The following is a 55,267-nucleotide window of genomic DNA, read 5'->3' on the forward strand; positions in this document are numbered from 1 at the left end:
ACCAAAATTACCGCATAAATACAACACTCTAACGCCCCAAAGGGGCGCTTCTTACGTTTTGCCACCACTACTGGAAGCACTGTGGAAGCAAACGGAGCGGAAACACCCTGTGGTGGATGCGCAACAGCTCCACTCTTAACATGGAAGAGCCAAATGCGGGTTTGATGGCTTGAACTGCACCGGGTTTGCCGGAGGCTCCAACTCATGAATTGGATGGAGCATCACGACAAAGACAACGAACAAGTATTCACCGGAAGTACGCGAGCGTGCTGTGCGGATGGTGTTGGATGGCGGGAGATGCAGTAAAAGTTGACCTCAAGTCAGGAAAATTGTTACTTGCGCGGAAAGGTGGTTATGGTGGCATAAATTGCAACTTAAAGAAGTTTTCGATAACGATAAAAAAATGTACAATAGTAATCTCTTTGCGCGCATCCAAGTGTTAGCAGTCGTTGCCCTGCTGAGCATGCCGTCTGCAGCGATTTCAGTAACACCCGAGCTGGAAGCGCGTGGAAAACAGCTTCCTCAGGTAACCGGAACTGTAGTTGGAGTCCGATCTGACGGTACCATGCTGTTGCACCCGATTGGCGAAGACAATCAAAAGATCATTGCGGTTCGTCAATGGGGGTACGAAGTAGATCCCAAGCTACTTAGCTTCTCTGTTCTTGGCCGAAAGGTGGGTTGTGCAGTTTTGTACGATGGCCATGGTATTCTGGGTGGAAACTGTTCGCTTCGGTTTTTTTCCGATTCCGAAACCAGCAGGAAATGGCGTGGTGACGACAGCTTGGATAGCATTTCACAATATCATGGGGTTCCACTTGATCACTACCTGAGGACCTTAGGAATAGGGCGATACATGTGCAGCGATCAGGACTGGCGCTTTTTGTCAGAGCTGCCACAAGAGCCACCCTTTCGGCGCGACCATTTTTTAGAGCGCTGCGACTACTTTAACCAAAACAAAACTGAAGAAGATAGTAGATGAGCATAACAGATATGATCGACAGTGGCGCAATTTGGACGTGTCGCGGTTTGATGCCGCTCCTTTGATAGCATTTATTGCAACAAAGGAGACTGACTATGGGACTGAAACGGACGGACGAATTCCGCGCTGATGCGGTGCGGATCGCGCTGACGAGCGGGCTGACGCGCAGGCAGGTTGCTTCAGATTTGGGTGTTGGCCTGCCCGGCAGTCGCCGCTTGCGGCGATGAGAGGGGGGCGATCCGAGCGTTGAAGATGGCTGTGGCGCTGCGTCAGCCACCAACAGGTTGCATTCACCACACCGACCGTGGCAGCCAATACTGTTCGCACGACTATCAGAAACTCCTGCGCCAGCACGGATTCCAGGTGTCGATGAGCGGCAAGGGCAACTGCTATGACAACTCCGCCGTTGAAGCGTTCTGCAAGACGATCAAGGCGGAGCTGATCTGGCGCAGGTCGTGGCAGACGCGCAGAGATGCGGAACTGGCCATCTTCCAATACATCAACGGTTTCTACAATCCGCGAAGGCGGCACTCAGCCCTCGGCTGGAAAAGCCCGGTCGCTTTCGAACGGAAAGTGGCCTAAACGAGCACCTGGGGCGGCACAAAAACGGGACAGGTCCACGACCCCAAGTCATCATCACAGCAGTCGCTAGAAAGCTCGTTACAATCGCGAACGCACTCCTAAAATCTCGGCAAAACTGGTCGGCTCAGACCGCCTGAGAAATACAGTTGCTAGGTCGGGTTCATCGGACGCTTACGGGAAAGGCGTTGCAATCGCCTTTCCAGCGCCAGTTGAAAGCGGGTCACGATAAGAACGGCTTTGCCTTCATGGTATCGGCAATGGGCGCCCCCAGCCGGTCCAGAACAGTCGGTGCCAGTTGCAACTGGTCGATCACCGCAACCGGTTCCGGCCCGTCGGCATCCCCGAAGTAATAGAGCGCCGTTTCCTGTTGCAACTCGCTGCGCCCGCCATGATGGCCACGCTCGTCCTGGCCGTGATCTGCGGTGACGATCACGTCATACCCCAACTGGCGCCACCGCGGGATGAACGGGGCCAGCATCTCGTCCATGACAAAACAGGCATGATCCATTTCCTCGCATTCGTGGAAAAAGCGGTGCCCCATACTGTCGAGCGTGCAGGTGTGCAAAATACCGTAATCCAGACCGAAGCGCAGACACAGATTGGTCAGTGTCGCGAACAGGTCGACATCCGACGGCGTCATCTGGTTGGCATGGCCATACCCGGTCATCGAATGGAACCGGCCATGATTGATGGTCGTGCTCTCGGGTTCGTCATATTCGATGTCGCGGACATAATCGAACGGATGACGGTTGAAGAATTGCGACCAAAAGCTGTGCGTGACCGCGCCGGTGACACCGCCTGCCTGGCGCACCTGGCTAAAGATGTCCTTGTGGTTCAGACGAAACACGTTGCCGTTGCCGGTACAGCCGTGTTCCTGCGGGGTGACGCCGGTATGGATCGAGGCATAGCAGCTTGCCGAAGTCGAGGGCAGCACCGCGCGCAGCTTCCACACCCGCGCCTCGCCGCTGTCCACCCAGCCTTCGAGATTGCCGAACAGACGGCGGAAATTCCGGTACGGTACGCCGTCCAGAATGATCAACAGCAATTTGCGGTCCATCGCGTGCTCCGTTGCGAGGGTCAGTTTTGGCCGAGACTAGCGAAGAGCGGCGCACAGGCCTGCCAGTTCACGCCCCGAATGGTAAAATCCCGACCTCTGCCGTCAGGCAAAAGCCGGGATTAACGTTTTTCGAAACGGGATCAGTTCCCCGCGCTCTCCATCTTGCGATGCGCAACCACTTCTTCCAACCAGCCCAGATGCATCTCGGGCACCGAGCTGAGCAGCAGATCGGTATAGTCGTCAAAGGGCGGGTTCAGCACCTGCGATTTCGAGCCATAGCGGACAACGCGCCCCTGATACATCACCGCGATACTGTCACTGATGGCGCGCACCGTCGCCAGATCGTGGGTGATGAACAGATAGGCCACATCCTCGATCTTCTGCAGATCCAGCAGCAGTTTCAGAATGCCGTCCGCCACCAGCGGATCAAGCGCCGAGGTGACCTCGTCACAGATGATCATCTTGGGCTTGGCCGCCAGCGAGCGGGCGATGCAGACCCGCTGTTTCTGGCCGCCCGACAGCTCCGCCGGATAGCGGTCGATGAATTTTTCGCCCAGTTCGATCTCGTCCAGCAATTCGATGACCCGCTTGCGCTTTTCCGATCCGCGCATACCGAAATAGAACTCCAGCGGTCGTCCGATGATCGTACCCACAGTCTGGCGGGGGTTCATCGCGACATCGGCCATCTGATAGATCATCTGCAACTCACGCAGATCCTCGCGGGATCGCCCGGCCAGATCACGCGACAGCTTGCGTCCGGCAAAAGTGATCGAGCCATCGCGCGGCGGCAACAGCCCGGTGATCACCCGCGCCAGCGTGGATTTGCCCGAGCCGGATTCGCCCACGATCGCCAGCGTCTGCCCGGGATGAAGCTCGACATTGACGTTGTGCAGCACGTCGAAATTCAGCCCCTTGTACCGCGCGGTGATCCCGTCGACGGTCAGCACCGCTTCGGGCGTGGGCTGTTTTTCCTCGTGCTCGATGGAGCGGACCGAGACCAGCGCCTGGGTATACTCCTCCTGCGGGTTGTTGATGATCTGGTCGGTCGAGCCATATTCGACCGTATTGCCCATCCTCAGCACCATGATCTCGTCGCTCACCTGCGCCACGACGGCAAGGTCGTGGGTGATGTAAAGCGCCGCCACGCCGGTATCTGCGATGGCTTCCTTGATCGCCATCAGAACGTCGATCTGGGTGGTCACATCCAGCGCCGTGGTGGGTTCGTCGAAGACCACCAGATCGGGTTCCGGACACAGCGCCAGCGCGGTCATGCAGCGCTGCAGCTGGCCGCCCGAGACCTGGTGCGGGTAACGATCACCGATATTGTCGGGATCGGGCAGGCCCAGCTTGGCAAACAGTTCCCGCGCGCGTGCTTCAGCCTGCTTGCGCGAGAATTTCTTGTGCTCGACCGCCGCTTCGACAACCTGATCCATGATCTTCTTGGCCGGGTTGAACGATGCCGCCGCGGATTGCGAGACATAGGTCACCTCGCCGCCGCGCAGGTTGCGGATGTCACCCAGGGACGACTTCATGATATCGCGCCCGTTCACCCAGACTTCGCCGCCGGTGATTTTGACCCCGCCCCGGCCATAGGCCATCGAGGCAAGGCCGATGGTGGACTTGCCGGCCCCGGATTCCCCGATCAGCCCCAGCACCTTGCCGCGTTCCAGGTCGAAATCGACCCCGTGCACGATTTCGATGTCATGGGGCTTTTCGCCCGGCGGATAGACAGTCGCGCCGATTTTTAGGCCACGGACCTTGAGAAGTGGTTCGCTCATCCCCGGCCTCCTTTCAGCGATGTGGTGCGGTTCAGCACCCAGTCGGCCACAAGGTTGACCGAAATGGCCAGCGTCGCGATGGCGACTGCGGGCCACAGGGCCGCTCCGATGCCATAGACGATGCCGTCCTTGTTTTCCTTCACGATGCCGCCCCAGTCGGCCAGCGGCGGCTGCACGCCCAGTCCCAGGAAGGACAGGGTCGAAATGAACAGCACCATGAAGATGAACCGCAGGCCGAATTCAGCCACCAGCGGCGACAGGGCATTCGGCAGGATTTCCCGGAAGATGATCCAGACCCGGCCCTCACCACGCAGCTTTGCGGCTTCGACATAGTCCATCACGTTGATGTCCACGGCAACGGATCGCGACAGGCGATAGGGGCGCGTCGCATCCAGAAGGCCCATTACCAAAATCAGGATCGGGACGGTCACGGGTACGATTGCCAGCACCACCAGCGCCAGAATCAGTGTCGGGATCGACATCACCAGATCGACTGCCCGGCTGAGAACCTGATCGGCCCATCCCCCCAGAACCGCTGCCAGCAACCCCAGAGAGGTTCCGGTCGCGAAACTCAGGATCGTCGCCGCCGCGGCGATGAAAATCGTCGTGCGCCCACCATAGATCATGCGGGTCAGCAGGTCGCGGCCGATATTGTCGGTGCCCAGCAGGTGCTCGGCGCTGGCGGGTTCCCACACGTCGCCCACAACCTCGGCCATTCCATAAGGGGCGATCAGCGGCGCCGTGAACGCCACAAAGAAATAGAGGCCGGTGAAGAACAGGCCGATCAGCGCCGAAAGAGGAATATTCTTGATCATTTCGGGTGCCTCAATCTTGGGTTGGCAAGGATCGACACGATGTCTGCCACCATGTTCAGGCCGATATAGACGGCAGCGAACACCACGCCGCAGGCCAGAACAACCGGCACGTCGCGCTTGGTCACCGCATCCACAAGGTATTGCCCCATGCCGGGATAGACGAACACCACCTCGACGACGACAACACCGACCACCAGATAGGCCAGGTTCAGCATGACGACGTTCACGATGGGCGAAATGGCGTTCGGAAACGCATGCCTTGCGATGACCTGAAAAGTGGACAACCCTTTCAGCTCGGCCGTTTCGATATAGGCCGACTGCATCAGGTTCAGGATCGCCGCCCGCGTCATCCGCATCATCTGCGCCAATACCACCAGCGTCAGAACCAAGGCGGGCAGCGCAATGGCGTAAAGCCTTTCACCGAAAGACATGGAGTCGTTGACCATCGCCAGCGACGAGAACCATCCCAGTTTCACCGAGATGAAATAGACCAGCACATAGCCGATGAGGAATTCGGGGATCGAAACCGTCGTCAGGGTGACGGCAGAAATCAGTTTGTCAGGCCAGCGGTTGCGATACCGGACGGCCAGCAGGCCCAGAAAGATCGCCAGCGGAACCGATACGATCGCCGCTACGCAGGCCAGAAACAGTGTATTCCCAAGCCGCTTGCCGATGCTTTCGGCGATGTCCAGCTTGTTGGTCAGCGACTGGCCAAGGTCGCCTTGCACGATGCCGCCCAACCAATCGAAGTACCGGGTCAGGGCAGGACGGTCGAGGCCCATTTCCTCGCGCAGGTTGGCGAGGGATTCCGGGGTTGCGGACTGGCCCAGGACGGCTTGCGCGGCGTCTCCGGGCAGGGCTTCGGTCAGGCCAAAGATCAGGGCCGAAGCGCCAATGAGCAAAAGGAGTCCCAGCGCAAGGCGCTGGGAAACCAGTTTGATGATCGGGTGCATTCTGAGGAACCCGAGTCAGGCGAACCACATCTTGCGAGTCGCCTGACCGCCCATCAGTTCATCATATGGGTCAGCTTCCCAACCGGCCAGCTTGTCGCTGACACCGTCAATGAACTGGTTGAACATCGGACAGATCAGGCCACCCTCTTCGTTCAACAGACGACCCATTTGGGAATAGAGCTCCTTGCGTTTGGCGGTGTCGAGCTCGCCCTTCGCCTGGTTCAGCATGTCGTCGAATTCCGGCCGCTTCCAGCGCGTGTCGTTCCAATCGGCTGTCGAAAGGTACGCGGTGGAATACATCTGGTCCTGTACCGGGCGCCCGGTCCAGTAAGAAGCGCAGAAGGGCTGCACGTTCCAGACCTCGGACCAGTAGCCATCGCCCGGTTCGCGCTTAATTTCCAGTGGGATACCGGCCTGCGCAGCGGATTGCTGGAACAGTGCTGCGGCATCCACTGCGCCCGGGAAGGCGACTTCGGAGGTGCGCAGAATGATCGGTGATCCATCATGGCCGGATGCCTTGTAGTGTTCGGCTGCCTTGTCGAGGTCGAACGCACGCTGCGGGATCGTATCGTCAAATAGCGGATAAGCCGCGTTGATCGGGATATCATTGCCGACGCTGCCATAGCCCTGAAGGATCTTCTCGACCAGCTCTTCGCGGTTGATGGCGTATTTCAGAGCCAAACGAAGTTCGTTGTTGTCGAATGGTGCCGTGTCACCGTGCATGATAAAGACATAGTGCCCGCGCCCTGTCGTAGGTTGCACCGTCAGGCCCGGTGCGCGGCTCAGAAGTCCTGCAACCTTGGGTTCAACCCGGTTGATCAGGTGGACCTGTCCGGATTGCAGCGCTGCCGTGCGTGCGGTGGAGTCATTGATGGCGATAATCTCGACGCTGTCAAAATGGCCGTTATCAGCCCAGTAGTTCTCGAACTTTGTGAAGGCGTGACGCACACCCGGCTCGTCTACTTCAAGCTTGTACGGGCCGGTTCCGATGCCTGCGCCCGGGTTGTCCATGCCGCCATCCGGCTGAATGATCAGGTGATAGTCGGCCATGAGATACGGCAAGTCGGCGTTCGGGTTGTTCAGGGTGACAGAGAACGTGTCTCCATCGGCCTTCATCGACTCGATTTCCTTCATGATGCCCAAGGCGCCCGACTTCGAATTTTCGTCCGAATGGCGCTGCATGGTCTTCAGCACGTCTTCGCTGGTCAGGGTCTTGCCGTTGTGAAATTCGACTCCCTGACGGATCTTGAAATTCCAGACCTTGGCATCTGCGCTGGCCTCAACACTTTCGGCCAGACGCGATTCAATCGAACCGTCCGGTGAAACCACCACAAGGGTGTCGCCGAACTGGCGGCCGTTAAGAGCGGGCACCTGGCTCGCATAGGATGCAGGGTCGAGGGAGTTCGTCGATTCGCCACCAATGGAGCCGATTTTCAGATCGCCGCCCTTGTTCGGTCCCGCTGCCTTGGCCGCATTCGCAAACATTGTGCTGGCCATGGCCGCCGAGACGCCAAGCGCCGCCGCTTTCCCCATGAATTCGCGGCGGGTCAGCTTGCCCGCGGTCACCTGACCGGTCATGTGAGTGAGTTGTTCGTTCATAAGTATCTCCCAATTGAGCATTCTGTGCCATTCGCTGGCGTTTTTTATTGACGGACGAGTCAATGTAGGCGGAATATCGATCCTCCGGCAAGCACTAATCTTTCGTCCTGCCTGCTGTTAGATGTCATTTATTGTGGCGTTATCTCCGTGTTGTCTTCCTCTTTCATGGAACCTCTGTGCGGCTTCATAGGCTTTCTTCGTGATGCCAAGATGAAAACTGCCTGAATTCCAGCGTTTTTTCCTTGGTCCGGCATAGAAGGGGTGAATGCGCAATCCCACGTTTCGGAAAATGTGCCATCAATTTCCGGTGAGGCGAAACAGGGAAGGGATGATTTGCCCGTAGGTTCCTCGTGATGCCGCTGACGCAGCCACTATATTCATGAATGCAGTTCCCGGCCAGTTCGGAGTGTCCATGATTCACCTGTCGGAATCGTCTTGCAGACAGCCGTCGCCACTCAGGTCGCGCGATGCCCGATGCAGGAGTTTTCTCGATTTCACGCTGAAACGCGTTGCCGGTGGTCATCCCCGAACTCTGAGAGGCACGTCGCCGGCCTGAAAGGGGATTCGCGCCAATCTATGCCCTGATTGCGACCAGCAGGTCCATGACGTTGGTGCCGGTCGGCCCGGTCTTCAGCAGCGCCCCGCATTGTTCCAGATAGGTTCCGCTGTCGGCCCGCTCCAATGCCTCTGCCGCGCCATCACCCCAGATGTTGCCGTCGACGATGGCTCCGGCGGCGTCGGTCGGGCCGTCCGTGCCGTCCGTGCCGCCAACAACCACGGTGATCCCGACACACCCCGCGATCTCGCGGGCCAGCGCCAGGGCCAGCGCCTGATTCCGCCCGCCACGCCCCGGCTGCTCGGGCAGCATCACTGTCGGTTCGCCGCCAAAAATCATCACGCCACGGGCCATGTCTCGGATGCGCGGACCAAGGCTGGATGCCAGACGCCCAAGTTCATCATGCAGGGCCTCTTCATTCGCCGCCACCGCAAGGCCCAACCTTTCGGCGGCTTGCGCAGCCGCCTGCCGCGCATGCGCGTTCGATGCGATGACGCGGGTGCTGGCCTCGTATCCGCAGGATTCGGGCAGGGCGCCGATGCCCGAACCGATCACCATCAGATCATCCCCCGGAACATCCGAAATCGCCAGAACGTCGACCCGCGCGCCCTTGAACCCAGACAAAAGCCCGCCGCCCTTGACGCGGGACATCGTGCGGCGCTCGGCATTCATCGCCCCGATATCCAACCCGGTCGCCAGCAGACGCCTGTTCAATGCCGAGAGGTCATCCAGCGTCTTCCCGGGCACCAGATCCTCGGCCAGGGACGAGGCGCCGCCCGAGACCAGCAGCAGCAGCCGCTCTGTCGGCGCCATCTGCTCCGCCGCCTCGCGCAATGCCCGGCCACCTGTCAGGCTGCGGACATCGGGCACCGGATGCGAGGCCTCGATCAGGTGCACATGCCTTGGCAACCCGTCGCCATGGCCATCCTTGGTAACGACCAGACAGGGCAGGTCTCCGAACCGGTCCAAAGCGGCCCGCGCCATCGCGCCCGCCGCCTTGCCGACCGCCAGAATCCGGTCGGGCCGTGCCTTGTCCGCAAGGGCGGTTTCGGTCGCCTTGTAGCCTCCGACCGCATCCACACCGGCCTGCCAGATCGATCGCGCCGTTTCCCGTGCCTTGTTCATATGTCCATCCAGATCGTCACCGGGCCGTCATTGACCAGTTCCACCGCCATATCCGCCCCAAACTGCCCGGTCTCGACAGGAACGCCGTGCGAGGCGAGTTTTGCGGCAAAATACTCATACAACCGCTCTCCCTCGTCGGGCGCGGCCGCCGCAGAGAATCCGGGCCGGTTCCCGCGCGATGTATCGGCCGCCAGCGTGAACTGGCTGACCACAAGGGCCGAGCCGCCGATATCCAGAACCGAGCGGTTCATCTTGCCCGCCTCGTCCTTGAACACGCGCAGCTTGGAAATCTTCGCCGCCAGCTGGTCCGCCTGCGCCTCGCCGTCGCCCTGCATGGCGCAAACCAGTATCATCAGGCCCGGTCCGGTCTTGCCGATCACCGCGCCATCGACCGACACCGCCGCCCGCGTCACACGTTGGATCAAAGCACGCATTCCATCTCCTCCAATTCGGGTGCCTCCGCGCCCGGACGCGCGACGCTCAGGCTGGCGGCCCGGATACCGGCGCGCAGCGCCCCGCGCAACGCGTCACCGCTCAGACCGAGCGGCGTGCGCAATTGCCGCCGCCGGTACACATACGCCAGAAACCCCGCCGTGAATATGTCGCCGGCACCCACCGTGTCGCTCACCTTGACCTCGGGCGCGGCCTCGCTGAGCTCGTGCGGACCCAGCCGCACGGTCGCCCCCCGCGCGCCACGGGTCCGTATCATCAGTTGATCCGCGCGCAGCGGGGGCAGGGGGCCGAACCAGTCCAGATCCTCGTCCGACACCTTGACCACATGCGCGGCCCCGATCAGCCGCGCCAACCGCGCGCGATAGGCCTTGTCGTCGGTCACAAGGCCGGGCCGGATATTCAGGTCCAGCCAGATCAGCGGCCCCCGGGCCGTCTGCGCCAGCCCGGCGAAAACCTCGGCAGACGGCGCGTGGATCAGGCTCACGCCCCCAAAGACCATGGCCCCGACATCATCGGGCAGATCGGGCACCTGCCTCAGCCCGCGCCCGGCGCTGCCGTCATCGAACAGATCGAACCGCGTTCCATCCGGCAAAGGGTGCGCCAAGGCAACGGTGGATGGCGCATCAAGCCTGACCGCAAACCCTGCATCGACCCCCTCGCGCCGCAGATGCGCCCCAAGCCGCTCGCCCATCGGGTCGGTCGAAAGTGCTCCGAAAAACCCGGATGAAACCCCAAGTCGCGCCAGTGCCACCGCCGTATTGACCGCCGCCCCGCCGGGAACCGGGCGAAACCCGTCGTCCCCGCCTTCAAGCCGCGCCGGAACAAGGTCCAGCACCGCCTCGCCGCAGCACAGGATCAAGGGGCCGCTCATCCGCGCCAATCGACAAAGTCCTCCACCCCCGCACGAGGCGTTCTGAACGCGTTGGCGGGGTGATCGGGGTCCGGATAGCCAAAGGAAATCGCGCACAGAACCAGCCGGTCGTCGCCGATGCCGAAATACCGGTGCAGGAACGGCCCGTACGAGGCGACCGCCGCCTGCGGAATGGTCGCAACCCCCAGGGCCCGGGCGGCCAGGGCAAAGGCCGTCACGAACCCGCCGCAATCCATCGCGCCATAGCCCCCAAGCTCCGCCGGGCTGGACACGATCGCACAATGCGGCGCCCCGAACAGGGCGAAATTCTCCATCATCTGCCGGGCTGATCCCGCGCGGTCGCCCTTTTCCACCCCGACCGCTTCATACAACGCCCAGCCGCAGGCGCGGCGACGGTCCAGATAGACACCGGAATAAGAACTGGGAAACGGCAGGTCAGGGGTGACGGGCGCGGTTTGCGCCTCCTGTTGCAGGGCGGTGCGAAAGGCTTCGGTCTCGTCGCCCGAGGTTATGATGACCTGCCAGGGCTGTGCATTGCACCAGCTGGGAACCTTGCGCGCACTGTTCAGTATCTGCTCGATATCCGTTCGCGGCACCGGGTCCGGGCGAAAGGCGCGGCAGGAATGCCGCTGGGCCAACAACTCATCCAGAACCGCCAATGTCATGCGCCGCACCCCCTTCATGTCGCGGCGCAGAATGGCCGCAGATTCGCTTCGGCGCAAGCGGACAGTCCTGCCGGATCTTGAGGCGCATCAAGGCGCAACCCGGCGCTTTGTGCGATAATCCGATAAACGCAAAATGGAGGACTGAACATGGTTGAAAAATCCGATCACGCGGGCCTCTGGCCCTCGCTTTATGACCCGTTCCGGCACTTCGGTGCAAAACTGGCCGACTGGCTCAGCCCGGCGACCGAGGCATCGGGCAACGACAATGCCTATGACATATCGATGGAGCTTCCGGGCGTGTCGGACGAGGATATCGAACTGACCGTCGAAGAAGGCGTCGTCACCGTCCGGGGCGAGAAAAAAACCCACGAGGAGAAAAAGGGTGACACCTGGTACTTCTCGGAACGTCAATACGGCGCTTTCCGCCGGTCCTTCCGGCTGCCTGATGACGCCGACGCCGCCAAGGCAAGCGCCAGGATGAAAGACGGCGTGCTGCATGTGACAGTGCCGAAAAAGCCCGCTGAAAAAGCCGAAACGGCGAAAAAGATCGAGATTTCGCGCAACTGACGGCTGGCGGCAAGGCCAAAGGTGAAACCCGGGCATTGGCGGTATTCCCTGCCAATGCCCTTTACATGGGAACACGCCGTTTCACTGTTGGCCGGTTGCCGTCAGATAGCCGATCCCGGCGGCGACAAGCAGGCCCAGAAGAACCGCGATGGTGATCTTGATCGCCGACCAGGGGCGTTCTCCCTGAACCTGCCCTGTTCTGCCGTTGATGACAAAGCGATAGGTCTGGCCGCGATATTTATAGGCCGCCATCCACACCGGCAGCAGAATATGTTTGAAGGTGACGTCGCGCACATCGGTTTCGATGCCGTGGATCCGCTGTCGGTCGCCGCCTATGTCGAATCTGACGTCGCGTTCGATCACGCGCGCCATATGGGCCCGCGCCTCGGCGTACCCGTCGGCCAGCCCGACGGTATAGGCTTCGGCCCGATAACCGGCCAGGTATTCGGGCTGATAGGGTTCCAGCGCAGGCAGGTCCCACGGCTGCAGCGCGTCGGTATAGCTTTTGGGCAGGGAAGTGGACGCCAGCACCAGCACGTCGTCAAAGAACCGCGCAACGCGCCCGGATCTGGATGACCAGCGTACTTTCTGAACCTGCTGCTGCACCCGCTTTCCATCCCTCATGACGGTACGGGTTTCGTAATAGACGTCTCCGCGTTCACCCCGATAGGCCGATTTCGTGTCGGCATCGAACGTCCAGTAGGGAACGTATATCCCCTCCATCCGGCGGCCTTTTCGCGCGTATTCCTTCAGGCCGCTGGGGGCGAACCACAACCGGCCCAGCCAATCCGACATGGCCTTGTGCGCCGTGCGCTCATCCAACGCAAACGGCAGCACACCGCGCGGCTTGATATGCCGGTGAATACCGGTTCCCGTCACGACCGGCGTCGCGCAGAACGGGCATTCGGCGGCGTGGGTATCCGGATCGAACTCGACCTGGGCGGCACAGTTGGGACAGGCCAGCACCCGCGTCTCTTCCATCTCTGCATCGGGCAGGCGTTCGGCCAGGGCCGCATCGAAATCCAGTTCGCGCAGGCTGGCCCCGCCCCAGGGACCGGCGCCGATGGCTTCGGAATGGCCGCAGTGGTCGCACACCAACGCCCCTTGTTTCGGATTGAACCGATAATCCGCCCCGCATTGCGCGCAGGGAAAGCGATGCTCCTGCACGGCAGGACCAGAGGTGTCGGTTGGCGGGGGCGGTGGAGCAGCGGTCATGGGTCAGGCCTTTGCCTTTGTCATCCGGGTCATGGTGCCATCCTTTCTGACGGCCTGGTGCCAGATGGCGACAACGGCGTGAAGCAGCGCCACCAACATCACGGAAATGCGGGCCACCTCAAGCGAACTGCCTGCCAAGGGTCCCGATATGCGTTGTACAATTCGCACAACTACCCCCTCAAAATCAGTACAAAATGAACACTTCGCAGCTACGCATCTGGATGTTGCTTCCGTCACGCACCCGGCGGCGGGGGTGGCAGGACGGTGAAAAGCTGTGCCAGTTCCTGCACATCTTCCGCCCGTTTCCAGCCGTCCTGACCTGCAGTCCAGACATAAGTGTCGCGCGTGATCTCTCCATTCGCCGCCATCCGTCCCAGCCTGGCCTTCGAGAACGGCCCAGAGGTCTCTCCATTCACCGCGACATGCCAGACATGTTCGACCGGAGGTGGCGGCGGCGGAGCCGCTTGCGCAGCTGCGGCAGGCGCTCCCCATGGGCCGCGCGGCTGGCTGGTCGCCATCTGCTGCGCCATCGCCATACCCATTCCCATGCCAAGACCGGCGCCCATGCCGCCGCCCTGACCGGGATTGCTGGCCGCTGCGGTCATCGCTTCGGCTGCCGAATACTGGGTGAACTTGCCCAGATCACCCGCCAACCCCATCGACGTGCGCTTGTCCAAAGCGGCCTCGACAGCAGGTGGCAGCGAGATGTTTTCGATATAGAATTCAGGCATTTCCAGGCCATAGGCATCCAGAACCGGCGACACTTCGGCAGCGATCAGCTTGCCCAGATCGGCGGTGTTGGCCGCCATGTCCAGAACCGGAATTCCCGAGCCTGCGATCACTCGGGAAAATTCCTGAACGATGATGTTGCGGATCTGAAAACTGATCTCGTCCATGGTGAATTCGCCATCGGTACCGACAATTTCCACCAGGAACCGCGCCGGGTCCTTGACCCGAATTGTATAGGTGCCAAAGGCGCGAATGCGGGTGGGACCAAACTCCGGATCACGCAGCATGATCGGGTTCTTGGTGCCCCATTTCAGATCATTGAAACGCGTCGTGTTGACGAAATAGATCTCGGATTTGAAAGGGCTTTTGAAGCCGTGATCCCAGTGCTGCAAGGTGGTCAGGATCGGCATGTTGTTGGTTTCCAACATGTACAGGCCGGGCGTGAACACATCCGCCAGTTGCCCTTCATGTACAAACACCGCCGATTGCCCCTCGCGCACGGTCAACTTGGCACCGTACTTGATCTCATGCCCCTCACGCTCGAACCGCCAGACCATTGTGTCGCGAGTGTCGTCCACCCAATGAATGACATCGATGAACTCACCGGTCAGAAAATCGAAAATTCCCATGGGTTTTCTCCTGTCAAAGCTGTCAGAGCGGCTGCCCCATCAATTCTCTTGCAATATCCTCGGTCACTGGGCGTGCCTCAGCGGCGGTCATGCCCGGCTTCAGCCGAGGATCGTAAAGCATCATCAGTAACTTTTCGTCGTGACTGGTCAGCAGGGCGAACTCGTCATCATCATTGAAAATTGAGGGCCGCGCGGCAGGGCTGTCATTGGGCAGTCCGAGGCCCTGCGCAATCTCTTCGTGAATACAACTGAGCCGCACGAGGTCGGGATGCTCCGCCCTTATCAAAGCGACGGCACGCGTGTAGGTGTGGCTTGACCCGCCGCCGGCGGACGCGAAGACAAAGCAATAGAACGCGCGGGGCAGATCGTTGAACAAATCAAGCTGGGCCTGTCCGATATTCGGGATCAGTTGCCGCAGCCGGTCTTGAACATAGGCCGTGTCATCGTCACCTGCGATGAAGACATGGAAATTGGAGTTCTGGTCAGTGGTGGAGATCGGATGACCCGTGACGCGTGAAAGCCGCGCAGCATAGGATTTCACCCGCGCACTGTCCTTCTGTCTGCGCTCGGGCGGAACGCTTGGGCCATAGTCGACACTGATCCGGACCGAATCGACCCATCGGCTGAGACGCCCGCTGGTGCGGCGAGGAGTGCTCGAGACGCTCTGACCGGAATACTCGCTGTAGAACGCAATGGTTTCGAAATTCCGGACAAGATCTTGCGCATCATAAGGCGTATCCGGGCCGCCGCCATCCGTGCGCAGCAACCCCCGCGTCAGCAGATCGCCTTGCACCTTTTCATAGTACCGGGCCAGGTCCTGGCTTTGTGCCGAGGGTGGGACATAGGCGTTGGCAGGAGGGGCCGACGTCGCCGGGCGTTCCTGCGGTACTGGTAAAGGCGGCCCATCGACATCGCAGCCAACCAATGCCAACAGGGCGCAGATTGCTGCGCTCGAATTGCCAAATCTGAGCCTTTGCGCAATCAAGTGGTTCAGCCCGGAACTGCGGTTCCGGCGGCGTCACCCATGCCGTCCTGCCGGGCCTTGGCGGCGGCCAGTGTATCTCGCAACTCCGCCTCCATCTTTTTCAGTTCTTCCTCGGCTGCGGCGCGCTTTGCCTTGCCTTCATCGGCAATCTGCAGGCTTTCCTGAATCGTGCCGACCAGATCGGCGTTGGCCTGTTTGACTGCCTCGATATCAAAAACACCGCGTTCCATTTCCTGCCGGATCATCTTGTTGCTTTCGCGCAGGTTGGCGGCGTTGGCAGTCAAAAGTTCGTTGGTCAGATCATTGGCCTCGCTCACTGCCGCCGCCGCCTCGGCGCTTCGCTGTATGGTGACGGCTTGCGCCAGTTGCGTTTCCCAAAGCGGGACAGTGTTGACCAGCGTCGAGTTGATCTTGGTCACCAGCGACTTGTCGTTTTCCTGGACCAGCCTGATCGAGGGAAGCGACTGCATCGTCACCTGCCGCGTCAGCTTGAGGTCGTGCACACGGCGTTCAAGATCGTCACGTGCGGCTCGCAGGTCGCGCAATTCCTGCGCCTTCATCACCTGTTCACTTTCGGCTGCGGTCTCGACCCCGGCTGCAGTTGCGGGAATGTCTTGGCTGTCAAGTTCGGTCAGCTTTTCTTCGCCTGCTGCAATATAGAGCGCCAACTCGTCATAGAACCCAAGCGTCTTTTCATAGAGCAGGTCCAACGATTTAATGTCCTTGAGCAATGTATGTTCGTGTCCAAGAAGATCGTCGGTTATTCGGTCGATCTGGCTCTGGACCTCTTCGTACCGGGCGGTGAACCTGGCGAGAGGCGCGGCGCGGCCCAAAAGCTTTTCCCACCATGACCGTTCGCGACGCACGTCCAGTTCGCTAACCGAAAAGCCGCGAATTGTGGTCACGATATCACGCAGGCTGTCGCCTGCCGGACCTACGTCCTTGTTGCGGACATCTGCCAGCATCGATTGGCTGATTTCCTGCAACTCTGCCTGGGCGCGCGATCCGAACGAGACGATCGAATTGGTATCAGCCATGTCGATTTCGCCCATCCGCTTGCGAATCTCGGCACCAACCGGCGCGTCGGCAGTTTCCAGTGAAACGGCTTCGGTCTGGGGTTCAGGTAGGGCGACAGCCGTGACTTCCTGCACCAGTGCTTCGGCTTCTACAGCTTTGTTTCTTGTGGCATCGGACATGAATCGCCTCCTCAATCAATCAAACCGGTCACTCCGGCCGGACACCTTCGCGCTTCAAACGGTCGCGCAGAACTTCAATTTCGACTGTCAAATCGCTGTGGTCATCCAGCAGCATCTTGCGGGTGCGCGCGGCAAAATTCTGTTCCAGATCGTCCAGCAACGCCGCAAAATCGGCCAGGGCGCTGGCGTCCCGTGTTCTCGCGTAGACATCAGCAAACTTGGCGGTCGCATCGCGCGCGCCGCGCAAATAGACAGTCAGGTACTTGCGTGCGCCCGTGAGGTCGCGGGGGTCATCCTCGACCGTCCGGAACAATTCTCGAGCGGTGTCCTGAAAACGTTCGACACGCGCTTCGATCTTTCGGTCGCCTGCGCGTTTGATGGCGTCGGACATATCCTGCAGCAGTTTTTCCGCATCGCCAACAACTCGCGCAACCCGGTCCTGTTGAAAGGTATCGACGCCCTCCATGCCCTTGTCCGTCAAGGGATCGACGCCGAAGGACACAGAATGAAGCACTGTTCCGACAAGCCCGTAGAGCAACGGGGCCAGCACGCTGATTTGAGAGGCAGTACCGACATCAAGATAATCGTTGCGAAAAGCGGCGAGACCCACGCCAAGCCCGGTCAGAACACTGGCAAATATTTTTCGTGGAATGGCCGGGCGGCGGGCTGCACGGCGGTCGTGATACGCGGCTTCGGCCCGCAACCCTTCGCGCAAAAGGTACGCGGCAGCCGTCAGAATTCCAGCCGCAATTAGACCCATGGTCAGCCCGATTGCCCCGTCGTTCAGCGACAGAAAAACCAGTGGGATAGCCGGAACGAACATCACATTGGCCCGCGCCCCGGCAGGATCCACACGCGCGCCGTCGAACTGTCCGCGTTGCGGGGGATCGTCGCTGCCAGATGCATCCGGGCTGTATTTTCCGCCAAAGCGCTGGGCCATCGCCTTACAGCCCTCCAAGCCAGCCGGTGCACACGCCAAACAACAGCACAATCAGCGCTGCATAGGCTATTTTCTGCAATCCGGTCTGAGACATGGCGTTCCCCAAATTACCGCCGACAAATGGGAATCTAGTGGATGCTCAGCCGGGACGCTAGGGGGAAGGTTGCGTCAGTCAACTCACCGGCGGGGTTTGCCGCCGGGGGCAGACCGATTTCTTTGAGGGCGAGCGGGCCGTTGCACCGGGTCGGCGGTCTTGTCGGTTTGATCTAGCCCCAACTGATCGCGCATGACCCTGCGTCGAACCTCCTCCACCTCGCCGGGCTTGAGGCTTCCGAGTTGAAATGGCCCGTAGGACACGCGGATCAGCCGGTTCACGGAAAGCCCGATATCCTCCATTGCGCGGCGGATTTCGCGGTTCTTGCCTTCGCGCAAACCAACCGTCAGCCAGGCATTTGCGCCCTGCTGGCGATCCAGTGTGACCGTCATGGGTTGGAATCTTTCGCCTTCGATCACAAGCCCTTGGCGCAGCGGTGCGAAATCTTCATCCTTCGGGCGTCCGTTGATCCGCACCCGGTACTTGCGCAACCAGCCGGTGGAGGGCAATTCCAGCTTGCGCTTGATGCCGCCATCGTTGGTCAACAGTAACAACCCTTCAGAGTTCAGGTCGAGCCGCCCCACGCTCATGACACGTGGCATGTTTTCGGGCAGTTTGTCGAAAATAGTCGCACGCCCCTTTTCGTCGCGGGTCGTGGTCACCAGTCCGGTGGGCTTGTGATATAGCCACAGACGCGCCGGTTCAGCCTCGGCGACAGGATTACCGTCAACCGTGATCCTGTCCTTGCCGGACACGTTCAGTGCTGGACTGTCGATGGTCTTGCCATTGACCGTCACGCGGCCTGCTTCGATCATGCGTTCGGCCTCGCGGCGCGAGGCAACACCGGCGCGGGCAAGGACTTTGGCGATCCGGTCGCCGGGAGGAGGGGTTTTGCTCATGCCACCGGCCATAGCGCATCCCGACGACTTGCGAAAGCCGGGTTTGTGAGGCAGTCAGAGGCATGGAATTCAGATCGTATATGAGTCAGGCACTTTCGGAAGCGCGCGCCGCTGCCGAGCGCGGCGAAGTGCCTGTGGGCGCAGTGATCGTATCGCCTGAAGGCCGGGTTGTCGCCAAGTCCGGTAACCGGACGCGGGAGTTGAGCGATCCAACGGCACATGCGGAGATTCTTGCCTTGCGGGCGGCCTGTGTAGACGCGGGCTCTGAACGGCTGCCCGGTCACGATCTGTATGTGACACTGGAACCCTGTGCAATGTGCGCGGCGGCATTGTCGGCAACGCGGATCAGGCGCGTCTACTATGGCGCTGCAGATCCCAAATCGGGAGGCGTGGCACACGGCGCAAGGGTGTTCTCTCATCCGCAGGCGCATCATAAGCCCGAAGTTTATGACGGAATATCCGCGGCAGAATGCGAAGCTTTGCTGAAATCATTTTTCGAGCAGCGAAGGGTGGATTGACGCGCGCATCTTCGCGCCATTTGAGCCGTGCATTCGTTTTTCTTCATCTCCAATTCAGGCGATAAACCGTCTGCTGTCCTCCGAACCCTTTGAGATGCACCGATTTTGGAACACCAAATTGCAATTCCGCGTCAGTCCCCGCCAGCAGGCGCGTCACATCTGAGACATAAATTTCATTCGGGCCGCTCAAGTCGGTCACGCGTGCGGCCTTGTTCACAACCGTCCCGAAAAAATCCTCGTCTCTTTGTATGACGTCTCCTGAATGGATGCCGACCCGCAGGCCAAGCGCTGTGTCTGACGGAAAAGCCGTGTTTTGCCTTTGCAAGGCCACCGCCGCCCGCGCAGCATCGTGAACGGATCGAAAGATCGACATCGTTCCGTCGCCCAGGGATTTCACCAGCCGCCCGTCGTGCTTATCGATCACGTCCCGGGCCAACTGCAAATGGCGATGGATCATGTCTGCCCAGTTGTCATCTCCTATCTGCTGCGCGATCCGGGACGAGTCGGCAATGTCGGTAAACATCACCGACGCCGCGCCTTCGCTTTGATCCAACGTGAAGCCTTTCCTCGCCGCCGCAACGAGTGCGTTGAGCGCCTCATGTTCGATGCCGATCTTTTCCAGATTGGATTTCGAGTTCGACACATGAAGCTGGATCATCTTCCAAACGCCATTCTCGAGGTGCAGCACGAAAGTAAAACGGTGCAGAGATGAATTGCCGTTACTGGCGAATGTCAACGTGGCATGGCAATGGGCCCAGCCGATATTCCCGCACTCGAAGGCTTCAAGGCTGTGTTCCTCCCAGTCATAGCGCGGAATCTCGTCGACATGTTCGGCGAATCCTTTGCGGAATAGTTGCCCCGACCAGGCTTCGTCGTCTGCCGTTCCCTGGTACCTCAAATGCTCCGAAGCAGACAGCATGTTCGCCAGCGTGGCGCCGTCACGGTTCTGAACGGCCTGGTGCCAGCGGCGCACTACCGCCATCAGTTCCGGAGAAGGGGAGAGCGCGCCAGACATGTCGTGACGGTGTCAGGTTTCTATCGCCCGCATGACCTCGGGTTCGATCACGGTCACACCGGGCAATCCGTCAACCAAATCCTGCGCGGATTGCTCGAGGATCGGGAATGTTTTGTAGTGGCACGGAATCACGGTCTTGAAGCTGAAATACCGTTTGGCCGCATAGGCGGCCTGTTTCATGTCCATGGTGAAATGCCCGCCAGCGGACAAGATGCCGATATCGGGTTTGTAGTAGTCGCCCATCCATTCCATATCCGCCATGAGCGCCGTATCGCCTGAATGATACAGCGTCTGACCTTCGGCCATGATCATGAAACCCACCTCGCTGCCGCCGGTGCGCAGGCCCTCGGGAGTAGAAAATGTCGATGAATGAGAGGCGGGCACCATCGCCACTTTGACCGAGCCAAGCTGCACGGTCCCTCCCTTGTTGAAACCGATGGTATCGATGCCTTCGGTCTCGCCCCAGAATCCCATTAGATCGTATTGCCCGACAACAGGTATGCCCAGCTTCCTTGCCAGAGGCAGGACATCCACGACGTGATCGAAATGCGCATGAGTCAGCAGGATATGCGTGGCCCCGGCGACGGCTGCGTCGTGATGTTCTTCGGGGAGCGAGGGGTTTCCGGTCAGCCACGGATCGATCAGAAGAATCTGCTCTCCCGTTTCGATGCGGAAACTGCCGTGGCCCAGCCAAATGATGTTCATGAAATCCTCCCTCGTTGAACTTGGCTCAAGCCTAGCATCGGAAATGCAAAAATCCATGGACTGGATGCGCGAATTTGGAGCCATTTTTAAAAGCGTTTGTGATCGCTTCGAGCCTTCCGATTGCATCAATCATATTGCGAGGCTAGGCGTACCGTCTGTAAAAGTCGATCCTTGGCTACCCACATCTGTCGACTGTCGTGAATGCGAAAGTGGTAGGCTGGAAGAACGTGGTTACCAGATCAATCGGGACGAGGGGCAGAGGATTCCGGTTTCGATTCGAGGCGCTTCTCGCCGATAACCCCCGGCACGGGATACCGCACCGTACATGAAACGCAAAGTGTGCGGGCAACCCGTGTTATACTTCGGACGAAGAGGAGGAGGGGAAGCACATGCCAATCTTCTCGGATCGTCACGACATGGTCGAAGAAACAGCGGAGGGGGTGGCGATGCACCACCTTCGGGATTTGAAGATACAGGACCAATACGGTGTCAAGTTTCTCACCTATTGGTTCGATGCCGAACGGCGCACGACTTTCTGCCTGGTGGATGCGCCGGACAAGGCAACCGCCGACCGGGTGCACGCCGAGGCACACGGGCACGTAGCCAATGAAATGATCGAGGTCGACCTGTCTGCCGTTGAAGCGTTTCTGGGCCGCATTCAGGATCCGCCTACCGCGCAGACGAAGGCCATTGATGACTCGGCGTTTCGCGCGATCATGTTCACCGACATGATTGGTTCCACTGAAATGACCCACAAGCTCGGTGACGACATGGCTGTGGAATTGTTGCGGGCTCATGACGCGATCATCCGCCGGTCGCTGGAGCGCTATGAAGGGCGAGAGATCAAACACCTTGGCGACGGAATCATGGCATCGTTCCATGATGTGCCGAATTCCGTGAACTGCGCCTTGTCCATTCATAGGGAGTTCACTTCCTACAACAAAAAGAACGAGATACCAATTCAGGTTCGGATTGGTGTCCATGCCGGTGAGCCCGTGGAGGACAGCAACGACTTATTCGGTTCAGCCGTGCAGATGGCGGCGCGAATTTGCCAGGTAGCTCAGGCGAGCCGGCCCCTTGTTTCGTTACAAGCAAAAAACGCATGCGTGGATGCAGGTCTGGAATTCCAGCCAGTGGGCGCAAAACAGTTGAAGGGTATTTCCGCGCCGGTCTCGCTTTTTGCGCCTGTCTGAAATGATCGTTTTGAGGAAATGGCGCCAGTTGAGCGCGCGCATCGTCGGAAAACGGCTTTCTCGGGGTTGCGGCTTGGAAGCCAACAAGACTCTTGCGCACTTGCGACCCGCCCGTCTGAGGGGTAAATGCCCCCTGACGCATATGAGGGTTAGCCATGTCGATTGACCAAAGCACCGCCGCCAAGGTGGCCAAACTGGCCCGGATCAAGGTCGAGGATGACGCGCTGCCGGCGCTGGCCTCGGAGTTCAATACGATCCTTGGGTTCATCGAGCAACTGAACGAGGTGGATGTCGAGGGTGTCGAGCCGATGGTCTCGGTCGAGCCAATGCGCCTGAAGCGTCGCCAGGATGTGGTCACCGATGGCAACCAGCAGGACAGGGTTCTGTCCAACGCCCCCGATGCGCGCGAGGGCTTTTTTGCGGTCCCGAAGGTGGTGGAGTAAGACATGAGCGATCTCAACAAACTGGGCTTGGCAGAGGCCCGCGACGCGCTTCGCAAGGGCGAAACCACTTCCGTCGAGCTGACCCAGGCCTGTCTGGCCGCCATTGACGCGGCGGACGCGCTGAACGCATTTGTCCACAAGACGCCTGAAATCGCCATGGACCGTGCAAAGGCTGCGGACGCACGGATCAAAGCTGGTAACGCGCCGTCGATGTGCGGCCTTCCCATTGGCATCAAGGACTTGTTCTGCACCAAGGGCGTGCCGTCGCAGGCGGCCAGCCGCATTCTCGAAGGGTTCAAGCCCGAGTACGAATCGACTGTGTCGCAGCAACTTGCCGATGCGGGCGCGGTGATGCTGGGCAAGCTGAACATGGACGAGTTCGCGATGGGATCGTCGAACGAAACTTCGGTCTATGGCAATGCCGTCAGCCCGTGGAGACGCGGGAATGATGATGCACAGCTGACCCCCGGTGGGTCGTCTGGCGGCTCGGCTGCTGCCGTGTCAGCTGACCTGTGTTTGGCTGCAACCGGCACCGATACCGGCGGTTCGATCCGACAGCCTGCGGCATTCACCGGGATCACCGGTATCAAACCCACCTATGGCCGTTGCTCGCGCTGGGGTATCGTCGCGTTTGCCTCTTCGCTGGATCAGGCCGGTCCGATGACCAAGAATGTGCGTGACGCAGCGATCATGCTGGAAACAATGTGCGGCCACGACCCCAAGGATTCCACCAGCGCCGAACTGGCCGTCCCGAATTTCGAGGCCATGTTGACCGGCGACATCAAGGGCAAAAAGATCGGTATTCCGAAAGAATACCGCATGGACGGAATGCCGGCCGAAATCGAAAAACTCTGGGCCGATGGCGCCGCTATGTTGAAAGATGCAGGCGCTGAGATTGTCGATATCTCGCTGCCGCACACCAAATACGCACTGCCCGCCTATTATGTGATTGCTCCGGCCGAGGCATCCTCGAACCTCGCCCGCTATGACGGTGTTCGCTATGGCCGCCGCGCCCGGTTGGCGCAGGGCGATGGCATCACCGAGATGTACGAAAAAACCCGCGCCGAAGGCTTTGGCCATGAGGTTCAGCGCCGCGTGATGGTCGGAACATATGTTTTGTCAGCGGGCTTCTATGACGCTTACTACAATCGTGCGCGCCGTGTCCGTACCCTGATCAAGAAGGATTTCGAAGATGTGTTCGCCGCAGGCGTGGACGCGATTCTGACCCCAGCCACCCCATCTGCCGCCTTCGGGCTGGGCGAGATGACCGAGACCGATCCGGTACAGATGTACCTCAACGATGTGTTCACCGTGACCGTGAACCTCGCGGGGCTTCCTGGTATTTCTGTCCCAGCGGGACTGGACAAGCAGGGTTTGCCGCTGGGTCTGCAGCTGATCGGACGCCCGTGGGAAGAGGGCGATCTGCTCAATACTGCCTATGCGCTCGAAAATGCGGCCGGTTTTGTGGCCAAACCGGGCAAATGGTGGTAACTCTAAAGTAGAGCAGGAAAGAGCAACAAAAGGCAGCTTGAAATGCGTGCAGTTCTTCTGATCCCGGCGATCGGCCTTTTGGCCGCATGTGACACCACCAGCACGGTTCCCGGAACCGAATTCAACACACCTTCGTATCAGGCGCAACGCGAGGCGGTTCTGAGCGGGCAAACCGTAAACGGGGACCCTTTGATCCCGCCTTCGGTTATCTCGTCTGAGGCGCTGTCGCCATCATCTGTCGAGGCGTCTGCACTGGTGGCCCAAGGCGATCCGTTGACAGCTGTGCAAACAGGCGGGGATTCGGCCGAAGATATCGCCAATCAGACCGCGGCGGCACTGGCGGGTACGTCACCGTCTGCCACTGCTCAGCCCGATGTACCGGTTGCGGCGGTCGCAGCTCCATTGACAGCTACAGCTCCATTGAGCGCTACTGCGCCGGTGGTCGCCAATAACGTCAGCATTTCCGACGAGCAGAGTTTTGACGCGGTGTCCAACCGACGCTCGATTGAAAGTGACGCGGCGCGGATCGAAAAGAACAAGGCGACTTACGAAGTGGTCACGCCAACTACGCTGCCGCAACGCAGCAGCGATGGTCAGCCCAATATCGTGCAATACGCGCTTTCCTCTTCGAACCCGGTTGGGGCACAAGTCTACAGCCGGGCGGGGTTCAACTTGCAGGCCAAGGCTCAGCGAAACTGCGCCAAATTCCCCTCGCCGGATCAGGCCCAGATCGAGTTTCTGGCCAGTGGCGGACCGCAAAGGGATCGCAAGGGTCTGGACCCCGATGGTGATGGCTATGCCTGTGGCTGGGACCCGAGCCCGTTCCGACGGGCGATCAATAACTGACACCTGTGGAGCCGATCTGGCAACCATCACCGAATTTCGGCCCGCGCCGCGATGGGCTGACGCCGTCGCTGATCGTTCTTCACTACACCGCGATGGAGGGCGCCGGGGCGGCGCTTGAACGGTTATGTGATTCTGATGCCGAAGTATCAGCGCATTACCTGATCGGACGTGATGGCATGCTTTGGCAGATGGTAAACGAAGAGGACCGGGCCTGGCATGCCGGCGCCGGAAGTTGGTGCGGGCACACCGATATCAACTCGCGGTCTATCGGGATCGAGTTGGATAACGGCGGGGATCATCCTTATTCGGAGCCGCAGATGGCGGCATTGGAGCGACTGCTGACGAGGATCATGGCGCGCTGGAGCATTCCTCCCAAAGGCGTCATCGGTCATTCAGATATGGCTCCGGGTCGAAAGTTCGATCCCGGATCCCGCTTTGACTGGCCGCGGCTTGAGCATCAGGGATTAGCGGGAAAACGCGGATTCTGCGAAGGTCCAAAAGACGCTCCGGCGACATTGTTCCGGGCGTTGGCGCGGGACAAGGGCTATACGGCCGATGTGGATGACGAGACGCTGCTTGCCGCAGTTCGTCTGCGTTATCGCCCGCGGGCCTGCGGCGCGTTGGAGCCTGCGGATTTCACACCGCTTGGCCATACTGCGCTCTGGACCTGAGGGAACAAAACTCCTATGTCCCCAACTGCGCGGAGGGCCGGATGGCCGCTGGGGCAGACGCCCGAGAGGAAAGTCCGGACTCCACAAGGCAACGGTGCCGGGTAACGCCCGGGCGGGGAAACCCGACGGAAAGCGCCACAGAAAACAGACCGCCGCGCATGCGCGGTAAGGGTGAAACGGTGGGGTAAGAGCCCACCGCGCCGCTGGCAACAGGGGCGGCACGGCAAGCCCCACCGGGAGCAATGCCGAATAGGGTCCCCGCGCGGGCCGGTCGGCGTCAGCCGATACCGCCGCTAGGCTCGCCTTGGCCGAGAGGGACCGGGTTGGCAGCTTGAGCCGCGCAGCAATGCGCGGCCTAGAGGAATGGTCATCGAAGGGGGCAACCCCGGAACAGGATCCGGCTTACAGGCCCCCCGCGCGTTTTTCTTTACGAGCCCGGCGCTTTGTATGCGCCGGTCAACCCGGCCGCTTTTTCGGCAATCGCCGCAAATTCGGCACCGGTCCATGCCCTGACGGTTTCAATGCTGGACGTAACACCGGAAGCGCCCACCGCCATTCCGACCGAGACGGCATCCGCGCCATCCGGTGCTTCGCTGACAAGCACGATGTCGTTGGTTCCGGTGGTCATGTATAGCGCGACGATCTTGCCGCCGACCTTGTCCAAAAGCGCCTGAATGGCAGCGGTCCTGTCCTCCGGTTTTTTCATCAGTCCCTGAATCCCGGATTGTGAATAAGATGCGTAGGTAATGAATAGGGGCATGTTGCCCTCCATGATTGAGGTGTGCGGGACGAACAAATTGGCCAGTCCCCAGGCCTGGTACTCCAAAGTCAGACCAACGCGGAGAACGCCGGATAGACCAGATAAATGCCGAAAAGGCACAGTGCGGCGCCTGTCACAGCGACTAGCCATCTGGAGTGAGGCAGCAGTTTTTCTGCCGCCACATACAGGGCGATACCTGCAATCCAATACAGGTTCATGATGCCACCCACGAACAAAAGCGCCATCAGAACCCAGCAGCATCCCAGGCAATAGAGTCCGTGATCCATACCAGTCAGAAGTGCCCCCACCCGGCCAGGTCGATTGTGCGTGGCCAGGAAATGGGCAGGCAATCTGCAGTGACGCAGGCAGGCCGATTTCAGTGGGGAGAACTGATAAAGGCCTGCTGCGATCATCACAAAACCGGCAAAGGTCTTGGAGCGGATGGTCATCATGGGACCGTCTGAAAGCCCCCAGGCTTCCAGAGCATATTGCAGCACTGTGGCCAAAAGGCTGAACCCCGCCCAAGCAATCAGATAGCCTGCCAGAAACAGGGTGCCGAGGAGGGTTACTGAGGCTTTGTCGGCCCCATGTCTTTTTAGGGCGGTATATAGCAAGAGCATGGGAGCTGCGCTGGGTGTCATCATGGCGATCATCATGATCCACCACATCAGAAAGATCAGAACGGCGTATTGCAACGTCCATTGAACGGCCATGCCCATCATCATGGGTTCCCCGATAGGGCGGGCCATTCGAGTCATCTCCAAGGCCGACATGTTCATGCCAACACCGGCAATCGTATACCAGACCGCGCCCATCACAACCAATGACACGCTGGCCAGGACGATCCGAGTGTCGTGACGGGCCAGCTTTTCCGCCGGCCCATACGCGTTTAGATCAGTTTTGCCGCTCATGAGGCATACCCTGTTCAGGCCCCGACGACGCCGTGTCCGGAAATGTTCAGATGAGCCAGATGAGCATGCGTGGCATCAAATGTCAGGCTGATGGCGCCGCCGGTTGTCGTTGCGGTGCCGGAGGCAGCTTCGGCATGGCGATATTCAAATCCGTTAGGTAAATTGATTCCGGCGCGGTGCGGGAGGCCGGATACGATATGGGGAATCGGCCCTACCTCGACGTTGAAAATCCCCTTGACCTCGGCCTTGCCGGTGCGTTCCTCGCGGCTCCAGTCAAGTTCGACAGGAAGATAAAGCGTTTCGTGTTTCGTTGGACTCATTGCTGCATAAACGTACCACATCGTAGCCATTTCATCGGTATCTTCGCCCAACATGATCGACTCCAACGCCTTGCGCTGATCGGCGTCCGCGCGCTCATCCACGATCAATTGCATCTGGCCATTGCCTTCGTGAATTGGACCAGGCCAGTAGTAGACGCCTGCTGCCCTAAGGCCACCCAGCTTGGTGTCGCCGTAGTGCCCTGACTTGATGTCATAAACGACGATAGCCTCGCAGTTCCCATGTGTCGGCAGAACGCTAAATTGGCAGGGACAGCCGAAGTTGCAATTGCAATTGGCAAGCTCTTCCGCATCAATGTGCCACTCTGTCATGGTTTACCCCCTCGGTAGACTTGTTTGAACCAGCATGCTCGAACGTGGGTCTTGCCGTGGAAGGCCTCGTAATGCGATTTCCGGTTATTGTTCCCCGGACTTACATTATCCGACGACATTATCACGGAACCGTGATGTATTCAAAATTTTGCCAAACGGATGAATCTTTCCCGTGTCTGCAACTTGAGAGAGCGTTTGAAAAACCTGCCGTTCTGCATCGAATCCGGTTGACTTGGCCGTAAAGCAGGGTAAAAGCGCACGCTCATAGGAATTCAACCGAAAGGCTCCTGCCTTTTCGGACGCAGGAGATAACCATGGCGAAGCCGACGACCATCAAGATCCGTCTGAACTCGACCGCGGGCACGGGCCACTTCTATGTGACCAAGAAAAACGCTCGCACCATGACCGAGAAAATGACCGTTCGTAAATACGATCCGGTCGCTCGCAAACATGTCGAGTACAAAGAAGGCAAGATCAAGTAAGCCTTCTTATACAGGATGTTCGAGGAAGGGCCGCATCAGTATGCGGCTCTTTTTTTTGATTTTGTGGCGTTCGACACACTGGGTGCGATGCGTGGGCCGTTGCAGACGAGCATCAGGCTTACAGACAATCGAAAGTCACCCTGCTTGATATGAAGCCCTTACTGCCTTTACGGTTTCAGCAACCCGTCACAAATCTCTGAGCAGCCATGAAAAAAATCTTGTTTCCCGCATTCGCCTGTCTCTCGCTTGCAGCTTGCGACGATTTCTGGAACCGTGAAGGGGTTGGATTTACCGGCCTTGATGGTGAGCCAAAAACCTTTTCGGAAGAAAAAGGGGTTGTGGACTATATCACGCGCCGTGAAAGTGTTCCGGCGGAACTGGCGCGTCTGGCACCGGTCAAGGTGACGACGGATGAGACTGATATGAACAAAATTGCCGGTGTCGCTATTGACCACGGTGGACGAACCCCCGCGAATGCAGTCGAAGTCGGCGGGCAGGACAAAACGCTGATGCTGAGCAATGTCGAAGTTAACGGTATCCTGTTTGCCGTTCTGCGTACGCAGGAAGGAACAACAGCGAAGATGGATGCCTCAGCCGGGAGCGCGTTCTCCAGCGCCATACCCCGCCTGACCGGGTGCCTTGCAAGCGGAAGTGCCTATCAGAAAGGTTCAGCTGGCAAGCGGACCACTGGTTTCGCCGTGCCGCTGGATTGCAGCTGATCTGACGTCGATCTTCTTTTTAGGAAATGGCCGCCGTACGGTGGCCGTTTTTTTGTCTATGAGAAGCCGTTCAGAAAAAAAGGGCGGGTTCCAAAGAACCCACCCCATCTTGTTTGATTTGGTTTACCCGCGGTTTATTCGCGGCTTCCAAACAACTGCAGCAGGAACATGAACATATTGATGAAGTCCAGATACAGGCTCAGAGCGCCCATAATCGCTGCTTTGCCCAGCCATTCCTGATCGCCGGAGTGGGCCATCTGAATATACGTGGTCTTGATCTTCTGTGTGTCATAGGCGGTGAGGCCTGCGAAAATCAGCACGCCGATCACCGAAATTGCGAACGCCATCGCCGAAGAGGCAATAAAGATGTTGACGATAGAAGCCACGATCAGGCCAATCAGGCCCATGATCAGGAACGTTCCCATCCCCGACAGGTCTTTCTTGGTGGCGTAACCATAAAGCGACAGGCCGGCAAAGGCGATCGCGGTGATCAGAAACACCTGAATGATGGACTGGCCGGTGAAGACCAGAAAGATCGAGCTGATGGAAAGACCCATCACGGCGGCAAAGGCATAGAACACAAGCTGTGCACCAGCCGCGCTCAATCTGTTAATGGCTGCGCCAAAGCCAAAGACAAAGGCCAGAGGCGCGAACATGACCACCCACTTCAGAGGCGATGCATAGATCGAATAGCCGAATTGGGTCAGGTACTTGTCTGCGCTTAGTTGTGCCGCGGCGGCCGACGGATCGGTGGTCACCGCCAGCCCGGAAATCGCCCATGCAGCCAGGAATGTGATCAGCATGCCTACGGACATCGTGCCGTAGACCTTGTTCATATGGGCGCGCAGGCCCTCGTCAATCTGGGCAACGCGCGCGCCAGCCGCCGTCCGGATTGTGTCGAATTCAGCCATTGAGGTCTCCCTAAAGTTGTCCGTTTGTGTGCAGGTGCAAACCTGCGGTACTCGGAGCAAATATCGGAAAGGAAGCCTCGCAATTCAAGCCTTTTCATGACAAATTCTTGAGCTTGCGCAGATGGTAGTCATCCGGAGTTAACTGCGTTTGGCGCCGCGATCAGCAGCGCCAGTTGTCCGGAGCGTCCCAGATCGGTTTGGAGGCCTCCTCGCGGGCTTCAGTTTTGGTCAACCCGACATCTTCAAGGGCACGACTGTCCAGACGTTCCAGAGCGCGACGTTGACGCCAGACAGAAAGCGAGGTCCGGATGCGGTATGTGCGCGATGTGCGGGCGGTGCGGCAAGTAGTGGATGCAGAGGTAAGTGTCATATCGGAACCTTTCTTGATTGCTGATGTGTTTTCTTTCTTTCATCAATTTTCTTGAATTATATGGTGCAGTATGATTGATTTTGAAAACGAATGTTTTTGATCTTTCACATCAAGGATTGTGATAATGAGAAACTTGGACATCACCACATTGCGTTCCTTTGTGGCGGTTGCGGATCATGGCGGTGTGTCTCGCGCAGCGGGATTCCTGCATCTCACGCAATCTGCTGTCTCCATGCAGTTGAAACGACTGGAAGAGCTATTGGGTCAGGAATTGCTCGACCGCAGCGGACGCACCATCGCGTTGACGGCATCCGGTGAACAGCTGCTGGCCTATGCCCGCCGGATGGTGGCGCTCAATGACGAATTGATTGGGAAACTGACCGATCAGGCATTTGAGGGCGAAGTGGTTCTGGGGGTTCCGCATGACATAGTTTACCCGGCGATCCCAAGGGTATTGCAGCGGTTCAATGCCGATTTTCCGCGTGTGAAGGTGCAACTGGTGTCGTCTTATTCGCTGCAACTCAAGGACATGTTCGGCAAGGGCGAATGCGATTTGATCCTGACCACCGAAGCATCGAATGGGGAAGGGGCCGAGACGGTCGCTGAACTGCCGCTTCGCTGGATCGGCGCGCCTGGAGGATCCGCATGGCGCAAGCGGCCGCTTAGGTTGGCATTGGGGCGGCGGTGCATGTTCCGCCCGCAGGTAATCTCTGCCTTGGATGAGGCCGGGATTCCGTGGGAACTTGCTGTCGAAACTGAAAACGACCGCACAATTGAAGCAACCGTAAGCGCGGATCTCGCAGTGCATGCGATGCTGGATGGAACCGAAGCCGCGCATCTGGAGCAGATCGACTCGGGGAGGGCTTTGCCCGAACTGCCAGCCCACCGGATAAATCTCTACGGTGGCGAAAGTGGTCGGGGTGCGATTGTCGAAGCGCTGGCGGAGTTGGTGCGCCAGAATTTCCGGATGATCGGTGGGCCACAACTCAAGGCCGTCGCCGGTTGATTATGGCGTAATCACCACCTTGCCGGTCGATTTGCGTTCTTTCAATAGCGTCATACCCTCGGCAACCCGTTCCAGCGGCAGTACGTGACTGATATGTGGTTTGATTTTTTCTTCGCCATGCCACCGGAACAGGGTTTCAAAGCTGTTTCGTACAACTTCGGGGCGGAATTTCAGATACCCGCCAATGTAAACGCCGATGACCGTAAGGTTTTTGACCAGCAAGTGATTGGCTGAAATCTGTGGCACGTTGCCACCGGCAAAACCGATGGGCAGCAAGCGCCCTTCGGGATTTGTGGCCCTGAAGGCGGCTTTAAATACATCTCCGCCGATGGCGTCATAAACGACATCGGCCCCACCCAGAGTCTTGACCCGCTCTCGCAGGTCTTCTGACGCGTCGATCAGGTGGTCCGCACCGGCGGCTTGGGCAACTGCCAGCTTGTCTGGACCTCGCGCCTGAGCGATTACCCTGGCCCCCATCAACTTGCCGATTTCGACCGCTGTTAGCCCTACGCCTCCGGCGGCACCGGTAACCAGCAAAGTTTCGCCGGGTTGCAACATGGCACGATGACTTAGCGCAATGTGGCTGGTGCCATACGCAATTTGTATTGCAGCAGCGTCCTCAAAGCTCATCGAGTCCGGGAGCCTAATCGCCCGTTCAGCATCGAAAGTTCCAAACTCTGCTAATCCCCCTTGACCCGAGTAGACAGCGATTCGGTCTCCTGGCTTCAAGTCGGTCACATTTGTTCCGACTTTGTCGACAATCCCGGATATTTCCATTCCGAGTGTAAAAGGCACGGCAGGCGTATCTTGATAGCTTCCCTGCTGCATCAGTAGGTCTGCAAAGTTTAGACCGCAGGCTCGAATGGCGACTCTGACCTGACCCTGCTCCGGCTCTGGCTTTGGGGTGTTCACAAGCTCGGCAGAGGCTCCCATAGTGGTCACGTTGTATGCGAGCATCAAGATGTGTCCTTTCTCGGAGCCTGTGGCAATGGCTCGGTTTTCGGTTCTTGAACGCATAGCGAAACGTGGAATGGGCAACAACTCCCCGGTGTTTTCTTTAGGGTAATCTCTACTCAGAAGTTGACATTTGTTTGCATCATACTCACAACCACAAACCTGTGTTGCGGGGTCTTGATTCAACCTTCTTGAAATGAGGCGCGAAATTCGCGATATATAGTGATAGTGCAGTTCGGGGTGCATATTCGGAATTAGGGAGTTCTTAAAAGGCCACCCGCTAGTTTGGGGGTCAAGGCCTAAGGCGCGAGTACCCGGACAGTTGTCAGTGTAACAGAGGAGAGAACCCATGACCCATCCCGTCGATGTCCATGTCGGCAAGCGTGTGCGGCACCGCCGTTGGCTGATCGGAATGACACAGCAGCAGTTGGCGGAGCAGGTTGGAATCAAGTTTCAACAAATCCAGAAATACGAGACCGGCGCAAACCGGATCAGTGCGTCACGCCTTTGGGACATCGCGGAGGCGCTGGATGTGCCTGTGAGTTTCTTCTTCGAAGGCCTTGACGAGTCGCACAAGGACACGCCGCAAAAGCAAAAGGTTCCTGCGGACCTTATGGGTGACAAAGAAGCATTGGATCTGGTCCGCTCATATTACGCAATTCCAGAAAACCAGCGTCGCCGCTTGTTTGAACTGGCGCGTGTGCTAAGCGACGTAGCGTAATCCAAAGGTCTTGACTCTCCTGATCGCTGGCCGCACGGGTGTGTTATGGAACATACCCAGTTCAGCGATCTAGAAGTTGCCGAAATGCTGGCGGATGCTGCCCGGGCGGCCATTCTGCCATATTTCCGGCAGCCTATATTGGAAACTCAAAACAAGCTGCATGCCGGTTACGATCCGGTTACCGTTGCGGATCATGCTGCGGAACAAGCCATGCGCGATGTGTTGGCCAGGCACCGTCCTGAAGATGGGGTTTGGGGGGAGGAATTCGGCAAGACGGCAAGTGCCAATGGTCGGATGTGGGTATTGGACCCGATAGACGGAACTCGGGGGTTTATCAGCGGAACACCAACCTGGGGCGTGCTGATTGCCCTGTCCAACAACGATGGCCCTTTTCTTGGCGTCATTGACCAGCCCTATATCGGCGAGCGATTCGTCGGAACGCATGATGCGGCGTATGTTCGTGGTCCGCACGGCGAAACCCGGCTGCAAACACGAACACCCGTCGCATTGAAGGATGCGGTGTTGTTCACCACGTTTCCAGAAGTTGGGACACCGGAAGAGGGTGCTGCATTTCGGGCCGTTGCCGAGCAGGTAAAACTGACGCGGTTCGGAATGGATTGTTATGCCTATGCGCTACTCGCTGCAGGTCAGGTGGATTTGGTGATCGAGGCTGGTCTGAATGCTTACGACATCCAGGCCCCCATTGCCGTTATCCGATCGGCTGGTGGTGTAGTGACTGATTGGCAGGGCGGCCCGGCTCATCAGGGTGGACGAGCCTTGGCGGCGGCAAATCCTGAGATTCATGCGGAAGCGCTGGATATCCTTCGCCGGTTCTGAACAAACTTGAAAAGCGGCGGTTGACAGTATAGTCAGACGCTGACCGGTTCTTGAGTCCGTTTTCCGCCGGTCCCAACACTCCTTGCACGAAACGGGCGGTTGCAGGAGTGTGAAACATGAACGAAATCCTGTTGAAGAATGCCGACACCATCCTGACAATGGATGACGAACGGCGCGAATTATCAAATTCCGACGTCATAATTCGGGACGGCCAGATCGCTGAAATTGGGCATGATCTGAAGTCTGATGGCGAAATTCACGATCTGGCAGGTTGTGTGGTGACGCCGGGACTAGTGAATACGCATCACCATCTTTATCAAACATTGACCCGCGCCGTGCCAAAAGGGCAGGATGCGCTGCTGTTTGGCTGGCTACAGACGCTCTATCCAATCTGGTCCCGGTTCGGCCCGGACGAGATGTTCGTGTCGGCTCAGATTGGTCTCGCTGAATTGGCGTTGTCGGGTTGTACACTCAGTTCCGACCACCTCTATCTCTACCCCAATGGCGCGCGCTTGGATGACACGATCGCGGCTGCGGCTGAAATCGGACTACGGTTTCACCCGACACGTGGAGCGATGAGCATTGGTGAAAGCGATGGCGGATTACCGCCGGATCAGTTGGTGGAAAACGAAGCAGACATTCTTGACGACATGATACGTGTGGTCGATGCATTTCACGATCCCTCCGAGGGTTCCATGTGTCATGTCGGGCTGGCCCCGTGTTCTCCGTTTTCGGTCAGTCGTGATCTGATGCGTCATACCGCTGATTTGGCGCGGGACAAGGGCGTCATGCTGCATACCCATCTGGCAGAAAACGACGAAGATATTGCGTATTCTCTGTCACAGTTCGGGTGTCGCCCCGGACAATATGCCGAAGACCTAGGCTGGACAGGTTCGGATGTATGGCATGCCCATTGCGTCAAGCTGGACGGACAGGAAATTGATCTCTTCGCTGGCAGTCGAACCGGTGTCGCTCATTGTCCTTGCTCAAACTGTCGTCTTGGCTCGGGGATCGCCCCGGTGCGCGCGATGCGGGACAGAGGGGTCACTATCGGGTTGGGCGTTGACGGGGCGGCATCCAATGACTGCGGCAATCTGATGGCCGAAGCGCGCCAGGCGATGCTGTTGCAGCGGGTGGCGCGCGGGGCCGATGCGATGTCGGCGCGCGAAGCGCTGGAAATCGCGACGCGGGGCGGAGCGGATGTGTTGAATCGCCCGGATTGCGGGCGTATCGCACCCGGCAAACGTGCCGACATCGCAGTCTGGGACGTGCGCTGTGTTGAAAGTGCGGGTAGCTGGGACCCGGCGGCACTGCTTCTGGCCGGGCCGACCACAGTAAAACACCTGTTTGTCGAAGGGCGTCAGATTGTGAGAGATGGGCAGGTCACTACGGTCGATTTGCCGGTGGTGATCGAGCGTCAGAACCAGCTGGCACTTGCGCTGCAAGACTGAACCCTGATGCTGCCTTCATGAATAACAGTTGCACGCCCAATGGCGCGCGCCAACATCATTTGGCCACGCGCTGACCGCTGATCCAGACTTCGGCGATGGCGCGGTCGTCGCCCATCATGATGGTTGGGAAGATTGCCTCCCACAAGTCGTCCGCGACGGCGACGCGTTGCGCAATGGCCGGGGTCGATGCCAGGTCGAGAACCACCAAATCTGCGTCCATCCCATGTGCGATATTGCCGATACTATCGTCCATGCGCAGGGTTCTGGCGGATCCGACTGTCCCCAACCACAACAGTTGTGCCGGGTGCAGAGGCGTGCCGCGCAGTTGCCCGATTTCATAGGCCGCGGCCATCGTGCGCAGCATCGAAAAGCTAGACCCTCCACCGGTATCCGTAGCAAGGCCAATTCTGTGCCCGTCCTGCATCAAACCGGCCATATCGAACAGGCCGGACCCGATGAAGGTGTTTGAGGTCGGACAGTGAATCAGGGCCGCGTCCACTTCGCGCAGCCGGTCGCGTTCCCGCGGTTCGAGATGGATCACGTGACCATAAAGCCCCCTTTTGCCCAGAAGGCCGAAGCGCTCATAAGTGTCCAGATAGTCGCGCGCGTCCGGAAACAGCGACATGACCCATTCGATCTCGTCTGTTTGCTCGCTCAGGTGCGTTTGCATCAGGCATTCGGGGTTCTCCGCCCAAAGCGCACCCATCGCTTCCAGCTGTTCCGGTGTCGAGGTCGGAGAGAACCGCGGTGTGATGGCATAAGAAATGCGATCGACCCCATGCCACTTCTGCAACAGCGACTTGGATTGGTCATAGGCGGTTTGGGCGGTGTCCCGCAGACCTTCGGGGGCGTTGCGATCCATACAGGTCTTTCCCGCAACTACTTTTTGCTTGCGCTTCTGCGCCTCGGCGAAAAATGCATCGACGCTTTCAGGGTGGATTGTGCAGAAACTGCACATGGTCGTGGTTCCGTGCGCCGCAGTAAGATCCAGATACCGCGCCGCGATTTCGGCGGCGTATTCGGTAGAGGCGAATTTCATTTCTTCGGGAAAGGTGTAGGTGTTCAGCCAGTCGATCAGCCGCTTTCCCCAGCTGGCGATCATCGCGGTCTGGGGATAGTGAACATGAGGATCGATAAAACCCGCCATAATGATCCGGTCCCCATGGTCTATGCACTTGGCATCGGGGTTGGCCTCTTGCAAGGATCGCGCGGACCCAACGGTTTCGATTATGCCGTTTGATATCAGTACGGCTTCGCTGACGCGCACGGCGTCAGTTGGCTCACCCTCGAAAGGTGAGGCAGTAAAGCTTAACACGCGACCTTGCAGCAGTGTTTTCTGCGTCATGTCCAGTCGATCTCCACTTTGTTGGAACCGACGCACAGCATAGAAGCGGCAAAGATGTGGGTAAATTGCGCTATTGTCATTGTTTTCCGGTAGCAGCTTCTTCTAATTAGAGGCCAATCGCGAAAGTGAAGGGGCAGTTCATGACCACTGGCAACGATCAGGTCGATACCGACCAGCCCCGGGACGACGACGCCTATGCATTGGACCGCAAGGTTGTCGCGGATATTCTTGATGCAGTAGAGGCTGGCGACCGCGATGCTCTCGTCGCGTTGATGGAGCCGCTTTATGCGGCGGATATCGCTGACCTTTTGGAGCAGATCGATTCCGACGATCGCGCACAGTTAATCCGCCTCTACGACCGTGAATTCGATGGCGAGATTCTCTCCGAGCTCGAAGAGGGCGTTCGCGAAGAAGTCATAGGCATCCTGCATCCTGACGTTCTGGCCGAAGCCGTGCGCGATCTGGACAGTGACGATGTTGTCGACCTGCTCGAAGATCTTGAGGAACCGCAACAGGAAGTCATCCTTGGTGTTCTTGAGGATGCCGAAAGGGTCGCCGCGCAACAGGCGCTGTCATATCCGGAGAACTCCGCCGGTCGCCTCATGCAACGCGAAGTGGTCATGGCGCCTGAACATTGGACAGTGGGTCAGGCCATCGATCACATGCGTGCTGCCGAGGAATTGCCCGAGGACTTTTATCACGTCATTTTGGTCGACCCCCGCCTCAAGCCGGTGGCCTATGTGACCTTGGGCAAGCTGATGGGAACCCGGCGCGAAGTTCACCTCAGTGACATCGCCGAAGAGGATTTTCACGTCTTCCCCATCGATCTGGACGAAGAAGATGTGGCCTATGCCTTCAATCAGTATCATCTGATCTCGGCGCCGGTGGTCGATCAGGACGGGCGGCTCGTTGGTGTGATCACAATAGACGATGCGATGGTTGTTCTGGACGAGGAGTACGAAGAAGACATGATGCGCCTTGCTGGTGTGGGTGAAGGCAGTCTATCCGACACGGTTGTCGAAACGACAAAGCAGCGTCTGCCTTGGCTGGGGGTCAATCTGATTACTGCGATTGTCGCCTCTATCGTGATTTCGATCTTTGATGACACCATCGCAAAGTTTGTGGCTTTGGCGGTGTTGATGCCTATCGTGGCCTCGATGGGCGGCAACGCCGGGACGCAAAGTCTGACAGTGGCGGTTCGGGCCCTTGCCACACGCGACCTGACCGGATCAAACCTTTGGCGGGTGGTCAGGCGCGAGGCGCTGGTTGGTTTGACCAACGGGATCGTGTTTGCAGGGGTCATGGGAATCGTTTGTTACGCGTGGTTTGGCTCGCCCATGCTCGGCTTTGTGATTTGCGCCGCAATGGTGGTCAATCTGGTCGTGGCCGGGCTAGCGGGAACCGGGATTCCCGTGCTTCTCGAAAAAGCCGGGGTCGACCCGGCGCTGGCTTCGGGGACATTCGTGACAACGGTGACGGATGTTGTGGGTTTCTTCGCTTTCCTGGGGCTGGCAGCATGGCTTTTGACCTGAGGACTATTCCTTGACCGACCTGGCCGAAGTGAAAGCAGTTGCACGCAAGGCGGCCTTTGCCCGTCGCAAGCAGGCCTTTGAAGCCGCACCACCCGGCGCTGCCGGTCATCTATCAGAGGTTTTGGCCGGATATCGCGGCGTTCCCTTGTCGGGTTACATGCCGATCCGGACCGAGATCGACCCGCTTCCCGCTATGGCGGAAGCTGCGGCTTACGGCCCAGTGGGCGTTCCGGTGATTCAAGCCGCTGGTCAACCTTTGCGCTTTTCGCGGTGGGTGCCTGAAGGTGTGCTCCGTGACGGTCCATTCGGTGCCAAGGTGCCTGAAATTGATGATTATTTCGACCCAGAGATTCTGATCGTCCCGCTTGTGGCGTTCGATGCTCACGGTGGGCGTCTGGGGTATGGCGGCGGGTTCTATGACCGCACGTTGGAAGGGCTGCGGGCCAAGAGACCGACACTGGCCATCGGGTTTGCATTTGATGCACAGGAGGCTGAAAACCTGCCGCTTGAACCCACGGATCAACCGTTGGACATGATCGTCACGGAAAGCCGCATCCTGACATTTTGAACATCAGTTCTCGAAATGGCTGCGCAGATAATCCCAGGCATCGACTTCTTGTCCGTCGGGTAGGATGCAAACGCCATGTTCGCTGCCATCAGCGTTCTTGCGTATTTCGAATGTGCCTTCGTTTTCAACGCAGAACGTAGCTGCTGGGTTTGCCATCGTAGTCTTGGTTTGCGCTATAGCGTAGCTGGCGGCCAGGGTCATCGCGATTGCCAAAGTAAACAGTTTCATGAAACGCCCAATCTGTCGGTCGAGACCCGCGCGTGGCAGAGCACGTGTTGTTTGTCGAAATAAACTATGTTCGATCGGGCGGATGAACAACATTTCCCAAAGGTTGGCCGCTTGCGTCTTGTTCTCACCAACGGCTGGCCGTAGGAGAGTGACCCATGAGAATTCTGTTCCTTGGTGATGTCATGGGCCGTTCCGGGCGGACGGCCGTGCAAGAGCATCTGCCACGCTTGCGAGACGAGTGGCGGCTGGATTTCGTCGTGGTCAATGGCGAGAATGCCTCGAGCGGCATGGGGTTGAGCGGGGATCACGCCAAGCTGTTGCTGGCGGCGGGTGCCGATTGTGTAACGCTGGGCGATCATGCATTCGATCAAAAGGACATGTTGCAGTTCATTGAAAGTGAGCCGCGCATCATCCGGCCCATTAACTACGCCAAGGGCGCGCCGGGGCGGGGGTATCGGCTCTTCAATGCTCCGGGGGGGCGCAAGGTTCTGGTGGCGCAGGTGCTGGGACAGGTGTTCATGAAACGGGCCTTTGATGATCCATTTTCGGCCATTGAACCGGTGCTCAAATCACACCCGCGCGGCGGGCTTGCGCAGGCCGTAATCGTAGACATGCATTGCGAGGCGACTTCGGAGAAGATGGCGATGGGGCACTTTTGCGACGGGCGCGCGAGTTTTGTTGTTGGCACGCATACCCACGTACCCACAGCTGACGCCCAGATCCTTCAGGGCGGCACGGGATACCTAAGCGATGCGGGTATGTGCGGCGACTATGACTCGGTCATTGGAATGGACAAGGCCGAACCCATGCGCCGATTCATCACAGGTATGTCAAAGACCCGGTTTTCACCTGCTGGTGGAGAGGCGAGCCTGTCCGGCTTTTTCGTGGAAACAGACGACCGCACTGGTTCGGCGATTTCGGTCAGCATGGTGCGGGTTGGCGGGCGATTGCAGCAAGCCGGTCCATAGTGCACCAAAACGAACGCACGTGAGAAGAACGACAGGCTTGCCAAGCACGGGAATTGCGTGAAACTGTTGGTTAGGCAAGGGATCGGGCAATAAACCGGGAATGGATCTCCTACAGCATTCAGATACAGCCAGCGCAGTTCTGGCACTGACCATCGTCGCGGGCATGTTTGCGTTGTTTTTGCGTGAAACTTTGCCAGCTGAGGTTGTTGCGATCATTGGTGTCGCGTTGATGCTGTTTACCGGCATCTTGCCGTATGAAAAGGCCTTGCCGGTACTGGCAAACCCGGCACCGTGGACGATTGCAGCCATGTTTCTGATCATGGGGGCTTTGGTGCGGACCGGGGCTCTCGATTCTTTTACCTCGCTGGCGCAAAAACAGGCGCAGGTGAATCCAAGAATTGCAATTGGTCTGCTGATAGCTTTTGTGGTTGTCGCATCCGCCTTTGTGTCGAACACGCCGGTTGTTGTGGTGATGATCCCGGTTTTTGTTCAGATTGCCCGAACTTTGAACATTTCTGCCTCGAAACTCCTGATCCCGCTCAGCTATGCCGCCATTCTCGGCGGAACGTTGACCCTGATTGGCACGTCGACAAACCTGTTGGTCGATGGTGTGGCAAGGGCGCAGGGATTACCCCCATTTACGATTTTCGAAGTCACACCGCTGGGTGTGGTGCTGGTTGCGTACGGGATGGTATATCTTCGCTTCATCGGCCCAAGATTGCTGCCCGAGCGTACGAGCATGGCGATGATGCTGAGCGACCGCTCCAAGATGAAGTTCTTCACCGAGGCGGTGATCCCCCCCGAGAGCAATCTGATCGGTCGCGAAGTGATCGGAGTTCAGTTGTTCAAACGCCCCGGTGTGCGGCTTATCGACGTGATCCGGGGGGATGAATCGCTGCGTCGCGACCTAAAGGGTGTTACTTTGCAACTTGGTGACCGGGTTGTTTTGCGCACGCAGATGACCGAGTTGCTGAGCTTGCAAAGCAACAAGGAACTCAAGCGTGTCGATCAGGTATCCGCGGTCGAGACCAAGACGGTCGAAGTGCTGATCACGCCAGGATGCAGAATGGTCGGGCGCGCCCTGGGTGCGATGCGCCTGCGCCGTCGTTATGGCGTTTACGTATTGGCTGTGCATCGCCGAAACCAGAACATCAGTGGCCAACTGGACGATCTGATCGTCAGGGTTGGCGACACGCTACTGTTGGAAGGCGCTCCAGCGGATATCCAGCGACTGGCCGCCGACATGGACATGGTCGACGTCTCGCAGCCTTCTGCGCGTGCCTATCGCCGCAGTCACGCGCCCATTGCAGTTTCGGCGTTGCTAGGAATCGTGTTGCTCGCCGCGCTCGGTGTAGCCCCCATTCTCCTGTTGTCGGTCCTCGCTGTCGCGGTGGTGCTGGCCACCCGTTGCATCGATGCTGATGAGGCGTTCTCTTTCGTGGAGGGGCGCCTGCTCGCGCTCATCTTCGCCATGCTGGCGATTGGCGCTGCTTTGGAAAGTTCAGGTGCGGTCGAGATGATCGTGAATGCCGTCGCCCCGGTGTTGAGCATGTTGCCACCATTCATGATCGTCTGGGCGGTTTACCTGCTGACCTCTATCCTGACCGAACTGGTTTCCAACAACGCAGTTGCTGTGGTCGTTACACCCATCGCCATTGGGTTGGCGCAGGCTGTGGGCGTGGATCCGCGCCCTTTGGTGGTGGCGGTCATGGTTGCTGCATCGGCGTCTTTTGCAACACCTATCGGATATCAGACGAACATGATGGTCTATGGGCCGGGTGGGTATAAGTTCATGGACTTCATGAAGGTCGGTGTGCCGCTCAATCTCACGGTCGGGTTGCTGGCGTCGCTGCTCATTCCGCTGCTGTGGCCGCTTTGACGTGAATTAATAAGGCGCATTGCCGCCGATCGAAGCGGGACGAACTTGAATTTGACCGGCCCATCCCAATCTTGAAAGAGATTTGTACGAAAGGGGTTAAGGACAATGCACAGTCGAACCATTCGCTTGGTGGCATTTTCGGGGATTGCAGCTTTGTGGCTTGGGCACTCTATTGCGTTGGCCGGGACAGTAACGGGAACAGCAACCTACAAAGAACGTATCGCGGTCCCGCAAGACGCTGTTCTGGACGTTGTGCTACTGGATGTTTCGTTGGCGGATGTTCCTGCGGTAGTTCTTGCATCCCAACGTTACGCGCTGACCTCCGTGCCGGCGTCGTTTGAGCTGACCTACGACGATGCCTTGATTGATGAGGCAATGCGATATGTCGTGCGGGCTTCTGTGTATCAGGGGCGAAGGCTGGTGTTCACCACTGATACGGCCAACCCGGTTTTGACCCATGGAGCTGGCGATGCGGTTGATCTGATCATGATACAGGTTGCGGGGCAGGCGGGAGCGATGCTCGAAAACACCACCTGGCGGGCGGTCGAGATCAATGGGCAATCCATAGATAGCGACAAACGGCCCGAGATCGCATTTGGCGAAAGCGGACAGTTCGGTGGTAACGGAGGATGCAACAGGTTTTCCGGTCAGATGGATATTACGGCCAGCACTATGAGCTTTCCAGACAATATGGCTGCCACTTTGATGGCCTGTCCGCCGCCGCTGGATGAAATGGAAGGGGAGTTCCTTGCGACCCTTCCGCGAGTGGAAGGGTATTCAGTGGAGCCTGACAAACTAATACTGGTAGACGGGCAAGGCGCTCCGGTTTTACGGTTTGAACGAATAAAATAGTTTGCTCCGAGAGCTGCACTTCAACTCGTCAGGGCAGTCAGAAAGACACGGAAACTCGTTCGCAAAAAATCACGTTGTGTGGTCACCGCATCCTTGAAAGTCACAGGGACTGATCCAGTGCTCTGGCGAATGTTCCGGGCCAGTGTCATGCGATTGACGTCGAACGGCCCGCGTTGCGGCCGGAAAAGATGCAGCCACCCAAGAATGTGCCTTCCAATGCGTTGTATCCGTGATAACCGCCGCCTCCGAACCCGGCGACCTCGCCCGCAGCGAATAGACCCGGGACCGGAGCGCCATCCGCACTGATCATCCGGCTGTCGAGATCGGTTTGCAGCCCGCCCAGCGTTTTGCGCGTGAGGATATGCAATTTGACCGCAATTAGCGGACCATTGGCTGGATCGAGAAATTTGTGCGGTTTGGCCGTTCTGACCAGGCGGTCGCCTCGATAGTTGCGGGCCGCGTGAATGGCCATGATTTGAACATCCTTGGTGAAGGGGTTGTCCATTTGGCTATCGCGCGCCTCGATCTGGGCACGCAGATGTGCCTCGTTGATCAAGTTGCCACCCAACTTGTTCATGCCTACCACAAGGTCGGAAAGCGAGTTGGCCACGATGAAGTCCTCGCCATGATCCTTGAACGCCTCTACTGGACCGGTCGCTTTTGCTCCCGACAGAATGCGCTGGCGGATCACTTCTTTCCAGCTAGCGGATGTGAAATCGGGGTTCTGCTCGGACCCGGACAAGGCGAATTCTTTCTTGATTACCTTCTGGGTCAGGACAAACCAGCTGTACTCAAATCCGGTTTTTAGGATTGTGCGCAAAGTGGTCAGCGTATCAAACCCTGGCAGGCAGGGTGGTTGCAGGCGGTCGCCTCGCGCGTCGAACCACATCGAACTTGGACCGGGCAGAATGCGAATGCCATGTGCGGGCCAGATCGGATCCCAGTTGCGGACGCCTTCGGTGTAGTGCCACATCCGATCACCATTGATCACATGTCCACCAGCCTGTTCGCTGATCCCGATCATGCGGCCATCAACATGGAAAGGAACTCCGGCAATCATGTTCTGCGGAGGTTCGCCCAGCCTGTCTCGCGGCCAGGCCTTGCGCACCATCTCGAAATTACCGCCAATGCCGCCAGAGGTCACGACAACTGAAGGGGCGTGAACCTCGAACGCCGTTACTTCGTCGCGATTGGTTTTTTTGCCGCGCTCGGCGGTATCATCTGCCAGCACTACACCGGCGACGCCTTTGGCGGCGCCATTTTCCATGATGACCTGGTTGACCCGATGGCGGAAGCGGAACGTTACGCGCCCGGCAGCAACGTGTTCGTTCACACGGCGAATGAATGGGGCCAATATACCGGGTCCGGTCCCCCACGTGATGTGAAAGCGGGGCACAGAATTGCCGTGACCATTGGCATATGATCCGCCACGCTCGGCCCAGCCAACCACGGGAAACCAGCGCAGCCCCATTTCATGCAACCAGGGGCGCATTTCACCAGAGGCAAATTCGACATAAGCTTCGGCCCATTTCTGCGGCCAGTGATCTTCGGGTCGGTCGAATTGCGCGCTAGCCAGCCAGTCGCGCATCGCCAACTCGCCGCTGTCACGGATACCCATGCGGCGTTGTTCTGGCGTGTCCACCATGAATAGGCCTCCGAGGCTCCAGAAGGCCTGCCCACCCAGAAAATGTTCCGGCTCCTGATCCAGCAGGATCACCCGCTTGCCTCGATCTCCCAGCTCTGCGGCTGCGGCCAATCCCGCCAATCCAGCTCCGACGATGATTGCGTCCGCCGAGTCCGTTGCCATGGCGTATCCTCCCTCTCGGGTATAGCCTAGCTTTGCGTCGCTGGCTCAGGCAATGGGAGTTGCCGCGAGGTCAGCCGAAACGTTCAGCAAACCGTCGCAGGATCACGCCGGGCTGGGTCACATTGGCAGCGTGACACATCCCGATCAAGCGCTCTGCATCCTCGGGCGGGAAATAGCCGTAATCCTTGTAAATGTTGATTCGCTGCTCAAAGTCTTTTGCATCCGCTTCGGGATGGAACTGGGTGGCATAAACATTCTGCCCCCAGCGGATCATCTGAAAAGGACAGGGGTCCGAGGCAACCAGATGCACGCAACCCGGAGGTAGCGATTGCACCGCCTCCTTGTGGCCGACAAACGCTTCAAAGACAGCGGGGAGACTCGCAGTAAGGGGATCAGTGCTTGCATCATGGGTAAGGGTGCATGTCGAAGGACCGACCGGTTCGCTGTATTGCGCTTTGCTGACCTCACCGCCCAGATGGGCTGCAAGAATTCCCAGCCCATAGCAGCATCCCATGAACGGATGATCGGATTCGATGATCTGCGGCATCAGCCCCATGACCATTGCCTCGATCCGGGCGTCCATCGCCGATTTCCTGGTAGGATCGTCGCTGACACAACCAGGCCCGCCACCAACGATCACACCGGCATAGTCATGTACGTTCAACCCGTCGGGCAGATCCTCACAATCTAGCCGAATGCGATGTGCGCGGTCAGGCGGCAGCCCGCATTTGTCGAGAATGGACGCGAACTCGGCATCCGCTGCATCGGTTTCGGGGCGAAGTTGTAGGATCAGAAAGCGTTTCATGATGTGCCCTTAGCCGGGACAGGCGCTGTTTGGCAATACGCTGCCCCCTCACAACGGCCAGAACAGAAGGATTGCGGGGATGGAGACAACCACGATCAACAACTCCAGCGGCAGCCCCATGCGCCAGTAATCGGCAAAGTGATAGCCGCCAGGACCAAGGATCAGAGTGTTGTTCTTGTGGCCGATCGGGGTCAGAAAAGCAGCCGACGCGGCAACGGCAACAGCCATCAGAAACGGATCGGCCGATACTCCAAGCGTTTGCGCCATCTGGATGCCCACTGGGGCGGCGACGATTGTTGTCGCCGTGTTGTTCAGCACGTCTGACAGCGTCATGGTGACAACCATCAATACCGTTAGGATCACCCAGGCTGGCATGCCGCTTGTGACCGACACCAGCGCATTGGCTATTAGCTCCGTGCCGCCTGATGTTTCCAGCGCTGCGCCAAGCGGGATCATTGAGCCCAGCAGAACGACGACTGGCCATTCGATGTGGTCATATATCTGTGCAATCGGCAGGATCTTGGTCAGGACATAGGCGATGACCACAAGTCCCAGAGCAATCGGCAAATAGATCAGACCGACGCTAGCGGCCAGAACCGCAGCCGCGAACAGCGCAATGGCGAGGCCTGCTTTTTCATTGGCCGTTACGTTCAGTCCGCGTTCCGCCAAGGGCAGGCAACCCAACCATTCGGTCACATCCGCGCCATGGTCGCGGGGGCAGAGCAACAGCAGGATATCACCTGGCTCGATTTCGGTTTTGCGCACCTGCTTGGTGATCTTCCGGCCCTGCCGGGAGATCCCCATCAACACCGTGCTTTGACGCCATGTCAGGCCAAGCCCTTGCGCCGTTCGTCCTGCGACACGAGCAGTTTCCGGCACAACGACCTCCAGAACTTCCAGCCCTTCGCCCGCGGCGGTCAGCGCCTTTTGTCTTTGCGCATCGGAAAAATCTAGGCTGACAGCGGAGCGAAACTCGTCCAAAGCCTCAGGCGTGGCCTCCAGAACCAAGGTATCGCAAGCCTCGAGCAGGGTATTCGCCGCCCGACCATAACGCCTTTTCTCGTCGCGGATCAAACCCAGAATGGCCACGTCTGTTTTCTCGGCAACCTCGTCCAGTTCAGCCAGACGCTTGCCGATATGTGATGAACCTTCGGGAATGGTAAGTTCGGCGATATATTCGGCCAGCGTTTCTGATGTGTCCCCCTTCATGCCGCGATCCGGGATCAGCCGCCAACCGATCAGCGCAACGAAGATCAACCCGGCGATTGCCGCCAACCCGCCGACAGGTGCAAAGTCGAACATGTGATATGGCTCGCCCAAGGCCTCTCCGCGGATCGATGCGATAATGATATTTGGGGGCGTGCCGATCAGTGTGGCCATGCCACCAAGAATGGTGGCAAAGCTCAGCGGCATCAGCGACATCCCCGCTGAACGACCGGCCTTGCGCGAGGTCTGGATATCCACTGGCATCAGCAACGCCAGCGCCGCAACATTGTTCATGAAGGCCGACAGGATCGCCCCAAGCCCGCCCATCAAGGCAATATGCGCTCCCAGGCTGCGCGATGCATCCACCAGAGTTCGGGTGATCAGGAACACTGCCCCCGATCGGACTAGCCCTGCCGAAACAACAAGCACCAATGCCACAACAATCGTGGCGGGGTGGCCAAACCCGGAAAAAGCATTGTCTAACGGAACGACCCCCAGAACAACGCCAACCATAAGCGCGGCAAAGGCGACAAGATCATATCTGAATCGCCCCCATAACAACAGGCCAAAGACTGAAATGAACAGTGAGAAAAGAATGATTTGATCAGCCGTCATGCGATCACATTAGCTTGCACGGACGTACCTGCAAGCGGCTCTCTTGATCCCTGGCCTCGCAAACGTCTATATGAGCGCCGAATACGCAATCATGACGAGGACGCAACATGGCCGGCCATTCCAAATGGGCCAACATTCAGCACCGCAAGGGGCGCCAGGACGCCGCTCGGTCCAAGCTGTTTTCCAAATTGTCGAAAGAGATCACTGTCGCTGCCAAAATGGGTGATCCCGATCCAGAGAAAAACCCACGCCTGCGTCTGGCGGTGAAAGAGGCCAAGGGCCAGTCGATGCCCAAGGACAACATTGAACGGGCCATCAAGAAAGCCTCTGGCGGCGATGCCGAGAGCTATGAAGAAATCCGCTACGAAGGCTATGGCCCAAACGGCGTCGCGGTGATCGTCGAGACGATGACCGACAACAAGAACCGCACAGCGTCCAATGTGCGCTCGACGTTTTCAAAGAATGGCGGCAATCTGGGTGAAACCGGGTCGGTGGGCTTCATGTTCGAACGCAAGGGCGAAGTGGTCTATCCTGCGGATGCCGGGGATGCAGATACCATCTTTGAAGCAGCCATCGAAGCCGGCGCCGAGGATGTCGAAAGCTCGGAAGAGGGCCATATCATCTGGTGCGCCGACTCTGATCTGAACGAGGTGTCGAGCGCGCTTGAAGAGACACTTGGTGAATCGGAATCAACCAAGCTGGTCTGGAAGCCCACCACAACCACGGAGTTGGGTTTGGATGACATGCAGCGTCTGATGAAGTTGGTGGATGCGCTGGAAGATGATGACGACGTGCAGCGCGTCACCACCAATTTCGAAGCCACGGATGAGGTGATGGCGCAACTGTGATCTTGTGTCATGGCCCATCACACAGCCCGGCGTGTTCCGCCGGGTTTTTTTTGTTGTCGCTCCTTAGGGTAACTGAGACGTGTCGCGGTCAAAAAAAGCTGCTGATGTCCTCTAGTGGCTTTTTCAGCTTGGCCACTGCGGGGACTGTCGCATTCCCAGCCGGGTGCCCCACGGCGATGATCATCGTCGGTTTCTCCGAGGCAGGACGTTCAAGTGCGTCGTTCAGGAACCGCATAGGATTCGGCGTGTGTGTCAGCGTGGACAGACCGGCGTGATGCAGCGCGGCCAGCAGGAAACCTGTGGCGATATTGACGCTTTCCGGCACGTAGTAGTTTTTGTATCGGGTTCCATCTTCGAACTGTCCCCAGCGCTGGGCAAAAACCACGATCAGCCACGGGGCAACGGTCAGGTGCTCCTTGATCGCGTTGGTCCCGATCGGTTCCAACGCCTTGATCCATTCATCCCCGGCAGTGCCTGCGTAGAATCGGCGCTCTTCTTCTTCGGCCTCCTCTCGGATGCGCTGTTTTAGGGCAGGATTGGACACAGCCGCGAAGTGCCAGGGTTGGTGGTTGGCGCCCGACGGGGCGGTCCCTGCGGTGCGAATGCAGGTTTCAATCACATTGCGGGGGACCGGGCGATCGCAGTAGTCTCGAACAGTATGGCGCTTGCGCATGACTTCGTGGAACGCCTGTGCAGCCGTGATCATTTCGACATCGGCCAAGTCGGCTCGGTCGGGCAGCGGGATAGGGTCATAGCTTAGCGCATTTCGCGAAAACATGGCATGCACTCCAACATTGTTGGTCCTGTTATCCAGCGAGTTCAGTCGGGTTGCAACCCACTCGCAGCGGCGGTTTTGATCGCGCCGGTCAGGTGCGTGATCGCAGGGGCCACGATGCGGCTGACCTGCCAGGTCAAAGGCACGTCGAGCGGCGTGTCGGGCAAAAGTGGGAGCAGGCGGCCCGCACGAAGGTGGTCCCGAACAAGGGGTTCAGGATTCATACCCCAAGCAATTCCTGCGCACGCGGCTTCGACAAATGCATGCGTTGACGGAAGGAAGTGCGATGGTGGGTTGATCCGGGCGCCAGCATTGGCGGCCAGCCAAGCCTTTTGCAGACCATCCTTGCGATTGAAAGTCATGCAGGGAGCCTTGGCTAGTGCTGCTGGCGTGACGCCACCAGAAAACCAGTGCTGAACGAAACCCGGGCTGGCTGTCGCTATGTACCGCAAGGTTCCCAGCGGGTACGCATCGCAACCGGTCACAGGTTTGCCGCCGACCGTAATCGCTGCACCAACTTCTCCTCGTCGCAACCAGTCGGCGGAGTGATCCTGATCGTCGATCAGCAGATCAAAAAGCATGTCATCTGCACCAGCCATTGCAGCGATGAACCAAGTCGCCAGACTGTCGGCGGGGACAGCGATCTTCAATAATGTCGGACCAAAACTTTGATCCAAAGACAGATCCCGGTTCAGTTTGGCTTCTAGCAGTCGGACGTCTTCGGCATGCTTGGCAAGCCTCAAGCCCGCGACGGTTCCCGTGCACGGGGGGCCTCGATGGACCAAGGGTATCCCGATCCTGTCTTCCAGCGCCTTGATCCGCTGGGAAATCGCCGAAGACGTTACCGCCAGTTCATCGGCCGCCGCTTCGAAGCTTCCCAATCGTAATATCGCTGCGAGAGCATTTAATTGACCGGTATCGAGAGTCATTAGCAATTCTTAATCTGCATTATCATCTTTAATTTGATAGATCGTTCAAGCGCGGCTAGTCAATTCCGGTCGTCCACAGGAGTGCCCATGCCCGCCTCTTTCATTTCCGGCTTTGCGCTTGGCTTCAGCCTCATCCTCGCGATTGGCGCACAAAACGCATTTATCCTTCGTCAGGGTTTGCGACGCGAGCACGTCTTTGCCTTGTGTCTGACATGTGCGTTGTCTGATGCCGTGCTTATTGTTGCGGGTGTTGCCGGGTTTGGGGCCTTGGCTGCAACTGTGCCAAGTTTCGAGACCGTCATGCGGTATGGCGGAGCAGCTTTTCTGTTCTGGTATGGCACACGCAGTCTGTGGTCGGCCTGGACAAGCGGCGCAACGCTGCAGGCGGATAGACATCAGCGAACCAGCCTGCGCGGGGCAATGTTCACGGTTCTTGCATTCACATGGCTCAATCCGCATGTCTATCTGGACACCGTGGTCCTGATCGGCTCGATATCGGCACAATACGATGATCGGTTCGGATTTGCCTTGGGCGCGGTGACATCCAGCTTTGCCTTCTTTTTCTCGCTTGGATACGGGGCGCGTTTGATAGCTCCGATCTTTGCGCGCCCGGGTGCCTGGCGATATCTGGACGCCATGATTGGGCTGACCATGCTTGGGATTGCATGGAAGTTGGTTGCGATGTGAAGTCTTGCACAAGTGCCCATTCCATGTTGAACCGTTAGCATGACAACGATCGCCGCCCAATCCCGCCCCCTTGCCGGTATCTTCTGGATGCTGTCGGCTGGGTTTTCCTTTGTGATAATGACGGCGATGGTCAAATCCATGGGAACCGCCATGCATCCCATTCAGGCAGCATTTTTACGCTATCTGTTGGGGCTAGTGTTCCTGCTTCCGGCAATGCGTGCGATCCTTTCGGCGCGATTGACCAAAAAACACTGGGTGTTGTTCGGTATCCGTGGCGGGATTCATGCGATTGCCGTCATGCTATGGTTCTTCGCGATGACCCAGATCCCTTTGGCAGAGGTGACGGCAATGAACTATCTCACGCCGATCTACGTTACCTTGGGCGCGGTCTTGTTTTTGCGGGAACGCCTTGCCGCCCGTCGTGTTGTTGCGATAGGAGCCGCATTGATCGGAGTTCTGATCATTCTGCGCCCGGGGTTTCGCGAAATATCACAGGGACATCTGGCCATGTTAGGTACGGCACTCGCTTTGGGCGGGTCCTATCTGATCGCGAAGGTTCTGGTTCAGGATCTTCGCCCGTCTGTTGTCGTTGCGCACTTGTCGATCTGGGTCACCGTGGCTTTGATTCCCTTTGCCGTTTCTGTCTGGACACCGCCAAGCTGGCAGGATCTGGGGGTGTTGTTTCTGATTGCCTGCTTTGCGACAGGTGGGCACTATTGCATGACGCTTGCGATGCAGGCGGCACCCATCACGGTGACGCAACCCGTGACCTTCGTGCAGTTGATCTGGGCGACTCTGCTTGGCGCACTGGCCTTTGGTGAACGTGTCGATCTATGGGTGGTCGCAAGTGGTACGCTGATATTGGGCGCAGTCAGCTTTATGACTTGGCGCGAAGCCGTTTTGTTGCGCCGCGCGGTTACTCCGCCAAATTTGGCAACGAAATTCTGATTGCCTGAAGCAGGGCATCCGGTGAAAAATCGGTTATTGATTGACGAGTCAATAAAATCCTTTTAGCGTTTCGGATATTACACTGGCTCGAAGGAGACCGACATGCCGAAACTCGGAATGGAACCGATCCGACGCGACGCGATCGTGAAGGCGACCATCGCCGAGCTTGGCGTGAAAAAGTCGCTCGACGTGACGGTTAGCCAGATTGCCAAACGTGCAGGAATGTCCAGCGCGTTGGCGCACCACTATTTCGGCGGCAAGGACCAGATATTTCTGGCCGCCATGCGTCGTATCCTGTCGGATTTTGGCGAAGAAGCGCGATCTGAATTGAAGAGCGCACCAAAGACCGAACGTGCCCAGGCAATTATCCGAGCCTGTTTCGCTCCTTCTTGTTTCACCCCGGATGTAATCGCCGCTTGGATGACCTTCTATGTTCTGGCGCAGACCAATAATGATGCCCTTCGCCTTTGGCAAATATACCAGGCGCGTATTAGGTCCAATCTGGTTGACGCACTGCGCCCCCTATTGGAGGACCCCGCAGAAGGCGCTGAGAACATGATTGCCATGATCGATGGATTGTATATCCGTGCGGCGCTGAGCGCACCAGAGCAACCCGAACTTGCCGTCAACCACGCTTTGCGCGTTCTCAACACCCTTATCGAGGCTGGTAAATGACAAAGCCCAATATTCTGATCCTGATGGTGGATCAGTTGAACGGAACCCTCTTCCCCGACGGTCCCGCCGACTGGCTGCATGCGCCAAACCTGAAGAAACTGGCCGAGCGTTCAACGCGCTTCGTCAATGCCTATACTGCGTCGCCGCTCTGCGCTCCGGGACGGGCGAGTTTCATGTCGGGGCAATTGCCTTCGCGCACCGGTGTCTATGACAACGCAGCCGAATTCAGCAGTGCTATCCCGACCTACGCCCATCATCTGCGCCGTGCGGGCTACTACACCTGCCTCAGCGGCAAGATGCATTTCGTTGGTCCCGATCAGTTGCATGGTTTCGAGGAGCGGTTGACCACCGACATCTATCCGGCCGATTTCGGCTGGACGCCGGATTATCGCAAGCCGGGTGAGAGGATCGACTGGTGGTATCACAACATGGGGTCTGTCACTGGGGCAGGGGTGGCCGAAATCACCAACCAGATGGAATATGATGACGAGGTCGCCTACTATGCAAAGACCAAGCTTTATGATCTGGCGCGGGGCCGCGACGACCGTCCATGGTGTGTGACCGTAAGTTTCACACATCCGCACGACCCCTATGTCGCGCGTCGCAAGTATTGGGACCTCTACGAGGAATGCGAGCATCTGCTGCCCGAGGTAAGCGATCTGGGCTATGACAATCAGGACCCGCACGCCAAGCGCATTTTCGATGCAAACGACTGGCGCAGCTTTGAAATCTCCGAAGAGGATATTCGTAAATCGCGTCGGGCCTATTTTGCCAATATCTCGTATTTGGACGACAAAATCGGTGAAATCCTCGAAGTGTTGGATACCACCCGGCAAGAGGCAATCATCCTTTTCGTGTCCGACCACGGCGACATGCTGGGTGAGCGCGGGTTGTGGTTCAAGATGAACTTCTATGAAGGGTCGGCGCGCGTTCCGCTGATGATTTCTGCTCCCGGAATGCCTGTCGAGTTGATTGATACACCTGTGTCGACCATCGACGTAACACCGACACTTGGTGTTCTGGCTGGCGTCAATATGGATGAACTGGCACCCTGGACCGACGGTCACAACCTCGTGCCGCTTGCCAATGGCACAGATCGAACCGAGCCGGTTTTGATGGAGTATGCGGCTGAGGCGTCTTATGCGCCTTTGGTGTCGATGCGTTACGGCAAATGGAAATACAATCGCTGTGCACTGGACCCCGACCAACTGTTCGATCTGGAAAACGATCCGCATGAGTTGAACAATCTGGCCGATGAACCGGCCCATGCCGGAACTTTGCAGACCCTCAAGGCCAAATCCGAAGCACGATGGGATCTTGAACGCTTCGACACCGAAGTCAGGGCAAGCCAGGCGCGCCGCTGGGTGGTGTATGAGGCGCTCAGGCAAGGCGGCTATTTCCCGTGGGACTATCAGCCGCTTCAGAAGGCATCCGAACGGTACATGCGGAATCACATGAATTTGGACAACCTTGAGGAAAGCCAGCGTTTCCCGCGCGGCGAATAACCTCTTCATCTTTTTGATAATACTCCCGACGGAGCCGATAGCGATCAATTGCCATTCCGGCGGGACGAAGGAGACGTGAACATGGAAGCAGATTTTGTCATCGTCGGTGCAGGATCGGCCGGTTGCGCGATGGCGTATCGACTGAGCGAGGCCGGGGCTTCGGTTTTGGTGATTGAATATGGCGGCACCGATGCGGGGCCGTTCATCCAGATGCCGGCGGCGCTCAGCTATCCTATGAACATGTCGCGCTATGATTGGGGGTATCAATCGGAACCCGAACCGAAACTGAACAATCGGCGTCTGGCCTGCCCGCGCGGCAAGGTGATCGGTGGGTCGTCTTCTATCAATGGCATGGTCTATGTACGCGGTCATGCGATGGATTTCGACACCTGGTCCGAGATGGGCGCCGACGGCTGGGCCTATTCGGATGTACTGCCCTATTTCAAACGGATGGAGACGTGGCACGATGGCGGCCATGGCGGCGACCCGACCTGGCGCGGAACGGATGGCCCTTTGCACGTGACGCGCGGACCGAGGTCGAACCCGCTGTTCAAGGCGTTTGTCGAGGCTGGACAGCAGGCTGGCTATGAAGTGACCGGCGACTACAACGGTGAAAAGCAGGAAGGTTTTGGCCCGATGGAACAGACCGTCTGGAAAGGACGGCGTTGGTCGGCAGCCAATGCCTATCTCAAACCCGCGCTGAAGCGCCCGAACTGCGATATCGTACGGGGGCTGGCGGCGCGGATCGTCATCGAAGACGGTCGGGCGACAGGCGTCGAGATTTTGCGAGGCGGTAGAAAGGAAGTGATCCGCGCGCGGCGCGAGGTTGTTTTGGCTGCCTCCTCGATCAACTCGCCCAAGCTCCTGATGCTGTCAGGTATCGGCGCGGGTGCGCATCTTGTCGAACACGGTATTGACGTCATTGCGGACCGCCCGGGTGTGGGCGCCAACCTGCAGGACCATCTGGAGCTATACATTCAACAGCAGGCCATCCAGCCGGTCACCTTGTACAAATACTGGAACCTGATCGGCAAAGGCGCGATCGGCGCACAGTGGTTGTTCACCAAGACCGGTCTGGGCGCGTCGAACCAATTCGAAAGCGCAGCCTTCATCCGCTCGAAACCCGGCGTCAAATACCCGGACATCCAGTACCATTTCCTGCCGATTGCCGTGCGCTATGATGGGCAGGCCGCCGCCGAAGGCCACGGCTTCCAGGCCCATGTTGGCCCGATGCGGTCGCCATCCCGTGGCAACGTCACCCTCCGCTCGGCGCGGGTCGAAGACGCACCGATCATTCGCTTCAACTATATGAGCCATGAAGAGGATTGGGAGGATTTCCGCACCTGTATCCGCTTGACCCGAGAAATCTTTTCACAAGAAGCGTTCAAGCCGTTTGCGGGCAAGGAAATCCAGCCGGGTGCAGCCGTGCAGTCAGACGAGGAACTTGATGGTTTTATCGCGGAACACGCGGAAAGCGCCTATCATCCTTGCGGAACCTGCCGGATGGGTCGGGCGGATGATCCCAATGCCGTTGTCGACCCACAGGGCCGGGTGATCGGGGTCGATGGTCTCTGGGTAGCGGACAGTTCGATTTTCCCACAGATCACCAATGGCAATCTCAACGCTCCTTCGATCATGGTTGGAGAAAAAGTATCCGACCATCTTTTGGGGCGCAGCCCGCTGCCGCGGGCCAATGACGAACCTTGGCTTCATCCGCAGTGGAACGTGGCGCAACGTTAAGAAAAAATGTGTAT

The 55,267-nt window shown here is 58.3% G+C and carries 58 protein-coding genes, 1 other RNA gene and 1 pseudogene; 28 read left to right on the forward strand and 32 right to left on the reverse strand.

All coding sequences use genetic code 11. The annotated features are described in order from the left end of the window. Window positions 1–367 precede the first annotated feature (367 nt). The 3 genes and pseudogenes from AC2FMY_RS14965 to AC2FMY_RS14975 form a co-directional block, all read left to right on the forward strand. Window positions 368–979, forward strand: coding sequence for a hypothetical protein (locus AC2FMY_RS14965; RefSeq protein ID WP_496744983.1), 612 nt, complete (start codon window positions 368–370; stop codon window positions 977–979). Between the two features lie 95 nt (window positions 980–1,074). After that, the gene (locus AC2FMY_RS14970) at window positions 1,075–1,206 is read left to right on the forward strand and encodes a transposase (RefSeq protein WP_496744987.1); all 132 of its coding nucleotides are present in this window, start codon (window positions 1,075–1,077) and stop codon (window positions 1,204–1,206) included. A 7-nt stretch (window positions 1,207–1,213) separates the two neighbouring features. Next, a pseudogene (locus tag AC2FMY_RS14975) lies at window positions 1,214–1,561 on the forward strand (DDE-type integrase/transposase/recombinase); the annotation flags it as partial. A 220-nt stretch (window positions 1,562–1,781) separates the two neighbouring features. On the opposite strand, the gene AC2FMY_RS14980 reads toward AC2FMY_RS14975, so the two are convergent. From AC2FMY_RS14980 to AC2FMY_RS15025, 10 genes are all read right to left on the reverse strand, one after another. Continuing rightward, entirely contained in the window at window positions 1,782–2,618 is an 837-nt protein-coding gene (locus AC2FMY_RS14980; protein ID WP_496744982.1) for an alkaline phosphatase family protein, read from the reverse strand. A 140-nt stretch (window positions 2,619–2,758) separates the two neighbouring features. Beyond that, complete coding sequence (locus AC2FMY_RS14985; RefSeq protein ID WP_480751156.1) at window positions 2,759–4,396, reverse strand: ABC transporter ATP-binding protein; 1,638 nt, start codon at window positions 4,394–4,396, stop codon at window positions 2,759–2,761. Further along, window positions 4,393–5,208 carry an ABC transporter permease gene (locus AC2FMY_RS14990; RefSeq protein ID WP_480751180.1) on the reverse strand — a complete coding sequence of 272 codons (816 nt, stop codon included), beginning with the start codon at window positions 5,206–5,208 and terminating at the stop codon, window positions 4,393–4,395. The genes AC2FMY_RS14985 and AC2FMY_RS14990 overlap by 4 nt, the downstream gene beginning before the upstream one ends. After that, window positions 5,208–6,164 carry an ABC transporter permease gene (locus tag AC2FMY_RS14995; protein WP_480751154.1) on the reverse strand — a complete coding sequence of 319 codons (957 nt, stop codon included), beginning with the start codon at window positions 6,162–6,164 and terminating at the stop codon, window positions 5,208–5,210. The genes AC2FMY_RS14990 and AC2FMY_RS14995 overlap by 1 nt, the downstream gene beginning before the upstream one ends. 15 nt (window positions 6,165–6,179) lie before the next feature. Beyond that, window positions 6,180–7,763, reverse strand: a complete 1,584-nt coding sequence (locus AC2FMY_RS15000) for an ABC transporter substrate-binding protein (protein WP_480751152.1) — start codon at window positions 7,761–7,763, stop codon at window positions 6,180–6,182. Between the two features lie 184 nt (window positions 7,764–7,947). Beyond that, the gene (locus tag AC2FMY_RS15005) at window positions 7,948–8,286 is read right to left on the reverse strand and encodes a hypothetical protein (RefSeq protein ID WP_480751150.1); all 339 of its coding nucleotides are present in this window, start codon (window positions 8,284–8,286) and stop codon (window positions 7,948–7,950) included. A 51-nt stretch (window positions 8,287–8,337) separates the two neighbouring features. Beyond that, complete coding sequence (locus AC2FMY_RS15010) at window positions 8,338–9,444, reverse strand: glycerate kinase type-2 family protein (protein WP_496807645.1); 1,107 nt, start codon at window positions 9,442–9,444, stop codon at window positions 8,338–8,340. Then, a complete protein-coding gene (gene dtd / locus AC2FMY_RS15015) occupies window positions 9,441–9,878 on the reverse strand; it encodes a D-aminoacyl-tRNA deacylase (RefSeq protein ID WP_496807646.1) in 438 nt (145 codons plus the stop codon). Before dtd ends, AC2FMY_RS15010 begins: the two co-directional genes overlap by 4 nt. Then, on the reverse strand, window positions 9,866–10,768 hold the full coding sequence (locus AC2FMY_RS15020) for a carbohydrate kinase family protein (protein WP_496807647.1): 903 nt from the start codon (window positions 10,766–10,768) through the stop codon (window positions 9,866–9,868). The genes dtd and AC2FMY_RS15020 overlap by 13 nt, the downstream gene beginning before the upstream one ends. Then, window positions 10,765–11,433: a nitroreductase gene (locus AC2FMY_RS15025; RefSeq protein WP_480751178.1), complete on the reverse strand. Its 669-nt coding sequence runs from the start codon at window positions 11,431–11,433 to the stop codon at window positions 10,765–10,767. The genes AC2FMY_RS15020 and AC2FMY_RS15025 overlap by 4 nt, the downstream gene beginning before the upstream one ends. Before the next feature lie 147 nt (window positions 11,434–11,580). Here AC2FMY_RS15025 and AC2FMY_RS15030 point away from each other — a divergent pair, with 147 nt between their 5' ends. Beyond that, window positions 11,581–12,000: an Hsp20/alpha crystallin family protein gene (locus AC2FMY_RS15030; RefSeq protein ID WP_496807648.1), complete on the forward strand. Its 420-nt coding sequence runs from the start codon at window positions 11,581–11,583 to the stop codon at window positions 11,998–12,000. A gap of 81 nt (window positions 12,001–12,081) precedes the next feature. Here AC2FMY_RS15030 and AC2FMY_RS15035 read toward each other — a convergent pair whose 3' ends face one another. The 7 genes from AC2FMY_RS15035 to AC2FMY_RS15065 all read right to left on the reverse strand — a co-directional run bounded on the left by AC2FMY_RS15035 (window position 12,082) and on the right by AC2FMY_RS15065 (window position 18,687). After that, window positions 12,082–13,215: a TFIIB-type zinc ribbon-containing protein gene (locus tag AC2FMY_RS15035; RefSeq protein ID WP_480751142.1), complete on the reverse strand. Its 1,134-nt coding sequence runs from the start codon at window positions 13,213–13,215 to the stop codon at window positions 12,082–12,084. Between the two features lie 3 nt (window positions 13,216–13,218). After that, window positions 13,219–13,383: a hypothetical protein gene (locus AC2FMY_RS15040; RefSeq protein WP_496807649.1), complete on the reverse strand. Its 165-nt coding sequence runs from the start codon at window positions 13,381–13,383 to the stop codon at window positions 13,219–13,221. Between the two features lie 65 nt (window positions 13,384–13,448). Further along, window positions 13,449–14,573: an SPFH domain-containing protein gene (locus AC2FMY_RS15045; RefSeq protein ID WP_496807650.1), complete on the reverse strand. Its 1,125-nt coding sequence runs from the start codon at window positions 14,571–14,573 to the stop codon at window positions 13,449–13,451. Window positions 14,574–14,595: 22 nt separating this feature from the next. After that, complete coding sequence (locus tag AC2FMY_RS15050) at window positions 14,596–15,504, reverse strand: DUF2927 domain-containing protein (protein ID WP_496807651.1); 909 nt, start codon at window positions 15,502–15,504, stop codon at window positions 14,596–14,598. A 59-nt stretch (window positions 15,505–15,563) separates the two neighbouring features. Continuing rightward, window positions 15,564–16,754, reverse strand: coding sequence for a toxic anion resistance protein (locus tag AC2FMY_RS15055; RefSeq protein ID WP_496807652.1), 1,191 nt, complete (start codon window positions 16,752–16,754; stop codon window positions 15,564–15,566). Window positions 16,755–16,782: 28 nt separating this feature from the next. Further along, the gene (locus AC2FMY_RS15060; RefSeq protein ID WP_480751135.1) at window positions 16,783–17,694 is read right to left on the reverse strand and encodes a 5-bromo-4-chloroindolyl phosphate hydrolysis family protein; all 912 of its coding nucleotides are present in this window, start codon (window positions 17,692–17,694) and stop codon (window positions 16,783–16,785) included. Window positions 17,695–17,871: 177 nt separating this feature from the next. Beyond that, entirely contained in the window at window positions 17,872–18,687 is an 816-nt protein-coding gene (locus AC2FMY_RS15065; protein WP_496744965.1) for a pseudouridine synthase, read from the reverse strand. Window positions 18,688–18,749: 62 nt separating this feature from the next. On the opposite strand from AC2FMY_RS15065, the gene AC2FMY_RS15070 reads away from it, so the two are divergent. Beyond that, entirely contained in the window at window positions 18,750–19,205 is a 456-nt protein-coding gene (locus AC2FMY_RS15070) for a nucleoside deaminase (protein WP_496744963.1), read from the forward strand. 43 nt (window positions 19,206–19,248) lie between these two features. On the opposite strand, the gene AC2FMY_RS15075 is transcribed toward AC2FMY_RS15070, so the two are convergent. Both AC2FMY_RS15075 and AC2FMY_RS15080 read right to left on the reverse strand, forming a co-directional pair. Further along, complete coding sequence (locus AC2FMY_RS15075) at window positions 19,249–20,220, reverse strand: nuclear transport factor 2 family protein (protein ID WP_496744961.1); 972 nt, start codon at window positions 20,218–20,220, stop codon at window positions 19,249–19,251. Between the two features lie 12 nt (window positions 20,221–20,232). Beyond that, window positions 20,233–20,925 carry a metal-dependent hydrolase gene (locus tag AC2FMY_RS15080; protein WP_496744960.1) on the reverse strand — a complete coding sequence of 231 codons (693 nt, stop codon included), beginning with the start codon at window positions 20,923–20,925 and terminating at the stop codon, window positions 20,233–20,235. A 389-nt stretch (window positions 20,926–21,314) separates the two neighbouring features. Here AC2FMY_RS15080 and AC2FMY_RS15085 point away from each other — a divergent pair, with 389 nt between their 5' ends. The 6 genes from AC2FMY_RS15085 (at window position 21,315) to rnpB (ending at window position 25,990) form a co-directional block, all read left to right on the forward strand. Next, a complete protein-coding gene (locus AC2FMY_RS15085; protein ID WP_496744958.1) occupies window positions 21,315–22,118 on the forward strand; it encodes a nickel-binding protein in 804 nt (267 codons plus the stop codon). Window positions 22,119–22,273: 155 nt separating this feature from the next. Beyond that, window positions 22,274–22,561, forward strand: a complete 288-nt coding sequence (gatC, locus tag AC2FMY_RS15090) for an Asp-tRNA(Asn)/Glu-tRNA(Gln) amidotransferase subunit GatC (RefSeq protein ID WP_480751125.1) — start codon at window positions 22,274–22,276, stop codon at window positions 22,559–22,561. 3 nt (window positions 22,562–22,564) lie between these two features. Then, window positions 22,565–24,052, forward strand: a complete 1,488-nt coding sequence (gatA, locus tag AC2FMY_RS15095) for an Asp-tRNA(Asn)/Glu-tRNA(Gln) amidotransferase subunit GatA (protein WP_480751123.1) — start codon at window positions 22,565–22,567, stop codon at window positions 24,050–24,052. 42 nt (window positions 24,053–24,094) lie between these two features. Further along, on the forward strand, window positions 24,095–24,898 hold the full coding sequence (locus tag AC2FMY_RS15100; RefSeq protein WP_496744955.1) for a hypothetical protein: 804 nt from the start codon (window positions 24,095–24,097) through the stop codon (window positions 24,896–24,898). Further along, the gene (locus tag AC2FMY_RS15105; RefSeq protein ID WP_496744985.1) at window positions 24,895–25,569 is read left to right on the forward strand and encodes an N-acetylmuramoyl-L-alanine amidase; all 675 of its coding nucleotides are present in this window, start codon (window positions 24,895–24,897) and stop codon (window positions 25,567–25,569) included. Before AC2FMY_RS15100 ends, AC2FMY_RS15105 begins: the two co-directional genes overlap by 4 nt. A gap of 29 nt (window positions 25,570–25,598) precedes the next feature. Next, window positions 25,599–25,990: RNase P RNA component class A (rnpB, locus tag AC2FMY_RS15110), an RNA gene on the forward strand. 6 nt (window positions 25,991–25,996) lie between these two features. Here rnpB and AC2FMY_RS15115 read toward each other — a convergent pair. The 3 genes from AC2FMY_RS15115 to AC2FMY_RS15125 form a co-directional block, all read right to left on the reverse strand. Then, window positions 25,997–26,329 carry a GYD domain-containing protein gene (locus tag AC2FMY_RS15115; protein WP_496744953.1) on the reverse strand — a complete coding sequence of 111 codons (333 nt, stop codon included), beginning with the start codon at window positions 26,327–26,329 and terminating at the stop codon, window positions 25,997–25,999. A 68-nt stretch (window positions 26,330–26,397) separates the two neighbouring features. Then, a complete protein-coding gene (locus AC2FMY_RS15120; protein WP_496807653.1) occupies window positions 26,398–27,240 on the reverse strand; it encodes a DUF2182 domain-containing protein in 843 nt (280 codons plus the stop codon). Window positions 27,241–27,254: 14 nt separating this feature from the next. Next, window positions 27,255–27,890 (reverse strand): DUF1326 domain-containing protein, encoded by a 636-nt coding sequence (locus tag AC2FMY_RS15125; protein ID WP_496807654.1) that lies wholly within the window; start codon window positions 27,888–27,890, stop codon window positions 27,255–27,257. Between the two features lie 314 nt (window positions 27,891–28,204). Between AC2FMY_RS15125 and rpmG the strand changes: the two genes are divergently transcribed. Together rpmG and AC2FMY_RS15135 are read left to right on the forward strand one after the other, a co-directional pair. Next, entirely contained in the window at window positions 28,205–28,372 is a 168-nt protein-coding gene (gene rpmG / locus AC2FMY_RS15130; protein WP_005630270.1) for a 50S ribosomal protein L33, read from the forward strand. A 206-nt stretch (window positions 28,373–28,578) separates the two neighbouring features. Continuing rightward, window positions 28,579–29,091 carry a hypothetical protein gene (locus tag AC2FMY_RS15135; RefSeq protein WP_480751116.1) on the forward strand — a complete coding sequence of 171 codons (513 nt, stop codon included), beginning with the start codon at window positions 28,579–28,581 and terminating at the stop codon, window positions 29,089–29,091. A gap of 134 nt (window positions 29,092–29,225) precedes the next feature. On the opposite strand, the gene AC2FMY_RS15140 is transcribed toward AC2FMY_RS15135, so the two are convergent. Together AC2FMY_RS15140 and AC2FMY_RS15145 are read right to left on the reverse strand one after the other, a co-directional pair. Then, complete coding sequence (locus tag AC2FMY_RS15140) at window positions 29,226–30,002, reverse strand: Bax inhibitor-1/YccA family protein (RefSeq protein ID WP_480751114.1); 777 nt, start codon at window positions 30,000–30,002, stop codon at window positions 29,226–29,228. Between the two features lie 160 nt (window positions 30,003–30,162). After that, on the reverse strand, window positions 30,163–30,372 hold the full coding sequence (locus AC2FMY_RS15145; protein ID WP_496807655.1) for a DUF1127 domain-containing protein: 210 nt from the start codon (window positions 30,370–30,372) through the stop codon (window positions 30,163–30,165). Window positions 30,373–30,496: 124 nt separating this feature from the next. Here AC2FMY_RS15145 and AC2FMY_RS15150 point away from each other — a divergent pair, with 124 nt between their 5' ends. Continuing rightward, window positions 30,497–31,378 (forward strand): LysR family transcriptional regulator, encoded by an 882-nt coding sequence (locus AC2FMY_RS15150; RefSeq protein WP_496807656.1) that lies wholly within the window; start codon window positions 30,497–30,499, stop codon window positions 31,376–31,378. On the opposite strand, the gene AC2FMY_RS15155 is transcribed toward AC2FMY_RS15150, so the two are convergent. After that, on the reverse strand, window positions 31,379–32,335 hold the full coding sequence (locus AC2FMY_RS15155; protein WP_480751109.1) for an NADPH:quinone oxidoreductase family protein: 957 nt from the start codon (window positions 32,333–32,335) through the stop codon (window positions 31,379–31,381). It abuts the gene before it with no gap. A gap of 346 nt (window positions 32,336–32,681) precedes the next feature. Between AC2FMY_RS15155 and AC2FMY_RS15160 the strand changes: the two genes are divergently transcribed. The 3 genes from AC2FMY_RS15160 (at window position 32,682) to AC2FMY_RS15170 (ending at window position 35,341) form a co-directional block, all read left to right on the forward strand. Then, window positions 32,682–33,053 carry a helix-turn-helix domain-containing protein gene (locus AC2FMY_RS15160; RefSeq protein WP_496744946.1) on the forward strand — a complete coding sequence of 124 codons (372 nt, stop codon included), beginning with the start codon at window positions 32,682–32,684 and terminating at the stop codon, window positions 33,051–33,053. Window positions 33,054–33,098: 45 nt separating this feature from the next. Continuing rightward, window positions 33,099–33,890, forward strand: a complete 792-nt coding sequence (gene hisN, locus AC2FMY_RS15165; protein ID WP_496807657.1) for a histidinol-phosphatase — start codon at window positions 33,099–33,101, stop codon at window positions 33,888–33,890. Between the two features lie 116 nt (window positions 33,891–34,006). Beyond that, window positions 34,007–35,341: an 8-oxoguanine deaminase gene (locus AC2FMY_RS15170; protein ID WP_496807658.1), complete on the forward strand. Its 1,335-nt coding sequence runs from the start codon at window positions 34,007–34,009 to the stop codon at window positions 35,339–35,341. 55 nt (window positions 35,342–35,396) lie between these two features. Here the strand turns inward: AC2FMY_RS15170 and guaD are convergent, their stop codons facing one another. Beyond that, window positions 35,397–36,686: a guanine deaminase gene (gene guaD, locus AC2FMY_RS15175; RefSeq protein ID WP_496807659.1), complete on the reverse strand. Its 1,290-nt coding sequence runs from the start codon at window positions 36,684–36,686 to the stop codon at window positions 35,397–35,399. 140 nt (window positions 36,687–36,826) lie between these two features. Between guaD and mgtE the strand changes: the two genes are divergently transcribed. Both mgtE and AC2FMY_RS15185 read left to right on the forward strand, forming a co-directional pair. Then, complete coding sequence (gene mgtE, locus AC2FMY_RS15180) at window positions 36,827–38,218, forward strand: magnesium transporter (RefSeq protein ID WP_480751102.1); 1,392 nt, start codon at window positions 36,827–36,829, stop codon at window positions 38,216–38,218. Between the two features lie 10 nt (window positions 38,219–38,228). Beyond that, on the forward strand, window positions 38,229–38,786 hold the full coding sequence (locus AC2FMY_RS15185; protein ID WP_496744939.1) for a 5-formyltetrahydrofolate cyclo-ligase: 558 nt from the start codon (window positions 38,229–38,231) through the stop codon (window positions 38,784–38,786). 3 nt (window positions 38,787–38,789) lie between these two features. Here the strand turns inward: AC2FMY_RS15185 and AC2FMY_RS15190 are convergent, their stop codons facing one another. Beyond that, window positions 38,790–39,014: a putative hemolysin gene (locus AC2FMY_RS15190; RefSeq protein ID WP_496744937.1), complete on the reverse strand. Its 225-nt coding sequence runs from the start codon at window positions 39,012–39,014 to the stop codon at window positions 38,790–38,792. Between the two features lie 155 nt (window positions 39,015–39,169). Here AC2FMY_RS15190 and AC2FMY_RS15195 point away from each other — a divergent pair, with 155 nt between their 5' ends. The 3 genes from AC2FMY_RS15195 (at window position 39,170) to AC2FMY_RS15205 (ending at window position 42,713) form a co-directional block, all read left to right on the forward strand. Further along, on the forward strand, window positions 39,170–39,982 hold the full coding sequence (locus AC2FMY_RS15195) for a TIGR00282 family metallophosphoesterase (protein ID WP_480751099.1): 813 nt from the start codon (window positions 39,170–39,172) through the stop codon (window positions 39,980–39,982). 100 nt (window positions 39,983–40,082) lie between these two features. Further along, window positions 40,083–41,861: an SLC13 family permease gene (locus AC2FMY_RS15200; protein ID WP_496807660.1), complete on the forward strand. Its 1,779-nt coding sequence runs from the start codon at window positions 40,083–40,085 to the stop codon at window positions 41,859–41,861. 105 nt (window positions 41,862–41,966) lie between these two features. Next, entirely contained in the window at window positions 41,967–42,713 is a 747-nt protein-coding gene (locus tag AC2FMY_RS15205) for a YbaY family lipoprotein (protein WP_496807661.1), read from the forward strand. 145 nt (window positions 42,714–42,858) lie between these two features. On the opposite strand, the gene AC2FMY_RS15210 is transcribed toward AC2FMY_RS15205, so the two are convergent. The 3 genes from AC2FMY_RS15210 to AC2FMY_RS15220 form a co-directional block, all read right to left on the reverse strand. After that, a complete protein-coding gene (locus tag AC2FMY_RS15210) occupies window positions 42,859–44,520 on the reverse strand; it encodes an FAD-binding dehydrogenase (protein ID WP_496807662.1) in 1,662 nt (553 codons plus the stop codon). Window positions 44,521–44,590: 70 nt separating this feature from the next. Continuing rightward, window positions 44,591–45,325: a glutamine amidotransferase gene (locus tag AC2FMY_RS15215; RefSeq protein WP_496807663.1), complete on the reverse strand. Its 735-nt coding sequence runs from the start codon at window positions 45,323–45,325 to the stop codon at window positions 44,591–44,593. A 48-nt stretch (window positions 45,326–45,373) separates the two neighbouring features. Beyond that, window positions 45,374–47,146 (reverse strand): SLC13 family permease, encoded by a 1,773-nt coding sequence (locus AC2FMY_RS15220; RefSeq protein ID WP_496744931.1) that lies wholly within the window; start codon window positions 47,144–47,146, stop codon window positions 45,374–45,376. Between the two features lie 107 nt (window positions 47,147–47,253). On the opposite strand from AC2FMY_RS15220, the gene AC2FMY_RS15225 reads away from it, so the two are divergent. Then, the gene (locus AC2FMY_RS15225; protein ID WP_480751092.1) at window positions 47,254–47,994 is read left to right on the forward strand and encodes a YebC/PmpR family DNA-binding transcriptional regulator; all 741 of its coding nucleotides are present in this window, start codon (window positions 47,254–47,256) and stop codon (window positions 47,992–47,994) included. Window positions 47,995–48,082: 88 nt separating this feature from the next. On the opposite strand, the gene AC2FMY_RS15230 is transcribed toward AC2FMY_RS15225, so the two are convergent. After that, the gene (locus AC2FMY_RS15230; RefSeq protein WP_480751090.1) at window positions 48,083–48,772 is read right to left on the reverse strand and encodes a nitroreductase family protein; all 690 of its coding nucleotides are present in this window, start codon (window positions 48,770–48,772) and stop codon (window positions 48,083–48,085) included. 41 nt (window positions 48,773–48,813) lie between these two features. Next, complete coding sequence (locus AC2FMY_RS15235) at window positions 48,814–49,698, reverse strand: ArgP/LysG family DNA-binding transcriptional regulator (RefSeq protein ID WP_496744929.1); 885 nt, start codon at window positions 49,696–49,698, stop codon at window positions 48,814–48,816. Window positions 49,699–49,785: 87 nt separating this feature from the next. Between AC2FMY_RS15235 and AC2FMY_RS15240 the strand changes: the two genes are divergently transcribed. The 5 genes from AC2FMY_RS15240 (at window position 49,786) to betA (ending at window position 55,253) form a co-directional block, all read left to right on the forward strand. Then, window positions 49,786–50,385, forward strand: a complete 600-nt coding sequence (locus AC2FMY_RS15240; RefSeq protein WP_496744927.1) for a LysE/ArgO family amino acid transporter — start codon at window positions 49,786–49,788, stop codon at window positions 50,383–50,385. Window positions 50,386–50,424: 39 nt separating this feature from the next. Next, window positions 50,425–51,333, forward strand: a complete 909-nt coding sequence (locus tag AC2FMY_RS15245) for a DMT family transporter (RefSeq protein WP_496807664.1) — start codon at window positions 50,425–50,427, stop codon at window positions 51,331–51,333. 102 nt (window positions 51,334–51,435) lie between these two features. Continuing rightward, complete coding sequence (gene betI, locus AC2FMY_RS15250) at window positions 51,436–52,008, forward strand: choline-binding transcriptional repressor BetI (protein ID WP_480751085.1); 573 nt, start codon at window positions 51,436–51,438, stop codon at window positions 52,006–52,008. Continuing rightward, complete coding sequence (gene betC, locus AC2FMY_RS15255) at window positions 52,005–53,513, forward strand: choline-sulfatase (RefSeq protein WP_480751083.1); 1,509 nt, start codon at window positions 52,005–52,007, stop codon at window positions 53,511–53,513. The genes betI and betC overlap by 4 nt, the downstream gene beginning before the upstream one ends. 81 nt (window positions 53,514–53,594) lie before the next feature. Beyond that, window positions 53,595–55,253 (forward strand): choline dehydrogenase, encoded by a 1,659-nt coding sequence (gene betA / locus AC2FMY_RS15260; protein WP_496744924.1) that lies wholly within the window; start codon window positions 53,595–53,597, stop codon window positions 55,251–55,253. The last annotated feature ends 14 nt before the right edge of the window (window positions 55,254–55,267 follow it).

The sequence above is a fragment of the Ruegeria sp. YKSE079 genome, assembly GCF_059612845.1.

Coding starts and splice junctions, on each gene's coding strand:
- AC2FMY_RS14970 (WP_496744987.1), top strand. CDS start 1,075: ATGGGACTGAAACGGACGGACGAATTCCGCGCTGATGCGGTGCGGATC.
- AC2FMY_RS14980 (WP_496744982.1), bottom strand. CDS start 2,618: ATGGACCGCAAATTGCTGTTGATCATTCTGGACGGCGTACCGTACCGG.
- AC2FMY_RS14985 (WP_480751156.1), bottom strand. CDS start 4,396: ATGAGCGAACCACTTCTCAAGGTCCGTGGCCTAAAAATCGGCGCGACT.
- AC2FMY_RS14995 (WP_480751154.1), bottom strand. CDS start 6,164: ATGCACCCGATCATCAAACTGGTTTCCCAGCGCCTTGCGCTGGGACTC.
- AC2FMY_RS15000 (WP_480751152.1), bottom strand. CDS start 7,763: ATGAACGAACAACTCACTCACATGACCGGTCAGGTGACCGCGGGCAAG.
- AC2FMY_RS15005 (WP_480751150.1), bottom strand. CDS start 8,286: ATGACCACCGGCAACGCGTTTCAGCGTGAAATCGAGAAAACTCCTGCA.
- AC2FMY_RS15010 (WP_496807645.1), bottom strand. CDS start 9,444: ATGAACAAGGCACGGGAAACGGCGCGATCGATCTGGCAGGCCGGTGTG.
- dtd (WP_496807646.1), bottom strand. CDS start 9,878: ATGCGTGCTTTGATCCAACGTGTGACGCGGGCGGCGGTGTCGGTCGAT.
- AC2FMY_RS15020 (WP_496807647.1), bottom strand. CDS start 10,768: ATGAGCGGCCCCTTGATCCTGTGCTGCGGCGAGGCGGTGCTGGACCTT.
- AC2FMY_RS15025 (WP_480751178.1), bottom strand. CDS start 11,433: ATGACATTGGCGGTTCTGGATGAGTTGTTGGCCCAGCGGCATTCCTGC.
- AC2FMY_RS15030 (WP_496807648.1), top strand. CDS start 11,581: ATGGTTGAAAAATCCGATCACGCGGGCCTCTGGCCCTCGCTTTATGAC.
- AC2FMY_RS15035 (WP_480751142.1), bottom strand. CDS start 13,215: ATGACCGCTGCTCCACCGCCCCCGCCAACCGACACCTCTGGTCCTGCC.
- AC2FMY_RS15045 (WP_496807650.1), bottom strand. CDS start 14,573: ATGGGAATTTTCGATTTTCTGACCGGTGAGTTCATCGATGTCATTCAT.
- AC2FMY_RS15055 (WP_496807652.1), bottom strand. CDS start 16,754: ATGTCCGATGCCACAAGAAACAAAGCTGTAGAAGCCGAAGCACTGGTG.
- AC2FMY_RS15060 (WP_480751135.1), bottom strand. CDS start 17,694: ATGGCCCAGCGCTTTGGCGGAAAATACAGCCCGGATGCATCTGGCAGC.
- AC2FMY_RS15065 (WP_496744965.1), bottom strand. CDS start 18,687: ATGAGCAAAACCCCTCCTCCCGGCGACCGGATCGCCAAAGTCCTTGCC.
- AC2FMY_RS15070 (WP_496744963.1), top strand. CDS start 18,750: ATGGAATTCAGATCGTATATGAGTCAGGCACTTTCGGAAGCGCGCGCC.
- AC2FMY_RS15075 (WP_496744961.1), bottom strand. CDS start 20,220: ATGTCTGGCGCGCTCTCCCCTTCTCCGGAACTGATGGCGGTAGTGCGC.
- AC2FMY_RS15080 (WP_496744960.1), bottom strand. CDS start 20,925: ATGAACATCATTTGGCTGGGCCACGGCAGTTTCCGCATCGAAACGGGA.
- AC2FMY_RS15085 (WP_496744958.1), top strand. CDS start 21,315: ATGCCAATCTTCTCGGATCGTCACGACATGGTCGAAGAAACAGCGGAG.
- gatC (WP_480751125.1), top strand. CDS start 22,274: ATGTCGATTGACCAAAGCACCGCCGCCAAGGTGGCCAAACTGGCCCGG.
- gatA (WP_480751123.1), top strand. CDS start 22,565: ATGAGCGATCTCAACAAACTGGGCTTGGCAGAGGCCCGCGACGCGCTT.
- AC2FMY_RS15100 (WP_496744955.1), top strand. CDS start 24,095: ATGCGTGCAGTTCTTCTGATCCCGGCGATCGGCCTTTTGGCCGCATGT.
- AC2FMY_RS15115 (WP_496744953.1), bottom strand. CDS start 26,329: ATGCCCCTATTCATTACCTACGCATCTTATTCACAATCCGGGATTCAG.
- AC2FMY_RS15120 (WP_496807653.1), bottom strand. CDS start 27,240: ATGAGCGGCAAAACTGATCTAAACGCGTATGGGCCGGCGGAAAAGCTG.
- AC2FMY_RS15125 (WP_496807654.1), bottom strand. CDS start 27,890: ATGACAGAGTGGCACATTGATGCGGAAGAGCTTGCCAATTGCAATTGC.
- rpmG (WP_005630270.1), top strand. CDS start 28,205: ATGGCGAAGCCGACGACCATCAAGATCCGTCTGAACTCGACCGCGGGC.
- AC2FMY_RS15135 (WP_480751116.1), top strand. CDS start 28,579: ATGAAAAAAATCTTGTTTCCCGCATTCGCCTGTCTCTCGCTTGCAGCT.
- AC2FMY_RS15140 (WP_480751114.1), bottom strand. CDS start 30,002: ATGGCTGAATTCGACACAATCCGGACGGCGGCTGGCGCGCGCGTTGCC.
- AC2FMY_RS15145 (WP_496807655.1), bottom strand. CDS start 30,372: ATGACACTTACCTCTGCATCCACTACTTGCCGCACCGCCCGCACATCG.
- AC2FMY_RS15150 (WP_496807656.1), top strand. CDS start 30,497: ATGAGAAACTTGGACATCACCACATTGCGTTCCTTTGTGGCGGTTGCG.
- AC2FMY_RS15155 (WP_480751109.1), bottom strand. CDS start 32,335: ATGCTCGCATACAACGTGACCACTATGGGAGCCTCTGCCGAGCTTGTG.
- AC2FMY_RS15160 (WP_496744946.1), top strand. CDS start 32,682: ATGACCCATCCCGTCGATGTCCATGTCGGCAAGCGTGTGCGGCACCGC.
- hisN (WP_496807657.1), top strand. CDS start 33,099: ATGGAACATACCCAGTTCAGCGATCTAGAAGTTGCCGAAATGCTGGCG.
- AC2FMY_RS15170 (WP_496807658.1), top strand. CDS start 34,007: ATGAACGAAATCCTGTTGAAGAATGCCGACACCATCCTGACAATGGAT.
- guaD (WP_496807659.1), bottom strand. CDS start 36,686: ATGACGCAGAAAACACTGCTGCAAGGTCGCGTGTTAAGCTTTACTGCC.
- mgtE (WP_480751102.1), top strand. CDS start 36,827: ATGACCACTGGCAACGATCAGGTCGATACCGACCAGCCCCGGGACGAC.
- AC2FMY_RS15190 (WP_496744937.1), bottom strand. CDS start 39,014: ATGAAACTGTTTACTTTGGCAATCGCGATGACCCTGGCCGCCAGCTAC.
- AC2FMY_RS15195 (WP_480751099.1), top strand. CDS start 39,170: ATGAGAATTCTGTTCCTTGGTGATGTCATGGGCCGTTCCGGGCGGACG.
- AC2FMY_RS15200 (WP_496807660.1), top strand. CDS start 40,083: ATGGATCTCCTACAGCATTCAGATACAGCCAGCGCAGTTCTGGCACTG.
- AC2FMY_RS15205 (WP_496807661.1), top strand. CDS start 41,967: ATGCACAGTCGAACCATTCGCTTGGTGGCATTTTCGGGGATTGCAGCT.
- AC2FMY_RS15210 (WP_496807662.1), bottom strand. CDS start 44,520: ATGGCAACGGACTCGGCGGACGCAATCATCGTCGGAGCTGGATTGGCG.
- AC2FMY_RS15215 (WP_496807663.1), bottom strand. CDS start 45,325: ATGAAACGCTTTCTGATCCTACAACTTCGCCCCGAAACCGATGCAGCG.
- AC2FMY_RS15220 (WP_496744931.1), bottom strand. CDS start 47,146: ATGACGGCTGATCAAATCATTCTTTTCTCACTGTTCATTTCAGTCTTT.
- AC2FMY_RS15225 (WP_480751092.1), top strand. CDS start 47,254: ATGGCCGGCCATTCCAAATGGGCCAACATTCAGCACCGCAAGGGGCGC.
- AC2FMY_RS15230 (WP_480751090.1), bottom strand. CDS start 48,772: ATGTTTTCGCGAAATGCGCTAAGCTATGACCCTATCCCGCTGCCCGAC.
- AC2FMY_RS15235 (WP_496744929.1), bottom strand. CDS start 49,698: ATGACTCTCGATACCGGTCAATTAAATGCTCTCGCAGCGATATTACGA.
- AC2FMY_RS15240 (WP_496744927.1), top strand. CDS start 49,786: ATGCCCGCCTCTTTCATTTCCGGCTTTGCGCTTGGCTTCAGCCTCATC.
- AC2FMY_RS15245 (WP_496807664.1), top strand. CDS start 50,425: ATGACAACGATCGCCGCCCAATCCCGCCCCCTTGCCGGTATCTTCTGG.
- betI (WP_480751085.1), top strand. CDS start 51,436: ATGCCGAAACTCGGAATGGAACCGATCCGACGCGACGCGATCGTGAAG.
- betC (WP_480751083.1), top strand. CDS start 52,005: ATGACAAAGCCCAATATTCTGATCCTGATGGTGGATCAGTTGAACGGA.
- betA (WP_496744924.1), top strand. CDS start 53,595: ATGGAAGCAGATTTTGTCATCGTCGGTGCAGGATCGGCCGGTTGCGCG.